General features: G+C 70.3%; 51 protein-coding genes, 1 pseudogene and 1 riboswitch (2 of these 53 running past the window's edge). Of the genes and pseudogenes, 18 read left to right on the top strand and 34 right to left on the bottom strand.

Features of this window, described 5'->3' with window-relative positions; genetic code table 11:
• The 5 genes from ACFY1L_RS33795 to ACFY1L_RS33775 all read right to left on the bottom strand — a co-directional run.
• Window positions 1–1873, bottom strand: the 5' portion of a protein-coding gene (locus ACFY1L_RS33795; RefSeq protein WP_388832603.1) for a beta-galactosidase. 110 nt of this gene lie to the left of the window's left edge; the window shows 1873 of its 1983 coding nt (coding positions 1–1873); it begins with the start codon at window positions 1871–1873; its stop codon lies beyond the left edge, outside the window.
• Window positions 1870–2031 carry a hypothetical protein gene (locus ACFY1L_RS33790; RefSeq protein ID WP_388832771.1) on the bottom strand — a complete coding sequence of 54 codons (162 nt, stop codon included), beginning with the start codon at window positions 2029–2031 and terminating at the stop codon, window positions 1870–1872. Before ACFY1L_RS33790 ends, ACFY1L_RS33795 begins: the two co-directional genes overlap by 4 nt.
• Before the next feature lie 81 nt (window positions 2032–2112).
• Window positions 2113–3060, bottom strand: a complete 948-nt coding sequence (locus ACFY1L_RS33785) for a carbohydrate ABC transporter permease (protein WP_388832600.1) — start codon at window positions 3058–3060, stop codon at window positions 2113–2115.
• Complete coding sequence (locus ACFY1L_RS33780; RefSeq protein WP_388832597.1) at window positions 3057–4091, bottom strand: ABC transporter permease; 1035 nt, start codon at window positions 4089–4091, stop codon at window positions 3057–3059. Before ACFY1L_RS33780 ends, ACFY1L_RS33785 begins: the two co-directional genes overlap by 4 nt.
• 27 nt (window positions 4092–4118) lie before the next feature.
• Window positions 4119–5813: an extracellular solute-binding protein gene (locus ACFY1L_RS33775; RefSeq protein WP_388832594.1), complete on the bottom strand. Its 1695-nt coding sequence runs from the start codon at window positions 5811–5813 to the stop codon at window positions 4119–4121.
• A 326-nt stretch (window positions 5814–6139) separates the two neighbouring features.
• Between ACFY1L_RS33775 and ACFY1L_RS33770 the strand changes: the two genes are divergently transcribed.
• Complete coding sequence (locus tag ACFY1L_RS33770; RefSeq protein ID WP_388832591.1) at window positions 6140–8980, top strand: glycoside hydrolase family 3 C-terminal domain-containing protein; 2841 nt, start codon at window positions 6140–6142, stop codon at window positions 8978–8980.
• Between the two features lie 114 nt (window positions 8981–9094).
• On the opposite strand, the gene ACFY1L_RS33765 is transcribed toward ACFY1L_RS33770, so the two are convergent.
• The 3 genes from ACFY1L_RS33765 to ACFY1L_RS33755 form a co-directional block, all read right to left on the bottom strand.
• Window positions 9095–10540, bottom strand: coding sequence for an aldehyde dehydrogenase family protein (locus ACFY1L_RS33765; RefSeq protein WP_388832588.1), 1446 nt, complete (start codon window positions 10538–10540; stop codon window positions 9095–9097).
• Window positions 10541–10672: 132 nt separating this feature from the next.
• On the bottom strand, window positions 10673–12355 hold the full coding sequence (locus tag ACFY1L_RS33760) for a PucR family transcriptional regulator (protein ID WP_388832585.1): 1683 nt from the start codon (window positions 12353–12355) through the stop codon (window positions 10673–10675).
• 125 nt (window positions 12356–12480) lie between these two features.
• Complete coding sequence (locus tag ACFY1L_RS33755) at window positions 12481–14598, bottom strand: ATP-binding protein (protein WP_388832581.1); 2118 nt, start codon at window positions 14596–14598, stop codon at window positions 12481–12483.
• Between the two features lie 319 nt (window positions 14599–14917).
• Here ACFY1L_RS33755 and gabT point away from each other — a divergent pair, with 319 nt between their 5' ends.
• Together gabT and ACFY1L_RS33745 are read left to right on the top strand one after the other, a co-directional pair.
• Complete coding sequence (gene gabT, locus ACFY1L_RS33750) at window positions 14918–16252, top strand: 4-aminobutyrate--2-oxoglutarate transaminase (protein WP_388832578.1); 1335 nt, start codon at window positions 14918–14920, stop codon at window positions 16250–16252.
• 221 nt (window positions 16253–16473) lie between these two features.
• On the top strand, window positions 16474–17301 hold the full coding sequence (locus tag ACFY1L_RS33745) for a phosphatase PAP2 family protein (RefSeq protein ID WP_388832575.1): 828 nt from the start codon (window positions 16474–16476) through the stop codon (window positions 17299–17301).
• 22 nt (window positions 17302–17323) lie between these two features.
• On the opposite strand, the gene ACFY1L_RS33740 is transcribed toward ACFY1L_RS33745, so the two are convergent.
• The 7 genes from ACFY1L_RS33740 to ACFY1L_RS33710 form a co-directional block, all read right to left on the bottom strand.
• Window positions 17324–17776: a hypothetical protein gene (locus ACFY1L_RS33740; RefSeq protein ID WP_388832572.1), complete on the bottom strand. Its 453-nt coding sequence runs from the start codon at window positions 17774–17776 to the stop codon at window positions 17324–17326.
• Between the two features lie 119 nt (window positions 17777–17895).
• Complete coding sequence (locus tag ACFY1L_RS33735; protein ID WP_388832570.1) at window positions 17896–19314, bottom strand: NAD(P)/FAD-dependent oxidoreductase; 1419 nt, start codon at window positions 19312–19314, stop codon at window positions 17896–17898.
• Between the two features lie 29 nt (window positions 19315–19343).
• Window positions 19344–20144 carry an ABC transporter permease gene (locus ACFY1L_RS33730; RefSeq protein ID WP_388832567.1) on the bottom strand — a complete coding sequence of 267 codons (801 nt, stop codon included), beginning with the start codon at window positions 20142–20144 and terminating at the stop codon, window positions 19344–19346.
• Complete coding sequence (locus ACFY1L_RS33725; RefSeq protein WP_388832563.1) at window positions 20145–21074, bottom strand: ABC transporter permease; 930 nt, start codon at window positions 21072–21074, stop codon at window positions 20145–20147.
• Window positions 21074–22234 carry an ABC transporter ATP-binding protein gene (locus ACFY1L_RS33720; RefSeq protein WP_388832560.1) on the bottom strand — a complete coding sequence of 387 codons (1161 nt, stop codon included), beginning with the start codon at window positions 22232–22234 and terminating at the stop codon, window positions 21074–21076. The genes ACFY1L_RS33725 and ACFY1L_RS33720 overlap by 1 nt, the downstream gene beginning before the upstream one ends.
• Window positions 22231–23478, bottom strand: coding sequence for a spermidine/putrescine ABC transporter substrate-binding protein (locus tag ACFY1L_RS33715; RefSeq protein WP_388832557.1), 1248 nt, complete (start codon window positions 23476–23478; stop codon window positions 22231–22233). Before ACFY1L_RS33715 ends, ACFY1L_RS33720 begins: the two co-directional genes overlap by 4 nt.
• A 53-nt stretch (window positions 23479–23531) precedes the next feature.
• Window positions 23532–25067 (bottom strand): gamma-aminobutyraldehyde dehydrogenase, encoded by a 1536-nt coding sequence (locus ACFY1L_RS33710; RefSeq protein WP_388832554.1) that lies wholly within the window; start codon window positions 25065–25067, stop codon window positions 23532–23534.
• A gap of 212 nt (window positions 25068–25279) precedes the next feature.
• Here ACFY1L_RS33710 and ACFY1L_RS33705 point away from each other — a divergent pair, with 212 nt between their 5' ends.
• The gene (locus ACFY1L_RS33705; RefSeq protein ID WP_388832551.1) at window positions 25280–25870 is read left to right on the top strand and encodes an NADAR family protein; all 591 of its coding nucleotides are present in this window, start codon (window positions 25280–25282) and stop codon (window positions 25868–25870) included.
• Between the two features lie 36 nt (window positions 25871–25906).
• On the opposite strand, the gene ACFY1L_RS33700 is transcribed toward ACFY1L_RS33705, so the two are convergent.
• Window positions 25907–26383 carry a DUF4190 domain-containing protein gene (locus ACFY1L_RS33700; protein ID WP_388832548.1) on the bottom strand — a complete coding sequence of 159 codons (477 nt, stop codon included), beginning with the start codon at window positions 26381–26383 and terminating at the stop codon, window positions 25907–25909.
• Window positions 26384–26886: 503 nt separating this feature from the next.
• Between ACFY1L_RS33700 and ACFY1L_RS33695 the strand changes: the two genes are divergently transcribed.
• Both ACFY1L_RS33695 and ACFY1L_RS33690 read left to right on the top strand, forming a co-directional pair.
• Window positions 26887–27951, top strand: coding sequence for an adenosine deaminase (locus ACFY1L_RS33695; RefSeq protein WP_388832545.1), 1065 nt, complete (start codon window positions 26887–26889; stop codon window positions 27949–27951).
• A 34-nt stretch (window positions 27952–27985) separates the two neighbouring features.
• Window positions 27986–28693, top strand: coding sequence for a glycerophosphodiester phosphodiesterase (locus ACFY1L_RS33690; RefSeq protein ID WP_388832542.1), 708 nt, complete (start codon window positions 27986–27988; stop codon window positions 28691–28693).
• On the opposite strand, the gene ACFY1L_RS33685 is transcribed toward ACFY1L_RS33690, so the two are convergent.
• The gene (locus tag ACFY1L_RS33685) at window positions 28675–30321 is read right to left on the bottom strand and encodes an RNA polymerase sigma factor (RefSeq protein ID WP_388832759.1); all 1647 of its coding nucleotides are present in this window, start codon (window positions 30319–30321) and stop codon (window positions 28675–28677) included. The two genes, ACFY1L_RS33690 and ACFY1L_RS33685, sit on opposite strands and share 19 nt — an antisense overlap.
• A gap of 381 nt (window positions 30322–30702) precedes the next feature.
• Between ACFY1L_RS33685 and ACFY1L_RS33680 the strand changes: the two are divergent.
• A pseudogene (locus ACFY1L_RS33680) lies at window positions 30703–31505 on the top strand (serine hydrolase domain-containing protein).
• On the opposite strand, the gene ACFY1L_RS33675 reads toward ACFY1L_RS33680, so the two are convergent.
• The 5 genes from ACFY1L_RS33675 to ACFY1L_RS33655 form a co-directional block, all read right to left on the bottom strand.
• Window positions 31498–32019 (bottom strand): hypothetical protein, encoded by a 522-nt coding sequence (locus tag ACFY1L_RS33675; protein WP_388832539.1) that lies wholly within the window; start codon window positions 32017–32019, stop codon window positions 31498–31500. The pseudogene ACFY1L_RS33680 and the gene ACFY1L_RS33675 sit on opposite strands and share 8 nt — an antisense overlap.
• A 56-nt stretch (window positions 32020–32075) precedes the next feature.
• On the bottom strand, window positions 32076–32558 hold the full coding sequence (locus tag ACFY1L_RS33670) for a hypothetical protein (protein WP_388832536.1): 483 nt from the start codon (window positions 32556–32558) through the stop codon (window positions 32076–32078).
• Window positions 32542–33033: an RNA polymerase sigma factor gene (locus tag ACFY1L_RS33665; protein ID WP_388832533.1), complete on the bottom strand. Its 492-nt coding sequence runs from the start codon at window positions 33031–33033 to the stop codon at window positions 32542–32544. The genes ACFY1L_RS33670 and ACFY1L_RS33665 overlap by 17 nt, the downstream gene beginning before the upstream one ends.
• Before the next feature lie 95 nt (window positions 33034–33128).
• On the bottom strand, window positions 33129–33749 hold the full coding sequence (locus ACFY1L_RS33660) for a class F sortase (protein ID WP_388832530.1): 621 nt from the start codon (window positions 33747–33749) through the stop codon (window positions 33129–33131).
• Window positions 33746–34114 (bottom strand): LPXTG cell wall anchor domain-containing protein, encoded by a 369-nt coding sequence (locus tag ACFY1L_RS33655; RefSeq protein ID WP_388832528.1) that lies wholly within the window; start codon window positions 34112–34114, stop codon window positions 33746–33748. The genes ACFY1L_RS33660 and ACFY1L_RS33655 overlap by 4 nt, the downstream gene beginning before the upstream one ends.
• Window positions 34115–34357: 243 nt before the next feature.
• On the opposite strand from ACFY1L_RS33655, the gene ACFY1L_RS33650 reads away from it, so the two are divergent.
• Together ACFY1L_RS33650 and ACFY1L_RS33645 are read left to right on the top strand one after the other, a co-directional pair.
• Window positions 34358–35017, top strand: coding sequence for a YceI family protein (locus ACFY1L_RS33650; protein WP_388832525.1), 660 nt, complete (start codon window positions 34358–34360; stop codon window positions 35015–35017).
• Between the two features lie 107 nt (window positions 35018–35124).
• Window positions 35125–35772 carry a dihydrofolate reductase family protein gene (locus ACFY1L_RS33645; RefSeq protein ID WP_388832522.1) on the top strand — a complete coding sequence of 216 codons (648 nt, stop codon included), beginning with the start codon at window positions 35125–35127 and terminating at the stop codon, window positions 35770–35772.
• A 14-nt stretch (window positions 35773–35786) separates the two neighbouring features.
• Here ACFY1L_RS33645 and ACFY1L_RS33640 read toward each other — a convergent pair whose 3' ends face one another.
• The 3 genes from ACFY1L_RS33640 to ACFY1L_RS33630 form a co-directional block, all read right to left on the bottom strand.
• Complete coding sequence (locus ACFY1L_RS33640) at window positions 35787–36977, bottom strand: spermidine/putrescine ABC transporter substrate-binding protein (RefSeq protein WP_388832519.1); 1191 nt, start codon at window positions 36975–36977, stop codon at window positions 35787–35789.
• A gap of 108 nt (window positions 36978–37085) precedes the next feature.
• Window positions 37086–38357, bottom strand: coding sequence for a sensor histidine kinase (locus ACFY1L_RS33635; protein WP_388832516.1), 1272 nt, complete (start codon window positions 38355–38357; stop codon window positions 37086–37088).
• The gene (locus tag ACFY1L_RS33630) at window positions 38354–39010 is read right to left on the bottom strand and encodes a response regulator transcription factor (protein ID WP_388832513.1); all 657 of its coding nucleotides are present in this window, start codon (window positions 39008–39010) and stop codon (window positions 38354–38356) included. The genes ACFY1L_RS33635 and ACFY1L_RS33630 overlap by 4 nt, the downstream gene beginning before the upstream one ends.
• A gap of 121 nt (window positions 39011–39131) precedes the next feature.
• Between ACFY1L_RS33630 and ACFY1L_RS33625 the strand changes: the two genes are divergently transcribed.
• Window positions 39132–39680 carry a hypothetical protein gene (locus tag ACFY1L_RS33625; RefSeq protein WP_388832510.1) on the top strand — a complete coding sequence of 183 codons (549 nt, stop codon included), beginning with the start codon at window positions 39132–39134 and terminating at the stop codon, window positions 39678–39680.
• A 73-nt stretch (window positions 39681–39753) separates the two neighbouring features.
• On the opposite strand, the gene ACFY1L_RS33620 is transcribed toward ACFY1L_RS33625, so the two are convergent.
• Complete coding sequence (locus ACFY1L_RS33620; RefSeq protein WP_388832507.1) at window positions 39754–41193, bottom strand: gamma-aminobutyraldehyde dehydrogenase; 1440 nt, start codon at window positions 41191–41193, stop codon at window positions 39754–39756.
• A gap of 176 nt (window positions 41194–41369) precedes the next feature.
• Here ACFY1L_RS33620 and ACFY1L_RS33615 point away from each other — a divergent pair, with 176 nt between their 5' ends.
• The 7 genes from ACFY1L_RS33615 (at window position 41370) to ACFY1L_RS33585 (ending at window position 48413) form a co-directional block, all read left to right on the top strand.
• Complete coding sequence (locus ACFY1L_RS33615) at window positions 41370–41885, top strand: Lrp/AsnC family transcriptional regulator (protein WP_388832504.1); 516 nt, start codon at window positions 41370–41372, stop codon at window positions 41883–41885.
• Window positions 41870–43252 (top strand): aspartate aminotransferase family protein, encoded by a 1383-nt coding sequence (locus ACFY1L_RS33610; RefSeq protein WP_388832501.1) that lies wholly within the window; start codon window positions 41870–41872, stop codon window positions 43250–43252. Before ACFY1L_RS33615 ends, ACFY1L_RS33610 begins: the two co-directional genes overlap by 16 nt.
• A gap of 217 nt (window positions 43253–43469) precedes the next feature.
• Entirely contained in the window at window positions 43470–44210 is a 741-nt protein-coding gene (locus ACFY1L_RS33605) for an ABC transporter ATP-binding protein (protein WP_388832498.1), read from the top strand.
• A complete protein-coding gene (locus ACFY1L_RS33600) occupies window positions 44192–45907 on the top strand; it encodes a hypothetical protein (protein ID WP_388832495.1) in 1716 nt (571 codons plus the stop codon). Before ACFY1L_RS33605 ends, ACFY1L_RS33600 begins: the two co-directional genes overlap by 19 nt.
• Window positions 45908–46004: 97 nt before the next feature.
• A complete protein-coding gene (locus ACFY1L_RS33595) occupies window positions 46005–46412 on the top strand; it encodes a VOC family protein (RefSeq protein WP_388832493.1) in 408 nt (135 codons plus the stop codon).
• 26 nt (window positions 46413–46438) lie between these two features.
• Window positions 46439–47560 carry an LOG family protein gene (locus ACFY1L_RS33590; protein ID WP_388832490.1) on the top strand — a complete coding sequence of 374 codons (1122 nt, stop codon included), beginning with the start codon at window positions 46439–46441 and terminating at the stop codon, window positions 47558–47560.
• 160 nt (window positions 47561–47720) lie between these two features.
• Window positions 47721–48413 (top strand): LAETG motif-containing sortase-dependent surface protein, encoded by a 693-nt coding sequence (locus ACFY1L_RS33585; RefSeq protein ID WP_388832487.1) that lies wholly within the window; start codon window positions 47721–47723, stop codon window positions 48411–48413.
• A 62-nt stretch (window positions 48414–48475) separates the two neighbouring features.
• Here the strand turns inward: ACFY1L_RS33585 and ACFY1L_RS33580 are convergent, their stop codons facing one another.
• The 6 genes from ACFY1L_RS33580 to ACFY1L_RS33555 form a co-directional block, all read right to left on the bottom strand.
• Entirely contained in the window at window positions 48476–49273 is a 798-nt protein-coding gene (locus tag ACFY1L_RS33580) for a maleylpyruvate isomerase family mycothiol-dependent enzyme (RefSeq protein WP_388832484.1), read from the bottom strand.
• A 24-nt stretch (window positions 49274–49297) separates the two neighbouring features.
• The gene (locus tag ACFY1L_RS33575) at window positions 49298–50317 is read right to left on the bottom strand and encodes an ABC transporter ATP-binding protein (protein WP_388832481.1); all 1020 of its coding nucleotides are present in this window, start codon (window positions 50315–50317) and stop codon (window positions 49298–49300) included.
• A complete protein-coding gene (locus tag ACFY1L_RS33570; RefSeq protein WP_388832478.1) occupies window positions 50318–51919 on the bottom strand; it encodes an ABC transporter permease in 1602 nt (533 codons plus the stop codon).
• Window positions 51920–51981: 62 nt separating this feature from the next.
• On the bottom strand, window positions 51982–53058 hold the full coding sequence (locus tag ACFY1L_RS33565; protein WP_388832475.1) for a thiamine ABC transporter substrate binding subunit: 1077 nt from the start codon (window positions 53056–53058) through the stop codon (window positions 51982–51984).
• Between the two features lie 87 nt (window positions 53059–53145).
• A riboswitch (TPP riboswitch) is annotated at window positions 53146–53251 on the bottom strand.
• A 23-nt stretch (window positions 53252–53274) separates the two neighbouring features.
• A complete protein-coding gene (gene rlmN, locus ACFY1L_RS33560; RefSeq protein WP_388832472.1) occupies window positions 53275–54381 on the bottom strand; it encodes a 23S rRNA (adenine(2503)-C(2))-methyltransferase RlmN in 1107 nt (368 codons plus the stop codon).
• 26 nt (window positions 54382–54407) lie between these two features.
• The gene (locus tag ACFY1L_RS33555; protein ID WP_351326011.1) at window positions 54408–54959 is read right to left on the bottom strand and encodes an NUDIX domain-containing protein; all 552 of its coding nucleotides are present in this window, start codon (window positions 54957–54959) and stop codon (window positions 54408–54410) included.
• A 138-nt stretch (window positions 54960–55097) separates the two neighbouring features.
• On the opposite strand from ACFY1L_RS33555, the gene ACFY1L_RS33550 reads away from it, so the two are divergent.
• A complete protein-coding gene (locus tag ACFY1L_RS33550) occupies window positions 55098–55502 on the top strand; it encodes a hypothetical protein (protein WP_351326009.1) in 405 nt (134 codons plus the stop codon).
• A 7-nt stretch (window positions 55503–55509) separates the two neighbouring features.
• Here the strand turns inward: ACFY1L_RS33550 and ACFY1L_RS33545 are convergent, their stop codons facing one another.
• Window positions 55510–55959, bottom strand: coding sequence for an SRPBCC family protein (locus ACFY1L_RS33545; RefSeq protein WP_351326007.1), 450 nt, complete (start codon window positions 55957–55959; stop codon window positions 55510–55512).
• A gap of 123 nt (window positions 55960–56082) precedes the next feature.
• On the bottom strand, window positions 56083–56406 hold the end of the coding sequence (locus tag ACFY1L_RS33540) for a phosphatidate cytidylyltransferase (RefSeq protein WP_388832467.1). The gene runs 837 nt beyond the window's last position; 324 of the gene's 1161 nt are visible here — the last part of the coding sequence; its start codon lies beyond the right edge, outside the window; its stop codon occupies window positions 56083–56085.

Genomic DNA, 56406 nt, shown 5'->3' with positions numbered 1-56406 from the left:
CGCGCCCGTGGTTGAGGACGAAGAGCAGGTCGCCGCGGCGCACCGCCTCGACCCGGTCGGGCAGTCCGGCGAGGACGGGGCGGACGCCGGCGTCGTCCGCGACCCGGGCCAGGAGCGTGCGCAGCGCATGCTGCTCGGGGAGCGTGGAGACGTACCAGGCACGGCCCTTGCGCAGGACGGCGGGCAGTTCGTCGAGTTCGCCGCCCTTGTACGCGGCCTCGACCGACGCGTCCCCGTCCGTCTCGATCTCCTCCGACCACAGCGTCCCGTGGAAGCCGTCGGTCTCGACCCGCTCGTCCGCATCCAGCGGCCACCACTCGTGCAGCGTGCGGATGCCGAGCAGTTCGCGCAGCCGGGGGTCCATGCCGCCGGGGCGCACCCGATCGGCCTCGTCGGCGATGCCGGTCAGGAAGCCGCAGACCAGAGTGCCGCCGCCGTGGACGTACGCGAGGAGGTTGTCGATCGCCGGGTCCGTGAGGGCGTACAGCTGGGGGACGACGACCAGCTTGTAGGCGGTCAGGTCGTGTTCGGGGTGGGCGAAGTCCGTGGTGAGGTTGGCCTGCCAGAGGGCGCGGTGCCAGGCGGTCAGGACCTGCGGGTAGTCGACCCGGGTGGAGAGCCGCCCCTCGTGGGCGCCGGCCCACCAGGAGTGCCAGTCGTGGAGGATCGCGATGTCGTTGTCGGTGTGACTGCCCGTCACCGCGCCGCCGATCCGGGCGAGTTCGGCGCCGAGCTGCTTGACCTCCTGGTACGTGCGCCCCTCCTCCCCCGCATGGCTGACCATCCCGGAGTGGAACTTCTCCGCGCCCTGCCGGGACTGCCGCCACTGGAAGTAGCAGACGGCGTCGGCGCCTCGCGCGACGGCCTGGAGGGACCAGAGGCGGTTGAGGCCGCGGGGCTTGGGGTGGTTGACCCCGCGCCAGTTGACGGGTCCCGCCGCCTGCTCCATCAGCATCCAGGGGCCGCGGGCCTGCGAACGGGTCATGTCCTGGACGAGGGCGCCGCCCTGGGCGCCGAGCGGATCCCGCGGATCGGGATACAGGTCGACGGAGACGACGTCCTCCTCCTCCACCCACCGCCAGGCGTCCTGGCCGGCCCACAGAGGCATGAAGTTGGTGGTCACCGGGAGATGCGGGGTGTGCCTGCGGACGATGTCACGCTCGGCGACGTAGCACTCCAGGAGCATGTCGGAGGTGAACCGCTTGAAGTCCAGCACCTGCCCCGGGTTCTTCAGATAGTGGGCGTGGCGCGGCGGCAGCACCTCCTCCCATTCGCCGTAACCCTGGCTCCAGAAGGCCGTTCCCCAGGCGGAGTTGAGGGCGTCGAGGGTGCCGTACTTCGACTGCAGCCAGCGGCGGAAGCGAGTGGCGGCCTCGTCGCCCCAGTCGTAGGTGCAGTACTCGTTGTTGATGTGCCACATGGTGAGGGCGGGGTGGCCGCCGTAACGGGCGGCGAGGTCCTCGGTGATGGCGGCCGCGTAGTGCCGGTAGACGGCGCTGGAGTGCGAGAAGTGCTGCCGGCCGCCCCACCACTCGATGCGGCCGTCCTCGTCGCGGGGCAGGGTCTCGGGGTGCAGCCGGCCCAGCCACGGCGGGGGCGAGGAGGTCGGGGTGGCGAGGACGACGCCGATGCCGTTGTCGTGCATCAGGTCCATCAGCGCGTCGAGCCAGCCGAACTCCCGCTCTCCCGGCCGGGGTTCGAGCTTGGCCCAGGAGAAGACGCCGAGGGTGACGGAGTTGACGCCGGCGTCCTTCATCAACCGGACGTCCTCGTGCCAGGTCTCCTCGGGCCACTGCTCCGGGTTGTAGTCGCCGCCGAAGAGGATGCGGCCGCGGGTGGCGCCGGCGAGCCCCGGCCGTTTGCCCATGCTCATCGGACGAGCTCCCCGTACTGGATGCCGCGCCCGTTGGTGGCGAGGACCCGGCCCGGGTCCCGGTCGTCCCGCCGGTAGGCGCCGCCGATGTCGGTACGGGCGTAGGCGAGCCCGCGCACGGAGGGGTGGAAGAGCACACCGGTTCGGGACGCGTGCATGACTCATACCTCGTTCTACGAAAGGGGGAGTTCTACGAGAGAGGGGACCGGCAAGGCTTTTTAGGGGCGCAGGCGAACCGGTCAGCCCTTGATCGCGCCGGTGAGCATGCCCTTCCTGAAATGCCGCTGCACGAATGGCGACAACACAGCCACCGGCAGCAAAGCCATCACCATCACAGCCATCTGCACCGCAAGTCCCGACAACTGACCGGTCCGGATCGCCTGCCCCAACCCCACCGGCGCCTGCTGCTTCTGCACCAGTTGGATCATGACGTTCTGCAACGGCATCATGTCCTGGTCGTTCAAATACAGCGAGGCGTTGAACCAGGCGCTCCAGTACCCGACGGCGTAGAACAGCGTGATGACCGCCAGCACCGCCCGCGACAACGGCATCACGATCTGCCACAGAATCCGGAAGTCCCCGGCCCCGTCGATCCGCGCGCTGTCGATGAGTTCCTGCGAGATCCCCATGAAGAAGCCGCGCAGCACAAGGATGTTGAACACGCTGATCGCACTCGGCAGGATCAGCGCCAGATAGGTGTCCGTCAGCCCAAGGGACTGCACGAGCAGATACGTCGGAATCAGACCGGCGCTGAAGAACATGGTGGCCAGCAGGATCATCAGGATCCACCGATGCCCCAGCGAGCCGGTCCGCGAGAGCCCGTACGCGCACAGGACGGACACCGTCATCGAGAACAACGTGCCGACCAGCGTGATCAGCACGCTGATGACCGCGGCCCGGGTGACCTGGCCTCCGCTGAGCAGTTCCTTGTACGCGACGAGGGTGATCCCCTTGGGCACCATCACCAGCCCGCCGGCCTCGTCGATGGTCTTGCGGGAGGAGAGGCTGGTGACCACGACGATCCACAGCGGGAAGAGGACCCCCAGGCAGGCGAGGGTGAGGACGAGCCCCTTGCTCGCCAGGCCGACCTTGCTGGGCTCCTCCTCCCACACCGGGCGGGGCGGGGAGGCCCACCGGCCCCGCTCGGCCGCGGGCTCACGCACGGGCTTGTCGATGACGGCGGTCACTTCTTGTACACCCCCTGCTCGCCCATGAGATGGGCCACCTTGTTCGCGGCGAGCACCAGTCCGATGCTGACGACGCCCTTGACGAGGCCTGCGGCGGCCGCGTAGCCGAAGTCCTGGTTGCGGACGCCGTTCCACCACACGAAGGTGTCGAGGATCTCCCCCGCTCCCGGCCCGACGGCGTCGCGCTGGAGCAGGATCTGCTCGAAGCCGACGGTCAGCGCATCGCCCACGCGCAGCACCAGCAGCAGCGCGATCACCGGTCGCAGGGCCGGCAGGGTGACGTGCCACATCCGCCGCCAGCGCCCCGCGCCGTCCATCGCGGCGGCCTCGTACAGGTCCGGCGGGACGGAGGCCAGCGCGGCGAGGAAGACGATGATCCCCCAGCCGGCGTCCTTCCACACGCTCTGCGCGGTGACGAGGAACTTGAAGGTCGACGGGTCGGTCATGATGTCCAGCCCGTCGAAGCCGTGTTGCCTCAGCAGCTGCGACAACAGCCCGGCGCCGCCGAAGAGTTGCTGGAAGACGGCGATGACCAGCACCCAGGAGAAGAAGTGCGGCAGGTAGAGGATCGCCTGGGAGAACGCCCGGACCCGGGGCCTGACCACGCTGTTGATGAGCAGCGCGAGCAGGATCGGGATCGGGAAGTACAGGACCAGCTGGAGGAAGAACAGCACCAGCGTGTTCTGGACGGCGTTCCAGAAGGCCGAGTCGGCGAAGATCTGCTGGAAGTTCTCCAGACCCACCCAGGGGCTGTGCAGGATCGAGACGACGCCGTTGTCACTGATGTAGGGGTCGTAGTCCTGGAAGGCGACGACGTTGCCGAGGATGGGCAGGTAGTTGAAGACCAGGACCAGCACGATGGCCGGCACCGTCATCAGGATCAGGACGCGGTCGCGTCTGAACCTGAGCCGGAAGCCCAGCTTGCCCGACGCCTTCTTCTCCCGGGAAGCGGTGGCGTCGCCGGACGCCACCGGGGTCTTCACCGGCGTACTGGCCTCGGCACTGCTCCGAGGCACCGTGCTGTGGGACACGGCGGATCTCCTTGCCTCGGTGCCGGGTCAGCTCGCCGCCGAGCCGTTGTCGTCGAGGAGCTTCTTGTACCAGTCGCGCAGCTTGTCGCCGCCCTTGCTCTTCCAGTCGGAGATGAACTGCTGCATGTCGCTGATCTTCTTGTGGCCGCGGACGATGTCGTCCTCCAACTGCTCCATGTCATTGGTGAGGTTGGTGTAGCGGTTGGGCTCGACGACCTGCAGGCCCCAGAAGGACGACTTCTTGGTGAAGGCGCCCATCCGCTGCTGCCACCCGACCATGCCCTTGGTGTAGTCGGGGAAGTCGGGGTGGGCGATGGTCGAGGCGGGGCTCGCGACCATGACGAAGGCGTTGGCGACCTCGAGGTTGCCCTTGTCGGTCTTGACGGGCACACCGTTCTTGACGGTGTAGTGGGTGCCCTCGACCCCGTAGTTGGTCATCATCCACTCCTTGGTGCCGTACGGCGCCGCGGTGACGTTGGCGACGGCCAGCACGTCGCGGATGACGGACTCGGAGGCCTTCTTGTTGACGAAGGCGAAGATGCCGGCCGGGTTCGCGGCCCACAGGACGGGGCTGCCGCCGTCGTGGCCCCACAGGTCCATGCCCCAGACCTTGAAGTCGGGGTTCTGGGCGGCCTGGATGGCCTGCTGTCCGTACCAGTTGGAGATGTCGTTGTTCCAGATCAGGAACTCGCCGGCGGCGAACTTGGAACTCGGGTCGGTGGCCTGGCTCTTGCCCAGCTTGAAGTCGGGGTGGACGTACCCGGCGGCGAACAGCTTGCGCGTCCACTCCAGTGCCTCGAGGTACTCCGGGGTCTCCATGCGGTGGGTCATCTTGCCGTCGACCACGGTCCAGCTGAGCGCCTTCTCCCCACCGCTGATCACGCCGAAGGTGTTGAACGCGGTCCACTTCATGTCGCCGCAGGCCCACCGCTTGGCCTTGGCGTTGGTGATCTCCTTGGCCAGGGCCATGAACTCGTCGGCGGACTTCGGGACTTCGTAGCCCTGCTTGTCGAAGACGTCCTGGCGGTAGAGGGGCACGATGTTCTGGACGTACGAGGCGGGCATCGGCAGGCCCATCAGCTTGCCGCCGAAGATGGAGCGCTGCCAGGCGTCACTGGGGATCGCCGCCAGGTTCGGGTACTCCTTGACCTTGTCGCCGGACAGATACGGGCCGAGGTCGGCGAACTTGCCGATGATGGCGCTGGGTATCTTGGCGGTCATGTTCCAGCCCGGGATGACCACCGCGTCCGGGATCTCGCTGGAGGCCAGGACTGCGCCCAGCTTCTGGTCGTAGGTGTTGCCGTCCTGGTTCTGCCACTTGACGTCGACGCCGATCATGGCGTTCGCCGCCGTGTAGTAGGCGCAGTTCCCCTTCGGCGGCGAGCCCCAGAACGGCGACATGATGGTGACCTCGCCGCCCTTGCCGAGCTTCTTGGGCACCGAGGTCTTGAGGCTGTCGACGTCGAGCTTGCTGGTGAAGCCCATGGACGAGCCGTTCTTGGACGGGATGTCCGGCGTTACCACGTTGCTGGCCACGTAGGCCGGGAGGATCTTCTTCGCGTTCTTGCCCGACGTGGTGCCCCCGCCCGACCCGCTGTCCGATCCCCCGCAGGCGGCGAGCAGTGGCATCCCCCCGGCCACCGCTGCGGTGGCGACCGCAGTCGAGGCGAGGAAGCTTCTCCGGCTCGGTCCGGAGGAGGCGGAAGCGGCGTTCGGCGTCATTGCGTCAACCCTTCATGGCGCACCAGGACACCCGGCGGTGGCCGTCGGCTGCGGTGTCTCGAGTGGAACTGGCTGAGCTGAAGCGGTTCTGCGACCACGGGAGGCGGATTCGCTAGTCGAAGCGCTTCGATGTTGCTGTGAGGTTAAGTGAACCCCTGGGGGTGCACAAGGGTCGATTCCAAGATTCCTGTGGGCTCTCACATACGACCTGTCCTTATGTGTCGCATGAAGTAACGGTGTCCGTCTCTTGACACCCACCCATCCGTCGAATGAGCATCGAAGCGCTTCGAAAGTGCTTCGCCGCTCCATCGCAAGGGGACCCCCACGTGACCGCACAGACGCCGCCCACGCCGCCGTTCCGCGATCCGCAACTGCCGTTCGCGAAGCGCATCGACGACCTGCTTCAGCGGCTGACGCTCGACGAGAAGATCTCCTTCCTGCACCAGTTCGCACCCGCCGTCGAGCGCCTCGGCATCGACGCCTTCCGCACCGGGCAGGAGGCGCTGCACGGTGTGGCATGGATGGGCCCGGCGACGGTGTTCCCGCAGGCGGTGGGCCTCGGCGCGACCTGGAACACCGATCTCGTACGACGGGTGGGCGAGGCGGTGTCCAAGGAGACCCGCGCGATGCGGTCCGGCGACGACCGCGTCGGCCTCAACGTCTGGTCCCCCACGGTGAACCTGCTGCGCCACCCCCTGTGGGGCCGTAACGAGGAGGGCTACTCGGAGGACCCGAAGCTGACCTCGGCCATCGCCACCGCTTACACCCGCGGCCTGCGCGGCGACCACCCGACGTACTGGCGCACGGCACCCGTCCTGAAGCACTGGCTCGCCCACAACAACGAGACGGACAGGGCGACTTCGTCGAGCTCGGTCCGTCCGCGGGTCCTGCACGAGTACGACCTGCGTGCCTTCCGCGAGACGGTCGAGGCGGGCGCGGTGGCGGGGGTGATGCCGGCGTACAACCTGGTCAACGGCCGCCCCAACCACGTCTCGCCGTATCTGCGCGACCATCTGCGTGCCTGGACCGTGGAGGACCTGCTGGTCTGCTCGGACGCGGGCGCGCCCTCCAACCTGGTCGACTTCGAGCACTACTTCGACACCCACGAGGAGGCGACGGCGGCCGCGCTCGTCGCCGGCGTCGACAGCTTCACCGATCATGGGTCGGACAGTTCGCAGATCGTCGGGCGCGTCAAGAAGGCGTACCAACAAGGGCTGTTGAGCGAGTCGGACGTCGACGCGGCGGTCCGCCGCCAGCTCTCCGTCCGCTTCCGGCTCGGCGAGTTCGACCCGGAGTACGACCCGCACGCCGGCACCAAGGACTTCGACACCCCGGCCCACCGCGCCCTCGCCCAGGAGGCGGCGGAGCAGGCGGTCGTGCTCCTGAAGAACGAAGGCCTGCTGCCACTGGCCCCCGACACCCGTGTCGCCGTGGTCGGTCTGCTCGCCGACGAGTCCAAACTCGACTGGTACAGCGGCACCCTCATCCACCGCTCGACCCCGCTGGAGGGCCTGTACGAGCGGTTCGGCGCCGAGCGCGTGGAGTTCGCGGAGGGGGTGGACCGGGTGCTCCTCAAGACCCGCGCAGGCACGTTCCTCCAGGTGCCGGCCGCCGAGGATGCCGACGACGAGGTGCGCGGCGCCGAGGGTGCCCTGGACCCCGCCCTGCTCGCGGGCCGCACGGACCTGCCCCCGCTCACCGCGGGCGACACCGGCACCGAGCTTGCGCTGATCGACTGGGGCGAGGGCGTGCTGACCCTGCGCGCCCCCGACGGCCGCTATCTGTCGGTGGCCGACGACGGCTACGTACGCGCCTCCGCCGACCAGCCGGGAGGCTGGGTCGTCCAGGAGACGTTCCGCCTGGAACCCCATGAAAACGGCCACCTCCTCAGGCACATCGGTACGGGTCGCCACGTCTCTGTCGCCGCCGACGGAGTAAAGGTTGCCGACGGAAATCCGGAAATCTTCGAGCTCATCGTGACCGAACGTGGCGAGGACGCAGTAACGCAGGTCACCGCGCGGGCGGAGGTGGTGCTGGTGGTCGCGGGCAACGACCCGCACATCAACGGCCGCGAGACCGAGGACCGCACGACCCTGCGGCTGCCCGCCCACCAGGAGCGCATCCTGCGCGCCGCCCGCGCCACGAACCCGAACACGGTGCTGGCGCTGGTCTCCGCCTACCCCTACGCCGTCCGGACGGGCGCCCTCCCGACGGTCCTGTGGACCGCGCACGGCGGCCAGGCCGCGGGCACCGCCCTCGCCCGCGTCCTCGCCGGCGACGTCTCCCCCGCGGGCCGCCTCCCGCAGACCTGGTACGAGGACGACTCCGACCTGCCCGATCTCTTCGACTACGACGTGATCGGCGGCCGCCAGACGTACCTGTACTTCGAGGGGACGCCGCTGTTCCCCTTCGGGCACGGCCTGTCGTACGCGTCGTTCACGTACGGCGACCTGTCGGTGCGGGTCGACGACACGGCGGCGCACGTGTCCTTCACGGTCACGAACACCGGCGACGTCACCGCCGACGAGGTCGCCCAGCTCTACACCCGCGCCGTGGAGCCGACGGTGACCCGCCCGCGCCGCGAGCTGCTCGCCCACCGCCGGATCACCCTGGCGCCGGGCGCGAAGGCGGACCTGTCCTTCGAAGTCCCGCTCTCCGCCTTCGAGTTCTGGGACGTGGCAGGAGGCGGTTGGCGCCTGGAGCCCGGTCCCTACGACATCATGGCCGGCGCCTCCAGCGAGGACATCCGTCTGCGTACGACGGTGATCCTGGACGGCGAGCACGGCGCCCCGCGCCCTGTCCTCCGACTCGGCCTGAACGCGGCCGACTTCGACGACCAGAGCGGCGTCGCGATCGTCGACCGTACGAAGGTGTCGGGCGACGCGGTGACGCCGTTGGCGGGCCGCACGGCCGAACTGATCTACCGCGACTGCGACTTCGCGGACGGCGTCACGGAGGTGACCGTCTCCGTGGCGGGCAAGGGGGTCGTGGAGCTGTCCCTGGACGGCGGCGCACTGCTCGCCGTACTGACGCCGGACACGGAGACCTCGGACGACCCGTACACCTACACCACGCTCGGCGCCGGCATCGTCGCCGAGGGCGTGCACGACGTCCACCTCAGACTGCGCGGCCCGCTGCGGCTCGCGCATGTCGGCTTCTCCGGTTGAGGGTCCGGACGAGGCCGACACAAGGAAGGGGCCCGGCACCGGAAGGCATCGGTGCCGGGCCCTTTCTCGGAGCCTATATGAAAATGGTTCCCATTAGCTAGAGGCGCGGGCCTTTTACAGCGCGAGGCCGGTGAGGACGAGCACGCGCTCGTACGTGTAGTCGTCCATCGCGAACTTCACGCCCTCGCGGCCCACACCGGACTGCTTGGCGCCGCCGTACGGCATCTGGTCGGCGCGGTAGGAGGGGACGTCGCCGATGACGACGCCGCCGACCTCGAGGGCGCGGTGGGCGCGGAAGGCGACCTGGAGGTCGTGCGTGAACACACCCGCCTGGAGGCCGTACTTGGAGGAGTTGACGGCGGCGAAGGCCTCCGCCTCCCCATCCACCTTCTGCACGGTGAGGACCGGCCCGAAGACCTCCTCGCAGGAGATGGTGGTGTCGGCCGGTACGTCGGTGAGGACGGTCGGCGCGTAGGAGGCACCGTCGCGGTCACCGCCGGTGAGCAGGTTGGCGCCGGCCTCGACGGCCTCCTTCACCCAGGACTCGACACGCCTCGCGGCGTCCTCGCTGACCAGCGGGCCGACGTCGGTCTTGTCGTCGTTCGGGTCGCCGGTGACCTGGGCCTCGACGGCGGCGACGATGCGCGGCAGCAGCCGGTCGTACACCGACGCGTCCGCGATGACCCGCTGCACGGAGATGCAGGACTGGCCGCCCTGGTAGTTGGAGAAGGTGGCGATGCGGGTGGCGGCCCAGTCGAGGTCGGCGTCGGAGGCGAAGTCGCCGAGGACGACCGCGGCGCCGTTGCCGCCCAGCTCCAGGGTGCAGTGCTTGCGCGGCACCGAGTCCATGATCGCGTAGCCGACCTTCTCGGAACCCGTGAAGGAGATGACCGGCAGACGCTCGTCCTGGACGAGGGCGGGCATCTTGTCGTTGGCGACCGGGAGGATGCTCCAGGAACCGGCCGGGAGGTCGGTCTCGGCGAGCAGGTCGCCGATGATCAGGCCGGAGAGCGGGGTGGCCGGGGCCGGCTTGAGGATGATCGGCGCACCGGCGGCGATCGCGGGCGCGATCTTGTGGGCGCACAGGTTGAGCGGGAAGTTGAAGGGCGCGATGCCGAGGACGACGCCCTTGGGGAAGCGCCGGGTGAGGGCGAGGCGACCCTGACCGCCGAGGTCGGTGTCGAGCCGCTGGGCCTCGCCGCCGTTGAACCGCCGGGCCTCTTCGGCGGCGAACCGGAAGACGGACACGGCACGGCCGACCTCGCCCCGGGCCCACTTGATGGGCTTGCCGTTCTCGGCGGAGATCAGCTGGGCGATCTCCTCGGTGCGCTCGACGAGCTTCTTGCTGACGTGGTCGAGGGCGGCGGCGCGGACGTGGGCGGGGGTGGCGGCGAACTCGTCACGTACGGCGTACGCGGCGGCCACGGCCTCCTCGACCTGGGCGTCCGTCGGCACGCTCACCCTGCCGACGAGCCGGCCGTCCCACGGGGAGGTGACGTCGAAGGTGTCCTCGCCGGTGACCTGGCGGCCGGCGAGCCAGAAGGCGTGAGTGGAAGTCATCGTGGAGTTCCGGCCCTTCCGCGTTGGGGGTGTACTTGGCTTTCGTGGTCCACGGTAGGGCGGGCGCGCACGATGGACGTTTGTCCGGCTCGTCGCAGTGGACGTCGGCGGTACGCCTCTTTGTCCTACGAGCTACTCCGCCGACGTCGCCTTCAAGGCGAGCCACAGCTCCATCCGTACATCCGGGTCGTCCAGCGACCGCCCCAGAATCTCCTCCACCCGCCGCATCCGGTACCGCAGCGTGTGCCGGTGAACCCCCAGATCCGCAGCCGCCGCATCCCACTGCCCGTGCCGCGACAGCCACGCCCGCAGCGAGGCCACCAGATCCCCCCGCCCGGTCGCGTCGTGCTCGTACAAGGGCCGCAACAACCCGTCGGCAAAAGCCTTCACCGCGTCGTCGGCCAGCAACGGCACCACGGACCCCGCCGCCAACTGCTCGTGCTCCACGCACACCCGCCCCCGCCGCCGAGCCACCGACAACGACTGCTCGGCCTGCTTGTACGCGGCGGCCGCGGCGACGGGCCCCACCGGCGCCGACACCCCGACCACCAGCTCGTCCTCGTCCCCGCCCTCGGCCCGCTCCCGCACCGCGGCCCCCGCCCGCGCCGCCTCCACCGCCGCCGCGTACTCCCCACACGAGCCGACCGCCGCACCCCCGTCCGCGGCCAGCACCACCAGCCGCTGCCCCTCGCCCTCTCCCTCGGGCACGACGAGCACGGCCTCCCCCGCCCGCGCCGCCGCCGACTCCACGATCTCGGCGAGCGCGGCCAGCGGTTCGCCCTGCACATCGGCCGCGGCCAGCGTCGCGGCAGTGGTCCTGGGCACCGTCACGGACGCCTGGGTGTCGACGGCGGCCCGCGCGGCGGAGGCGGAGGCCGACTCGGCGACGATCATCCGGAAGGGGGCGTCCAGCAGACCGCCGTACAGATCGCCGGCGACGGCACGCGCATGGTCCGGCTCCCCCGCGAGCAGCATGCGCAGCACCGCCGCGCCGATCCGCTGCTCGGCCGCCTGGAGGGACCGCGACCGCTCCGTGGTGAGCGTCAGCAGCGCGATGGCCGAATGGACGGCGTACCGCTCCGCCGTACCGAGCGCCGAGGCGGTCCCCACGGCCAGCGCCGCCCGCGGCCGCCGCCCGGTGCCCAACGAGTGCAGCTCGACCCGGTCCTCGTTCTCCGGACCGCCCACCACCGAGGACGCCGGCGCCGGCCGCTCCCGCAGCCGCTCCACGTCCGCCGTGAGCCGCGCGGCCCGCCGGCCCGCCCACTCCGGTGCCGTGGCGACGACGGCGCCCGAGGCGTCGTAGAGCGCCGCCCAGCCGTCGACCTGCGAGGCGAGCGCGGCGAGCAGCCCCTCCGGGCCCTCGGCCAGCGCCTGCTTGGTGAGCTCCCGCTGGGCCGCGAACCCCGCCGTCACCGCCCGGTACTGGTCGGCCGCGATGGCCGCGGACACGGCCTTGCTGATGGCGAGGAAGGGTGTGCGGCGCGGCACCTCCAGCAGCGGCAGGCCCTCGTCCCGCGCGGCGTCGACGAGCGCCTCGGGGATCTCCTCGTAGTTGACGCCGACGGCGAACCCGAGCCCGACCACCCCCGCCCCGACCAGCCGCTTCACATACCGCCGCATCGCATCCGGATCCTCCGCGTCCAGCTTCAGCGCGGTGATCAGCAGCAGCTCCCCGCCCTCCATGTAGGGCACGGGATCGGCGAGCTCGCTGACGTGCGCCCAGCGGACGGGCACGTCCAGGCGGTCCTCGCCCGCCCGCACGGTCAGCTTGAGCGCGGAGTGGTGGACGAGCGAGGCGAGCGTCGGGGGCATGAGGCCTTCAGGTCTTCAGGTCTGCGGGGATCAGGCGAACCTTGTGATCATTTGGCCGCCGCGTATGAACGACCTATGCCGATTCTGCCTCACCGTACGGTCGCCCCGCCCTGTGAAGTACGGACCTAACCCCTCAGATCCACCAGCAGCGGTGGCGCATGTTCACCCTTCACGTTGGTCAGCGACAGCACCGCGTGCCCCGGCGGCACCCCGTGTGCCAGCTCGGACGCCGACCAGCGCTCCCGTTCGACCTGACGGACGGTCACGGCGCGCTGGGTCGGTGCCTTGCCGGTGATCACGCGGCGCAGCACGTGCAGGGCCTTGCCGGCCGGGGTCTCGGCGATGATCTGCCGGTCGGTGACGTCTCGGGCCTCGGTCCACTCCTTGCCCCACACCTCGGCGAAGTCCTGCCCGTCCCAGGGGGTGAGCCCGGACAGTGCCATACGGCATCCGGTGGCACCGAGCAGCGGACCGCGCAAGGGTCGCGGTACGTCGTCGAGGGTCCGCAGGGTCACCACGACCCCGGCGTTCCCCGACCGCAGCCGCTGGATACCGCGCACCGCCTCCGGAGTCACGACGCCCGTCGCGTCGTCCAGCACCAGGCAGGCGAACAGCGACCGGTCCTCCCGTACCGCCACGCTCGCCGTGAACTGCGCGAGCACCAGCCGCGCCAGCATCCGCGACGCGTCCGCGTGTCCGCGCTCGGGCAGGTCGATCCGCACCCGGACCGGGTGGTCGAGGGCCTTGAGCGAGAAGGGTTTCGACTGCCCGGAGGTGTCGAAGAAGCCCGCAAAGGCCGGCCGGTCCAGCAGCGCCACCCGATCCGCGAGCACCGGGGCCACGTCCCCCGGGTGCCCCAACTGCCGCTCCCGCGCGTCCAGTTCACGCAGCAGCGACTCCTGCCCGGAGCCCTGCAACGCCGTACGCAGCGCGTCCAGCGGCCCGGGCGCCCCGTCGAGCAGCTGCCGCAGCTCCGGCACGGAGGGGAAGCGACCGTGAACTGCCCTGAAGGGACCGAGGAGTTGGGCGAGCACCGTCGTCGACCGGCGGCTGTCGCTCCCCGGGTGCGGATCGGCGAGATCCCCGACCAGCGCCTCGGCGAGCACCGCCGCGGCCTCGTCGGGATCGCCCGTCCCGCCGTACAGGTCCAGGTCGTACACCGATTCCGGATTCCCGATCCGTACGACGACGTCGTATGCGTCGACCGGTCCGAGCCCCGCGCCCGCCGCACCGACCACGACCACGGCCGCCCGCCCGGCGAGCGCCTGCAGGCACAGCGACTCGGCGAGCGGCTGCACCACGGTGCCGGTCTTGCCGGAGCCGGCCGGTCCGACGGCGAGCAGCGAGGTGCCGAGCAGATCGGTGCCGAGGCCGAGGCCGGCGCCGCGGTAGGCGTACGGGTTGCGGGGGTCGTCGGCGGTGGTGCCGAGCCGTACCTGACCGGTCAGCAGGTCGTGCCGGGCGATCCGGGCCGGCAGGTCGCGCTCCCCGGAGGGGTGCAGACAGGCGGCGGCACCGTCGCTGAGGACCGCGCCGGTGAACGCGGCGAGGCTGTGCCGGCCGCTGCGCACGCCCTGCCAGGCGCGGACGATCCGGGCGTGGTCCACGTCCCGCATCAGCCCCGCCCGGGCCTCGGTGGCAAGCCGCTCGGCGGCGTCCACGGCTCCGGCGGCCCGCAGTTGGGGCCACTCGGCGGGGTCCTGCTCGGGAACGGGCGGGCGCTCGGCCCGGGGTGCGGTCGCCCGGCGCCAGGCGGGCGGTCCGTAACGGCGCCAGATCTCGCTCCAGCGGCCGAGCCGGCCCACGCCGATCATGATGACCAGGGCGATCAGCACGTAGTAGGCGTAGACGACCACGACCGAGGCGAAGCTGTGCGGCTGGGCCCAGGAGTCGGGGATCATCGCGTAGAGCGGCAGCAGCCACCAGCCGCCGAGGTAGCCGTTCCACAGCAGCGACCAGATCAGCCAGCCGACCAGGAAGGCGATCACCGCGCCGCTGACCAGCTGGCGGGCGGGGATGAGTTCGGGTTCCTCCTCCGGCCGCGGCCGGTGCCCGAACCGCCACACACCGGGCAGCGCGTCCGGGCGTGGCGCCCGAAGCCACGTCAGGAACGCCGACCCGTCCGGCCGCTGCGGCACACCCGGCGCGGTCGTGGGCCTCGGCGGTACCTCCGGCGGACCTGCCGGACGCGGCACAGGGTTCGCATGTGTACCCCGCGCGTCCTGCGTCCCGTCGCTGTCCATCGCCCTCGCTCCCTGACCAGCCGTTCCGTCCACCGTCAGCGGCCAATCTAACGCCCTTGCCAAGGGAGTTCACCGATTGCGGGGCCGAGCGGATCGAACAGCTCCGGACAGGGTCGCGCGTTCGTGCCGAAGACGAAGCGGAAGAGGAACCTTCAGTTGACCGATCACCCTCGCTATGTCCACGACGGACAACCGAAACCCCTGACAACGCCCACATGGAGCATGCCCACCCCCCGCTCCCGGTCCTAGCCTGCGAGAAAAGAAGGCAAGAGTCCGAGAAACACCGTCCGTGAAGCCCGCAACACCCCAGGAGCCCCTCATGAGCGCACTTCCGCAGGAGCGCCGCGTCGTCACCGCCATCCCCGGCCCGAAGTCGCAGGAGCTGCAGGCCCGCCGTACCGCCGCGGTCGCGCAGGGCGTGGGCTCCGTGCTGCCCGTGTTCACCGCACGCGCGGGCGGCGGGATCATCGAGGACGTCGACGGGAACCGGCTCATCGACTTCGGTTCCGGCATCGCCGTGACCTCGGTCGGCGCGTCCGCCGAGGCCGTCGTACGCCGGGCCTCCGCGCAGCTCGCCGACTTCACCCACACCTGTTTCATGGTCACCCCGTACGAGGGCTACGTGGAGGTCGCCGAAGCCCTCGCCGAGCTCACCCCGGGTGACCACGCCAAGAAGTCCGCGCTGTTCAACTCCGGCGCCGAGGCCGTCGAGAACGCCGTCAAGATCGCCCGTGCGTACACCAAGCGCCAGGCCGTCGTCGTCTTCGACCACGGCTACCACGGCCGGACCAACCTCACGATGGCGCTGACGTCGAAGAACATGCCGTACAAGCACGGCTTCGGTCCCTTCGCGCCCGAGGTCTACCGTGTCCCGGTCGCCTACGGCTACCGCTGGCCGACCGGCCCGGAGAACGCCGGTCCCGAGGCCGCCGCGCAGGCCATCGACCAGATCAGCAAGCAGGTCGGCCCGGACAACGTCGCCGCGATCATCATCGAGCCGGTGCTCGGCGAGGGCGGCTTCATCGAGCCCGCCAAGGGCTTCCTGCCGGCGATCCGGAAGTTCGCCGCCGACAACGGCATCGTCTTCGTCGCCGACGAGATCCAGTCCGGCTTCTGCCGCACCGGCCAGTGGTTCGCCTGCGAGGACGAGGGCATCGTCCCCGACCTGATCACCACCGCGAAGGGCATCGCCGGCGGTCTGCCGCTCGCCGCCGTCACCGGGCGCGCCGAGATCATGGACGCCGCGCACGCGGGCGGCCTCGGCGGCACCTACGGCGGCAACCCGGTTGCCTGTGCCGGTGCGCTCGGCTCCATCGAGACCATGAAGGAGCTGGACCTCAACGCCAGGGCGAAGGCGATCGAGGCGGTCATGAAGGCCCGTCTGGGTGCGATGGCCGAGAAGTTCGACATCATCGGCGACGTCCGCGGCCGTGGCGCGATGATCGCCATCGAGCTGGTGAAGGACCGTACGACCAAGGAGCCGAACCCGGAGGCGACCGCCGCGCTGGCCAAGGCCTGCCACCAGGAGGGCCTGCTGGTCCTGACCTGTGGCACCTACGGCAACGTCCTGCGCTTCCTGCCCCCGCTGGTCATCGGCGAGGACCTCCTGAACGAGGGCCTGGACATCATCGAGCAGGCCTTCGCGCGCATCTGAGCCAAACGGAATCCGCAGCTCACCCACGGGATGCGCACCTCACACGTCACACTCGTCCCAGCCCTTGCAGGCACCGCGATTCCGGTGCCGGGGCGGCGGGCGTCAGGCCGTGTGAAGAACGTGTGCGAGGTGGATGGCGGGACGCGATTCCGTCTGTCTTCGGACCATCCCCTGCCGTAGGTTCTACCCAGATGAGAGATACACCCCGCCCACAGGGGACTGTGGGTGATTTCAGGCCGTGGCCTCCCCAGCTACGACCTGGTCGTGCCCTCGCGCACACACCCGGAGCTTCCGGCTCCGGATCTCCTCACCGATCGGACAGTCGCCCGCCCCAAACCCCCCGGGGTGGGCGTCCATCCGATCTGATCGGCCGCCTCGGAACCACCCCCCCTGTTCCGGGGCGGCCGGCCTCCTTCTTCCTTCTTCTCGGGCTCCCCGCCCTTCTCTTCGCGCTCATCACCTGGCAGGTCGTCTCCGGCGGCCTGCTTCTGCGCGTGGACGCACGGGTCAGCCGTGCCCTGGTCCACCCGGACCGCTTCTCCGAACTCCTCGCCGACCTGGGCAGTGTGACGGTCGCGGTGCCGGTGCTCGTCCTCGTCCTGGCATACGTCGCCCGTCGGCGCCGCGCGGCAGGGACGTACCGCTGGTGGCTGCCGCCGCTCGCGGCCGCCGGGCTGATGGCGATGGTTCCGGCCCTGATCGTTCCCCTCAAGGAACTCACCGCCCGCCCCGGCACCCCCGTCATGCCCCCGGGCACCGGCTACTACCCCTCGGGCCACACCGCGACGGCCGCCGTCGCCTACGGCTCGGCGGCCCTGCTCCTGTTCCCCTGGCTCCGCACGGCGTACGCCCGTCGCGCACTGCTCGCCGCCTGCGCTTCGGTGAACCTGGCCGTCGGCTTCGGCCTGGTTCGGCGCGGTTTTCACTGGCCTCTGGACGTCGTGGCCAGTTGGTGTCTGTGCACGCTGCTGATCATGTCTTTGTGGCTGCTCCTGCTCCGCGCCGACCTCACGGGTGGCCGACGCGGGCACGGCGGGGATTCTGCCTAGACCTTTGGCCATCACCGGCCCGTCATGTGTCCTCCTCCCTCGCCAGGCCCGCCGCCGCCTCGTGCATCGCCAGTTCGAGGAGTGCGGGGTCCGTGAGGGTGCCCGAGCCGTCCGGCGGGACCAGCCAGCGCACACCGCCGGTCGAGCGCCCCGGGTACGGCACCACGATCCAGGTGCCGGCTCCTGCCGTACGGATGCCCGTGCCGAGCCAGCGGGCCGCGGTGCCGGGCGGCACGAGGAAGCCCATGCGGGCGTCCCCGAAGTCGACCAGCACCGGGCCGGGGCGGTCGAGGATGCGGGTGAGGACGTCGAGGGTGGGGTAGCCGAGTTCGCCCGGCAGGATGAGTACGTCCCAGGCCTTGCCGGCGGGCAGCAGCGCCACCCCGAGGGGATTGCGCTCCCACTCCCGGCGACAGGCCTCGGGGTCCGGAGCAACGGACGCCAGCCACTCGACCGCCGTTTTCGCCCCAGTCATGAGGAGACCTCCCTGTTTCTCCTGGACGCTGGTCGCGTCACGGGTGAGAGGGAGGTCTCCCGGCAGGCATTACGCGGGTTTCGTTCACTCTTCCGGGTGAATCGGGTCACGCCATGGTGCTAGCTGTCGAAGCCGAGGCCCAGCTTGTCCATCGTCCGCAGCCAGAGGTTGCGGCGGCCGCCGTGCGCGTCCGCCCGGGCCAGCGACCACTTGGTGAGGGCGATGCCCGTCCATGCGAACGGCTCCGGCGGGAAGGGCAGCGGCTTCTTGCGGACCATTTCGAGCGACGTGCGCTCGGTCCGCTCTCCCGCCAGCAGGTCGAGCATCACCTCCGCGCCGAAGCGGGTGGCACCGACGCCCAGGCCCGTGTACCCGGCCGCGTACGACACCTTCCCCTGGTGCGCGGTGCCGAAGAACGCCGAGAAGCGTGAACAGGTGTCGATCGCGCCGCCCCAGGTGTGCGTGAAGCGGACGCCCTCCAGCTGCGGGAAGCAGGTGAAGAAGTGCCCGGCGAGCTTGGCGTACGTCTCCGGCCGGTCGTCGTACTCGGAGCGCACCCGGCCGCCGTACGGATAGATCGCGTCGTAGCCGCCCCACAGGATGCGGTTGTCGGCGGAGAGGCGGAAATAGTGGAACTGGTTGGCCGAGTCGCCCAGGCCCTGGCGGTTCTTCCAGCCGATCGACGCCAGTTGCCCGGCGCTGAGCGGCTCGGTCATCAGCGCGTAGTCGTAGACCGGGACGGTGTACGCACGGACGCGCTTGACCAGGTTCGGGAAGATGTTGGTGCCGAGCGCGACCTTGCGGGCGCGAACGGATCCGTAGGGAGTGCGTACGGCCATGCCGGCGCCGTACGGCTTCAGGGTCAGGGCCGGGGTGTGCTCGTAGACGCGGACGCCGAGCCCGAGGCAGGCGCGCTTGAGGCCCCAGGCGAGCTTGGCGGGGTGGAGCATGGCGACGCCGCGGCGGTCGTGGAGGCCGGCCTGGAATGTCGGTGAGTCGACTTGTTCCCGCACGGCTTCGGCGTCCAGGAACTCGACGCCGTCGGCGAGGCCCTCGCGCTCCATCTGCTCGTACCAGTCGCGCAGTTCCCGGGCCTGGTACGTCTCGGTCGCCACGTCGATCTCGCCGGTGCGCTCGAAGTCGCAGTCGAGGGAGTGGCGGGCGACCGCCTTCTCGATCTCGTCGAGGTTGCGGGCGCCCAGCTCCTCGAGCTTGTGGATCTCGTCCGGCCAGCGGGCCAGGCCGTTGGGCAGGCCGTGGGTGAGCGAGGCGGCGCAGAAGCCGCCGTTGCGGCCCGAGGCGGCCCAGCCCACCTCGCGGCCTTCCAGCAGGACGACATCCCGTCCCGGGTCGCGCTCCTTGGCGATCAGCGCGGTCCACAGTCCGCTGTAGCCGCCGCCGACGACCAGCAGGTCGCAGGTCTCGGCGCCGGTGAGCGCGGGCTCCGGGTGGGGCTTGCCGGGGTCTTCCAGCCAGTACGGGACCGGCTGTGCGTCGGAAAGTGACTTTGTCCAACGGTTCATGGCGCTTGGGGCCATGATTTCAACTCCCTACGGCGGGTTTGTGCTTATGCCTTTTGCTTGTTCCGGCGATTGCCGATGAGCATCGAAGAAAGGACCAACAGTACGGCGACCAGGAACATGGCCGTACCGATGACATTGATCTGAACGGGCGTTCCGCGCTGTGCCGAACCCCAGACGAACATGGGGAAGGTGACGGTCGAGCCCGCGTTGAAGTTGGTGATGATGAAATCGTCGAAGGAGAGCGCGAAGGACAGCAGCGCACCCGCGGCGATTCCGGGCGCCGCGATGGGCAGGGTGACACGCAGGAAGGTCTGCGCCGGGCCGGCGTAGAGGTCCTGGGCCGCCTGTTCCAGACGCGGGTCCATCGACATCACGCGCGCCTTGACGGCGACGACGACGAAGCTGAGGCAGAACATGATGTGGGCGATCAGGATCGTCCAGAAGCCCAGCTGGGCGCCCATGTTGAGGAACAGGGTCAGCAGCGAGGCCGCCATGACGACCTCGGGCATCGCCATCGGCAGGAAGATCAGCGAGTTGACGGTGCCCCGCGCGCGGAACCGGTAGCGGACCAGGGCGAAGGCGATCATCGTGCCGAGGACGGTGGCGCCGACGGTCGCCCAGAAGGCGATCTGGAGGCTGATCGACAGCGAGCCGCACATGTCGGCGACACCGCACGGCTCTTTCCAGGCATCCAGCGAGAACTGCTGCCACGCGTAGTTGAAACGGCCCTTCGGTTTGTTGAAGGAGAACACCGTGACGACGATGTTCGGCAGCAGGAGATAGCCGAGGGTCAGCAGTCCCGCGATGACGACGAGATGGCGCTTGAGCCAGTTGACGAAGGGCATTTAGACCAGATCCTCCGTCCCGGACTTGCGAATGTAGATGGTGACCATGAGCAGAATCGCTGCCATGAGGATGAAGGAGAGGGCCGCGGCCGTCGGATAGTCCAGAATCCGCAGGAACTGGGTCTGGATGACGTTTCCGATCATGCGGGTGTCGGTCGAACCGAGGAGTTCCGCGTTGACGTAGTCGCCGGCCGCCGGGATGAAGGTCAGCAGCGTGCCGGAGACGACACCCGGCATCGACAGCGGGAAGGTGACCTTGCGGAAGGTGGTCCAGGGCTTGGCGTACAGATCACCGGCCGCCTCGTGCAGCCGACCGTCGATGCGCTCCAGCGAGGTGTACAGCGGCAGGATCATGAACGGCAGGAAGTTGTACGTCAGTCCGCAGACCACGGCGAGCGGTGTGGCCAGGACGCGGTCGCCGGAGGTCCAGCCGAGCCAGTTGGTGACGTCCAGGACGTGCAGCGTGTTCAGGGCGCCGACGACCGGGCCGCCGTCCGCGAGGATCGTCTTCCAGGCGAGCGTACGGATCAGGAAGCTGGTGAAGAACGGCGCGATCACCAGGATCATGATCAGGTTCCGCCAGCGGCCCGCACGGAAGGCGATCAGGTACGCGAGCGGGTAGCCGAGGACCAGGCACAGGATCGTCGCGGCACCGGCGTACAGGATCGAGCGCAGGAACTGCGGCCAGTACTCGGACAGCGCGTCCCAGTAGGTGCCCAGGTGCCAGGTGACCTTGTAGCCCTCCTCCAGGGAGCCCGTCTGCACGGACGTGGAGGCCTGGTAGATCATCGGCAGCGCGAAGAAGATCAGCAGCCAGAGGATGCCGGGCAGCAGCAGCCAGTACGGGACGAGACGGCCGCGCTTGCGCGGGGGCTTCTTCTCCGGAGCCGTCGGGGAGAGAGGCGGGGGCGCCTCGGTCAGCGTCGACATCAGGCCGCCGCCTCTTCCTCGATGCCGGCGTCGATGTCCTGGGCCGCATCAAGGCCGAAGGTGTGCGCCGGGTTCCAGTGCAGGACGACGTCGGCGCCGGGCACCAGCCGGGCGTCGCGGTCGATGTTCTGGGCGTAGACCTCGAACTCCGGGCAGACCGGGCTGTCGATGACGTACTGAGTGGAGACGCCGATGAAGCTGGAGTCGGCGATCTTGCCGGTGATGCGGTTGCGGCCCTCGGGGATCTCGCCCGCGTCGTCGGCGTGGGTGAGGGAGATCTTCTCGGGGCGCACACCGACCAGCACCTTGCCGCCGGTCTTCGTCGGCGCCGAACAGCGCGCCTCGGGCAGGACCAGCTTGCCGCCGCCCGCCCCGAGGACGATGTCGTCGCCGCTCTTGGAGTCGACCTCGGCCTCGATGAGGTTGGAGGTGCCGAGGAAGTTGGCGACGAAGGTGGTGTTGGGGTTCTCGTACAGGTCGGTGGGCGAGCCGAGCTGCTCGACGCGGCCCGCGTTCATCACGGCGACCGTGTCGGCCATGGTCATGGCCTCCTCCTGGTCGTGCGTGACGTGGATGAAGGTGATGCCGACCTCGGTCTGGATGCGCTTGAGCTCCAGCTGCATCTGGCGGCGCAGCTTCAGGTCCAGGGCGCCGAGGGGCTCGTCGAGGAGAAGCACCTTGGGGGTGTTGATCAGCGCGCGGGCCACCGCGACGCGCTGCTGCTGGCCGCCGGAGAGCTGGTGCGGTTTCTTGCGGGCCTGCTCGCCGAGCTGTACGAGCTCCAGCATGTCCTCGACCTGCTTCTTCACCGACTTGATGCCGCGCCGGCGCAGGCCGAAGGCGACGTTCTCGAAGATGTCGAGGTGCGGGAAGAGGGCGTAGGACTGGAAGACCGTGTTCACCGGCCGCTTGTACGGCGGCAGATGGGTGACCTCCTGGTCGCCGAGGTGGACGGTGCCGCTGCTGGGCTCCTCCAGACCGGCGATCATGCGCAGGGTGGTGGTCTTGCCGCAGCCGGAGGCGCCGAGCAGGGCGAAGAAGGAGCCCTGCGGGACGGTCAGGTCGAGCGGGTGCACGGCGGTGAAGGAGCCGTAGGTCTTGCTGATGCCGGAGAGGCGGACGGCGCCGGTGGTGTCTGTCTTGTTCGTCACGGTGATCACGCCCCAGTCAGCTTCGCGAACTTCTGTTCAAACTCGGTCTCTTCCTTCGAGCTCAGCGAGCGGAAGGGGTGGGACTTCGCGGCCATCGCCTTGTCGGGGATGATCAGCGGGTTGTTCGCCGCATCCTTGTCGATCTTCTCCAGCTCCGGCTTCACACCGTCGACGGGACACACGTAGTTGATGTACGCGGCGAGCTCGGCGGCCGGCTTCGGCTCGTAGTAGTAGTCGATGAGCCGCTCGGCGTTCGTCTTGTGACGCGCCTTGTTGGGGATCAGCATGTTGTCGGTCGACGTCATGTACCCGCTGTCCGGGATCAGGAAGTCGATGTCCGGGCTGTCCGCCTTGAGCTGTACGACGTCACCGGCCCAGGCGATACAGGCGGCGAAGTCGCCGCTGGTCAGGTCCGAGGTGTAGTCGTTGCCGGTGAAGCGGCGGATCTGGCCCTTGTCGACCGCCTTCTGCATCCGGGCGATCGCCGCGTCGAAGTCGTCGGCGGTGAAGGTCGCCGGGTCCTTGCCCATGTCGAGCAGCGTCATGCCCACGCTGTCGCGCATCTCCGACAGGAAGCCGACGCGCCCCTTGAGCTTGGGGTTGTCGAGCAGGTCGGAGAGCGACTTCACCTCGATGCCGTCGAGCGCCTTCTTGTTGTAGGCGATGACGGTCGAGATGCCCTGCCAGACGTACGAGTAGGCGCGGCCCGGGTCCCAGTCGGGGTCGCGGAACTGCGACGACAGGTTCGCGTAGGCGTGCGGCAGGTTGGACGCGTCCAGTTTCTGCACCCAGCCAAGACGGATCAGCCGGGCCGCCAGCCAGTCGGTGAGCACGATGATGTCGCGCCCGGTGTCCTGGCCGGCCGCGAGCTGCGGCTTGATCTTGCCGAAGAACTCGACGTTGTCGTTGATGTCCTCGGTGTACTTGACCTTGATGCCGGTGCGTTTGGTGAACTGATCGAGCGTGGGGTGGTGCTTCTCGCTGTCGTCCACGTCCATGTACTCGGTCCAGTTGGAGAAGTTGACGGTCTTCTCCTTGGCCGAGTGGTCCTCTGCGGAGACTCCGCCCTTGGTGTTGCCGGCGGCGGGGATCCCGCAGCCGCTCAGCGCCGCGAGGCCGCCGGCCGCGAGCGCGCCGCCCGCGGAGGCGCGCAGCATCGAACGGCGGGTGAGAGCGGCCCTGCCGTTGCGGAAACTGCGCCGCATGGCGGCCACCTGGGCCGGTGACAGGCGGTCGGGCTCGTACTGCTCCATGCGCTTGATGCCCTTTCGGGAGTGTGCGGCCGCAGGTCGGGCGGCCTGTTCTGCTAGCGGTCCCCGAAGATCGTGCGGTGCCAGTCCTTCCTGGCCACCGCCGTGTTGTCGAACATGACGTGTTTGATCTGGGTGTACTCCTCGAAGGAGTACGCGGACATGTCCTTGCCGAAGCCGGACGCCTTGTAGCCGCCGTGGGGCATCTCGCTGATGATCGGGATGTGGTCGTTGACCCACACGCAACCCGCCTTGATCTCGCGGGTGGCCCGGTTCGCCCGGTAGACGTCGCGGCTCCAGGCGGAGGCGGCGAGGCCGTACGGGGTGTCGTTGGCGAGCCCGATCCCATCGTCGTCACTGTCGAACGGGAGTACCACCAGGACCGGCCCGAAGATCTCGGACTGCACGATCTCGCTGTCCTGGGCGGCGTCCGCGACCAGGGTGGGCCGGTAGTAGGCGCCGTTCGCGAGCTCTCCCTGGGGAGCCTCGCCGCCGGCCACCACGCGCGCGTAGGAGCGCGCCCGGTCGACGAAACCGGCGACGCGGTCGCGCTGTACGTGCGAGATGAGCGGGCCGAGGTCGGTGCCGGGGGCGAAGGGGTCGCCGAGCCGGACGGTCTCCATGAGGGCGGCGGTCTGCTCGACGAACGCATCGTAGAGAGGCCGTTGCACGTACGCGCGCGTGGCGGCCGTGCAGTCCTGGCCGGTGTTGATGAGCGCGCCGGCGACCGCGCCGTGCACGGCGGCCTCGAGATCGGCGTCGTCGAAGACGACGAAGGGGGCCTTGCCGCCGAGTTCCAGGTGGATCCGCTTGACGGTGGCGGTGGCGATCTCGGCGACGCGCTTGCCGACGGCGGTGGACCCGGTGAAGGAGGTCATGGCGACATCGGGATGGCCGACGAGATGCTCACCGGCTTCCCTCCCGGTCCCGGTGACGATGTTGATGACACCGTCCGGGATGCCGGCGTCGGTGGCGGCCTGCGCGAACAGCAGCGAGGTCAGGGGCGTGAGCTCGGCGGGCTTCAGCACGATGGTGTTGCCCGCGGCGATCGCCGGGAGGATCTTCCAGGCGGCCATCTGGAGCGGGTAGTTCCAGGGGGCGATGGACCCGACGACACCGATGGGTTCACGCCGTACGTAGGAGGTGTGGTCCCCGGAGTACTCACCGGCGGACTGTCCCTGCAGGTGCCGGGCGGCGCCCGCGAAGAAAGCGGTGTTGTCGATGGTCCCCGGCACGTCGAACTCACGCGTCAGCTTCAGCGGCTTGCCGCACTGCAGCGACTCGGCGCGGGCGAAGTCCTCGGCACGGTCGGCGAGCACGGCGGCGAAGCGGTGCAGCGCGTCGGAGCGCTCGCCCGGGGTGGCGCCGGCCCAGCCCGGGAAGGCCTCGCGGGCGGCGGCGACGGCGGCGTCCACGTCGTCGGGGCCGGCCAGTTCGTACGTGTACACCTCCTCGCCGGTCGACGGGTCGACGACCGCGTGCGTACGACCGGAGGTGCCCTTGGTCAGGCGGCCCGCGATGAACTGCGCACCGTCCGCGAAGCGGTCCTGCGCCGGGAATCGTTCCGGGGTGGCGTTGCCCGGGTTGTGCATGTCGCTCTCCTCCGCCGTCGCCCCGCGGCTCAAGGGGGCGGGTGGGCGTAGCTCCAGCTCGATTTGACTGCCGATCCTGACAGAGCCAAGGGACTCCTACAAGTGATTCCGTTGTTGCCTTTCGGTTACGCAACGGAATCTGTCGACCAGGTGTCGAGTGAGCATGGAAAACGGGGGACGGAGTGTCAGTGGTGCCTGCCAGACTCGCGTGCATGGAAAAGATCACGGGGAACGCCGAGGGGACCATCGACTCGCGGGAAGCGCTGGTCAAGGCGGTGCGGGCGGGGGCGAAGGTCAAGTACCTGCACTTCTGGGGGCACCGCGCGCGGCCTGACGGACAGGTGAGTGCGAGCTGTCTGAGCCAGTGGTGGCCGTCGCCGTTCACTGTGGACGGGGTGACCTATGCGACCGCCGAGCACTGGATGATGGCGGGCAAGGCGCGGCTGTTCGACGACGCGGAGGCGGAGCGGCGCGTGCTGGCCGCGGACCATCCGTCGCTCGCCAAGAAGGCGGGACGGCTCGTGCGCGGCTTCGACGAGGAGACGTGGGAGCGCGAGCGCTTCGGCATCGTGGTCGAGGGCAGCGTCCACAAGTTCACCGCGCACGCGGATCTACGGGACTTTCTGCTGGGCACGGGTGAGCGGGTGCTGGTGGAGGCAAGCCCCGTGGACCGGGTGTGGGGCATCGGTCTGGCGGCGGACGACGAGGCGGCGATGGATCCGGAGCGGTGGCGGGGTCCGAATCTGCTGGGGTTCGCGTTGATGGAGGCTCGGGGGCGGCTGGCCGCTGAGCAGGGGGCCTGAGCGGGGCCGGAGGCCCCCTGTCGGGGCGGCGGTCGGTCAGGGGTTGGCGATCAGGAACGCGACGAAGCCCAGGCCGAGGACGATGCCGACTGCGCCGCAGATGATGCCGGCGAGGGCCTGGCCCGCGTTCGTCGCCTCGCCCCGGGTGACCTTGGCCCGGCTGACGAAGCCGAAGATCAGGGCCAGTACGCCCAGCAGGATGGAGATCGGCCACAGGCAGAAGAAGACGTCCGAGATGATGCCGAGCACTAGCGCCGCCGTACCCATGCCGTTGCTGGACGCGGGCGCCATCCCGGGCCAGCCGTAGTAGCCGGGGGCGCCGTGCGACACCGGTCCGGCTCCGGGGTAACCGGGGGCGGCCGGGTAGCCAGGGCCGGCCGGGTAGCCATAACCGCCGGGATAGCCATACGGCACCTGACCAGGTCCCTCGGGGCCGATGGGCGGCGGGGGGACGGGCTCGCCGTGGGCGTGCGGCGTGGCCGGGGGCGCGAAGGGGTTGCCCGCGTTGCCCATCGGCGCCGCGGCACCCGGCGGAGCGTAGGGATTGGCGGGAGCACCGGTCGGGCCCGCGGCTCCGGGCGGGGCGAAGGGGTTCCCCCACGGCTGGGAAGCAGGCGGAGTCGTTGCACCACCAGGTACGGAAATGACCGTCTGCTGGTCATGCACGGACTGACCCGCCGGGTCAGCAGGACCGTTCCCCACCACCGTGTACCCGGGCCCCGCGGCACCGTCATTCGTCGGAGGTGCCCATGGATTCCGCTCCCCCGGCTTCGTCAAGGGAACCCTGGAAGACTCCTCCTGCGAGGACGCCCCCGCCGTACCGTTCTCCGGCGCTGTCGGCGTATGCGCGTCGTCGGACATGCGCTGGCCCCCCCCTTTTCCGAACGTTCCGTCATGCTACGGCCCGGCCCACCCACCCGCGGTCCGGCCTACGATGATCCCCGAGTCACCGATCAGCCGATCACCCGCGTCCCGTCCGGCCCACCCGCCGGGGACGCCGCCCTGGGGAGGAACCCTTGACCGACCACGTCGACGCGTCCGCCGCCGCCCTGCGCGACCTGCACGCCTTCATCACCGGACTGCCCAAGGCCGAACTGCACGTCCACCACGTCGGTTCCGCCTCCCCCCGTATCGTGTCCGAGCTCGCCGCGCGCCACCCCGACTCCAAGGTGCCCACCGACCCCGAGGCCCTGGTCGACTACTTCACCTTCACGGACTTCGCCCACTTCATCGACGTGTACCTGTCCGTCGTGGACCTCATCCGCACACCGGAGGACGTACGGCTGCTGACGTACGAGGTCGCCCGCGACCTGGCCCGGCAGCAGGTCCGCTACGCCGAGCTGACCATCACGCCGTTCTCCTCGACCCGCCGCGGCATCGACGAGCGCGCTTTCATGGACGCGATCGAGGACGCGCGCAAGGCGGCCGAGGCCGAGTTCGGGACCGTGCTGCGCTGGTGCTTCGACATTCCCGGCGAGGCCGGACTGGTGTCGGCCGAGGAGACCGTCCGGCTCGCGACCGACGACCGGCTGCGCCCCGAGGGGCTGGTCTCGTTCGGGCTCGGCGGGCCCGAGATCGGCGTACCGCGGCCGCAGTTCAAGCCGTACTTCGACCGGGCGATCGCCGCCGGTCTGCACTCCGTGCCGCACGCCGGCGAGACCACCGGCCCGGAGACGGTGTGGGACGCGCTCACCGACCTGCGCGCCGAACGTATCGGGCACGGCACCAGCTCCTTCCAGGACCCGAAGCTCCTCGCGCACCTCGCCGAGCACCGCATCCCGCTGGAGGTCTGCCCGACCTCGAACATCGCCACGCGCGCGGTCCGCACCCTCGACGAGCACCCGATCAAGGAGTTCGTGAAGGCCGGGATCATCGTCACCGTCAACTCCGACGACCCGCCCATGTTCGGCACCGATCTGAACAACGAGTTCGCGGTTGCCGCACGGCTGCTCGAGCTCGATGAACGCGGGCTCGCCGACCTCGCCAAGAACGCCGTCGACGTCTCCTTCCTCGACGAGGCGGGCAAGGCCCGGATCCGGGACGAGATCGACGCGTACACGGCGGCGTGGCTCGCCCCCTGACGCCCTCCACCGCCAACGCCCCACAATGGGGGCCATGCAGAACGTGACTGCCGTCGCCCACCGCGGCGACCCCTACCGCGTCCGCGAGAACACGATCGACTCGCTGCGTTCCGCGCTCGACCGGGGCGCGGACGCCGTCGAGATCGACGTACGGCTCACCAAGGACGGCGTCCCCGTGCTGCTGCACGACGCGACGCTGAAGCGGCTGTGGGAGCGGGACCGGCCGCTGCTGTCGCTGTCCGCCGCCGAGGTGCGCGGACTGACGGAGGGCGGCGTCCCGACCCTCGCGGAGGCGCTGGCGGCGGCCGACGGCAGCCGCCTGATGCTCGACCTGCCGGGCACACGGGACGTACGGACGGCCCGGCGCATCGTGGACGTCGTGCGGGAGTCCGGGGCGGCCGACCGCGTGTACTACTGCGCCGGCGCCACCGCCATGCTGGCCGTACGCGCCGCGGACCCCTCCGCCGAGATCGCCCTGACCTGCACGAGTCTGGCGCCGCCGCGGCCCGCGCTGCTCGCCGCGGTGAAGCCGCGCTGGCTCAACTACCGCTTCTCGCTCGTCGACCGCGACCTCGCGGGCCGCGTCCACCACGACGGATATCTCCTCTCCGTCTGGACTCCCGACACCCGCCGCTCCATGCGCCGCCTGCTCGACCTCGGCGTCGACTCGATCACGACGAACCGCGTGGACCTGCTGTGCGCGCTGCGCGGACCGGGTCGGGACTACACCTCGGAGCGCTGAGGCACCGTCGCCGGGTCGGAGGGGGTCCTGCGGGTGACGTACTGCGGGACCGGGGTGTCGTCCTTGCCGGTGTCGCGGACCAGGCCATAGCGCTTGGCTCCGTCGGGAGGGCCGCTGGTCACGTCCTCCTCCACCTTGTCCCAGGTGGTCGGGAAGACGCTCAGGCCGTAGTCGGCGCCCCGCTCGTTCACGGTGAGGGTGACGCTCCCGTCCAGGTAGAAGTACTCGTTCTGCCACATCTGCTGGGTGCCGGACGGCAGGACGTCGTAGCCGGTGGCTTTGCTGCCCATGCCGGTCGCCGTGGTGTCGGTGCTGCTGACCCGGTCGTCCATACGGCGGCCGCCGCCCGAGGCCACGTGGAACAGCTTGCCCTTCAGGCCGGTCCAGCTCGGCATGACGAGGCTGCCGAACCGGTACTGCGGCGAGATCTGCCAGCGGACCAGGACATAGCCCTGGCCGCTGAGGCTCACGCTGTCCCCGCGGTGGTTCATCGTGGCGTGCGCTCCGCCGCTGCTGGTGATGCCGGAGGCGGGGCGCCGCGGCAGGGCCTTGGGAGGCGTGTCCGGGTCCGGGGCCCGGTCCACGGCGTCGACGACGCTGCCGTAGAGCTCGGTCTTCTCCTTCGTCACCGACGGGGACGGAGAGGGTGTGGGCGAGGCGGGCCGTGCGGGCGGCGGGCGGTGGGTGCTCGCCGCGGTGGGGGTGACCGCGGCGCGCGGGGGCGGGGTGTCGGGGGGCTGCGTGACGACGTACGCGCCGCCCGCGACGATCGTCGCGCTCGCCGTCACTGCGACGGCGGGCTTGGTCAGGAGGCCGAGGACCTTGGCGGACCAGCCGACGGAGGTGGCGGCCGCGGCCGTCTTGCCGCCGAAGGCCAGGGAGAGCGTGAAGCCGACGGGGAGCGGGACGAGGGCGATGCCCACGAGCAGGCGCTCCGCCGGTACGACGGGCTCGCGCGCGTCACCGCAGTAGGCGCAGCTCCTGATGTGCCGGGCCAGTCGCTTGCGCCAGACCGAGTCGGGCCGCCCGTCCCAGCGGCCGGTCAGCTCCCGCAGCTCGGGGCAGGCGCCGTCCAGCGCGCGCACGATCCCGCGGGAGGTCTCCAGGCGCTCCTTCATCCGCTGAACGCGTACGGCCGCGTGCTGCCTGCTGATGCCGACGGCCGCGGCCAGTTCGCGCCGGGTCAGCTCGCCCGCGACCTCCAGCCACCACAGTGACAGCAACTGCCGGTCCTCGTCGTCCAGCCAGCGCACCGCCTCCGCGACCTCGCGCCGCTGACCCTCCAACTGCAGCCGCAGCACGGTGAGTTCGGCGAAGTCGGTGGCCTCCCGGGCGGCGCTCTCGTCCAGTTGCTGCGGGGACTTCCGGCGCGCCCGGTCCCGTATCTGCCGCATGGCGATCGCCATCAGCCAGGACCGGAAGCTGTCCGGGTCGCGCAGCGAACCGAGGTTGTCGACGGCGCGCAGCATGGTCTCCTGCACGACGTCGTCCACGTCGGCGTGTCCGTTGAGGGCGCGGCCGACAACGTTGTAGACCAGCGGCAGCCAGCCCGCGACCAGATCGTCCAGCGCCTGCCGGTCACCGGCCTGCGCGGCCGCGATGGTGGAACGCCACTGCCGCCCGTCCATGCCGATCTCGCCCGTCCTCTGTGCGCTCACTCGCTGTCCGATCGCACCTTCTCAGCCTCGGCCCGACCTGTGCCGTCGGCTATGTCGGAGATCACAGTTCGTTCCCGGTGCGGGCGGTCCATGGGGGGGCTCCCGGGTGTGAGGGGAATGGGGGACGCGAGGGGAGACGGGGTGGAGGCGGCTGCGATAACAGTTTTTCCGGCGGTCGTACGGCTACAGGAGCGCCCGTAGGGGTAATCCCCCCACAACCCCCTTGTTCTGCACGGGAGTTGCTCGGGGGTCAGTCAGGGGCCGCCCCTCCTCGCCGACGATCCGGGCCGCCTCGCCCGGCACGAGGATGATCAACGACATCCAGCCGCCGGAGCCTCCAGAAGCCCCTTCATGCGTGCCCGCACCCCGATCCTCGCCGCCGGCCCACTGGCCGCACCCGCCTTCGCCGCACCTCCGACAGGCTCCGTCCGAACCACTTCCGCCCCGGACACCAAGGCACTGAGCGCCGCGATCGCCGGGCTCCCGGACGCGGACGCGACCGCCGCGCTCGTGCGGGTCGGCGGCAGCGACGGCAGCTGGCGCGGCAGTTCGGGCGTGCACGATCTGGCGAGGGGCAGTTCGGGCGTGCACGATCTGGCGAGCGGCAGGGCGGCCGACCCCGACGCCCGCTTCCGGGCCGGTTCGACGACGAAGGTGGTGACGGCGGCGGTCGTACTGAAGCTGGCGGCGCAGGGGAAGGTGGACCTGAGCACGCCGGTCCAGCGCTATCTCCCCGGTCTGCTCACCCCCGCCTTCGAGCCGATCACCTTACGGCAGCTGCTGAACCACACCAGCGGCATCCGGGCGGGCGACGGCTTCGACGACCCGTACGCCCACCGGTTCGAGACCCTGCCCCCGGCACGGGTCGTCGATGTCACCGAGTGGAACCAGGTCCGGGGACGCGTCGTGCCGGGACCGCAGCTCGGGGAGATGTTCACGGTCCCGGCGGGCATCGAGGGTGCGACATACAGCGCTGGGAGTACGAGGGGAAGGTCTACTGGTTCAAGTCCGGGGCGCGTTACGGCTACAGCACCGCGATCGCCGCGACCCGCGACCTGAGGCGCACCCTCGTCTACTCGGTCAACTCCACGGACGCCAAGGACGAGGTGCCGAACCCGGTCACCACGGGGATCCTGACGGCCGCCCTCAAGTAGCCGGAACCGGAAGGGGATTCGGGGTGAGCGCCTCCAGCCGCTTGATCTTCCTGCGGACGACGTACAGCGGGATCACCCCGAAGACCCCGAACGACATGTCGATCACCGACCACCAGAAGGGGATCCCACGGATCGGCCCGCAGACGAGCGCGAGCGGGATGATCCCCGCGCAGGCGATCATCGCGAACTCGACTACCCAGATGTTGCGCACGGGGTCGCGGTAGGGGCCGTAGAAGGCGACCGCGATGACGAGGTGGGCGAAGGCCAGCCAGTCCGTGCCGTAGAGGAGGAAGGGGTAGTCGGCGTCGGCGGTGTCGAGTCCGTGGCGGACGCGCTCGATCCAGTCGTAGAGCGCGGGCAGGTGCTCCGGCACGGACAGGGACCTCAGCAGGTCCTCGGTCCAGCGCAGTTCGTGGACCAGGGGGAAGGCCGTGGTGCCGCTGAGCACCAGGCAGACGACGAAGAGGACCAACCAGGCGCGGATGCCCTTCAGAAGGGCGACTCTGTCGCTCATGGCGGCAGCGTACGCCCCTAATTGAACGTGTTCAAAACTCCCTCCTCCGAAGCCGCCTACCTGCTCGAGGGAGTTGCCTCGGTCGCGGCGTCGGCCGCCGACGGTGCGGTCGAGGGCACGGACGTCTCCGCCCTCGAGTCGGTCGGCGACTGGGACAGCGCGGCCGACGGTGCGCGGGTCGAGCTGGAGCTCTGCGTCGGCACGGCCGTGGGGGTGGGCCGGGGCTCCGACGGTTCGGGTGTCGCCGGCCGGTGCGGCGAGGCGGTGGGGCTGCTCGCCGGCGGCGGGGCCATGGGGACCGCCGGGGTGCCGGGGGCGTCGGAGGCCGTCAGGCGCAGGGGCAGCACCACGAGGGCGGCGACACCACAGGTCACGGCCGCTCCGACGGCTGCGCGCAGGAGACGGCGGCGGGCCGCGCCGCGACGGATCGCCTCGTAGTGGCCGGGGGGTGCGCCGAGGTACTCGGCGGGCGGTCGCAGGATGACGGTGAGCGGGTCGTCGGGGTCGAAGTCCGGGCCCTCGTCAGAGTGTGTGATCAAGGCTTCTCCTCAGGTGGGCGCGGAGCAGTTCGCGGGCCGCGTGGAGGTCGGCCTTGACGGTTCCCTCCTTGCGTCCGGTGAGCACGGAGACCTCCCGGATCGACATGTCAGCGTAGTAGTGGAGGAGGATCGGCACGCGCAGTCGTTCCGGCAGGGACTGCACCAGCAACCGCACCGAGGGGTCCGCCTGTTCGGGCGGCGGGCTCACCGCGGCTTCGACGGTCGCCCGGCGCACGGCTCTGCGTTCGCGCTCCAGCTTGCGCCAGTGGTCCCGCACGAGGTTGGCCGCGGTGACGTAGAGGAAGCCGCGGGGCTCCGCCACGGACGTCCAGCGGGCCCAGAGCCGGGTGAACGCCTCCGAGGCGATCTCATGGGCCGTCTCGTCGTCGTCGACGAGCCGGCGGCACCAGCCGGCGAGGCGCGGATAGAGGGCGGCGAACAGTTCGGACGCGGCCTTCTCGCGGGACCGTTTCAACGTTCTCCAGGGTCGTGGGGGGGTGCGTAGGGAAGAGCCCGGACCGATGGCTTTCGGTTCCGTCGGCCCGGGATCCGGGTGGCCCGGGCCATCGCTCAAGGGCTCGCCGAGGCCAGTGCCGCGAAGACGATCACGTTGTCCCGGTAGCCCTCGCCCGTACGGGCTCCCCCGCACGTGATGAGCCGCAGCTCGGGCCGGTCCACGTTGCCGTAGACCTCCTCCGTCGGGAAGCGGGACTTGGCGACCACCCGCACCTCAGTGACGGCGAAGACCGCAGCCGTGCCGTTCTCCAGGCGCACCTCGACCGTCTCGCCCCGGTGCAGGTCCTTCAGGTGCCGGAAGACTCCGTCCCCGTAGGCGCCGACCGTGACATGACCGAGGATCACCGACGGGCCCCTCTGGCCCGGAGTCGGTGAGTGCCGGTACCAGCCCGCCCGGTCGTGCGCCGTGATCGGCGGCACCTGCACGCTGCCGTCCCCGGCCAGCCCCAGCTTCATGACCGGGGTGTCGACCCCGATGGCCGGTATCCGGAGCCGGACCGGGGTCGATCGCCCCACCGCCGACACCGACCTGGACTTGGCCGGGGGCGGCGCGGCGGACGACGGCGAGTTCGCCGGCGTGCTCGCGGGGCCGCCGGTCGTGGTGCCGGGGCCGCCGCAGGCGACGAGCAGCGAGGCCAGCGCCGCGGTGGCGAAGGCGCGCCTGGAGACGCTCATGCCCCGTTCGCCTGCCGGCGGCGTACGAGGAAGACGGCGCCGCCGCCCAGGACGACGGCCGCGGCAGCGCCCCCGCCGATCAGCGCGCCGGCGTTCGAGGAGTCCGAACCCGTCGGCGCCACACCCGTGTTGGGCGCACCGCTCGGCACGACGGAGACCTGGTCCGAGGGCGCCCGGGTCGGCTCGGCGCTCGGCACGGCGCTCGCCTCGTCGGTCGGGGTGGCGCTCTCGGCGGGGCTGGGGACGGTGGTGGCGGACTGGGCCGGGCTCGGGGACGCGCTCGTCCCGTCGGCGAACGCGGGCATCGCGCCCGCCAGCACGGCGGTGCAGGCAAGTGCCATGGCGCTGAGGCCTGTTCGGCGCATGAATCGCTCTCTTTCGTCGGTCCGCCCGCCCGGTGGGCCCGGGCGGCTGCGTCACGGATCGAGCGGAGAGACGAGACAGGGAGAGGGCGGGTTGTAAAGAGATGGCAAAGTCCTGCGGTCCGGGAGACCGGGAGACGGCAGGAGCGCGCGGTCCGCCGGGCTGAGGGCAAATCGTGCCGACCCTGTGCGCGGGTGTTGAAGGAGCCTTGCGGCGGTTCTGGTCATGACGTAAGTACGTGAATCATGAACCTGTTCACCCGTGCTGCGTCCCTGCGCCGCCCGGCTCCCCCCACGGCACCCCAACTCCCCGACCACCCACCGGCGTTCGCCCGGCCCGACGGACCGGATCCCACGCTGGCGGCGCTGACCGGGGAGTGGCTGATCGACCCGGCGCACAGCCGCATCGGCTTCTCCGTCCGCCATGCCATGGTGACGACCGTGCGCGGCTCCTTCACGGAGTACGAGAGCCGCCTCTACTTCGACGGCCGCGACCCCGCCCGCTCACGGGCCGAGATCGTCCTGTCCACCGCGTCCGTCGACACCGGCGTGGAACAGCGCGACGCCCACCTGGTCCACCGCGACTTCCTGGACGTCGCGACATATCCGCGGATGCGCTTCGTCAGTACGGCGGTGCGTCCGGCCGGCAGCGACGTCTACGTCATGAACGGCGACCTCACCATCAAGGGCACCACCCGTCCCGTCGACCTGGAGCTGACCTACATCGGCCATGTCACCGACGCGTTCGGGGACGAGCGGGTGGGTTTCGACGGTACGACCACCATCAACCGTTCCGAGTGGGGCCTGACCTACAACTCGCGGCTGGCGGAGGGCGGGGCCATGGTGAGCGAGAAGGTACGTCTGCAGTTCGACATCGCCGCCATCCGCGCGATGCCCGGCCGCTGACGCCCGCCGTGTGTCGGGTCCGGACCGACCGCGCAGTCGACGCAGCCGTTGCATGACCGAGCGGATCCGACGAAGCTCGACGAGCAGAGGGAAAGGAGACGCCACCCATGTCACTCGCCCGCGTCCACAACTTCTCCATCTCGCTCGACGGCTTCGGCACCGGTGCGGATCTGAGCCGTGACGCGCCGTTCGGCCACGCCGGCGAACGGCTGCACGAGTGGATGTTCACCACCCGGTTCTGGCACGAGATGACCGGCAAGTCCGGCGGGACCGGCGGCCTCGACGACGCCTTCGCGCGGCGGTTCACGCCCGGGATCGGCGCCGAGATCATGGGCGCCGGGAAGTTCGGTCCGCCCGGATGGCACGAGGACCCGGAGTGGAAGGGATGGTGGGGGCCCAACCCGCCCTTCCACACACCGACCTTCGTCCTCACCCATCACCCGCGCCCGTCGATCGAGATGGAGGGCGGCACGACCTTCCACTTCCTCGACGCTTCGCCCGCCAAGGCGCTCGAGACGGCCCGCGAGGCTGCGGACGGCCAGGACGTACGCCTCGGCGGCGGGCCCGCCCTGATCCGTGACTTCCTTGCCGCCGGACTCATCGACCACATGCACGTCGTGGTGGTCCCGATCCTGCTCGGCCGGGGCGTACGCCTCTGGGACGGGCTGGAGGGCCTCGAGAAGGACTACGAGGTCGAGGCCACCTCCTCGCCCAGCGGTGTCACGCATGTGACGTTCACCCGCGTGGGTCTCTGAACCGCGCCGCCGGATCACAACCCCACGATCTTGTTCCACCTCTTGGCGAACTCCACCCGCTCCTTGGAGGTGATGTCCCGCGCGATGGCGAGCCGGCTGCGCATCTTCGTGTCGGGGAAGATCAGCGGGTTGTCCGCGAGGGCCGCGGTGTCCTTGTCCTTCGAGGAGGCGAGGACGTCCTGGGCGGCCGGGACCGGGCAGACGTAGTTGACCCAGGCGGCGAGTTCGGCGGCGACCTCGGGCTCGTAGTAGTAGTCGACGAGCCGCTCGGCGTTGCGCTTGTGCAGGGCGCGGTCCGGGATCATCAGGGAGTCCGACCACAGCTCCGCGCCCTCCTCGGGGACGACGAAGCGGATGTCGGGGTTGTCGGCCTGGAGCTGGATGACATCGCCGGAGTACGCCTGACAGGCCAGGACGTCACCGCTGACCAGGTCCTTGGTGTAGTCGTTGCCGGTGAAGCGGCGGATCTGCCCGTTGCTGACGTACTTCTCGACCTGGTCGCAGACCCTGTCGAAGTCGGCGGCCGTCCACCGGGTGATGTCGACGCCGTTGCCCTGCATCAGCAGCGCGAACGCCTCGTCCAGACCGGACAGCAGGGTCACCCGGCCCTTGAGATCGCTCGCCCACAGGTCGGACACGTGCCGGATCTCGCGGCCGAGCTTCTTGCGGTTGTACGCGATACCGGTGATGCCCGACTGCCACGGCACCGAGTACTTGCGGCCCGGGTCGAAGGCGGGCGAACGCAGCTGCGGATCAAGGTACTTGGCCACGTTCGGCTGCTTCGCCCGGTCCATCTCCTGGACCCAGCCCAGCCGTACGAACCGCGCGCACATCCAGTCGCTCATGACGATCAGGTCCCGGCCGGTCTGCTGATGGTTCATCAGGGCGGGGCTGATCTTGCCGAAGAACTCGTCGTTGTCGTTGATCTCCTCGGTGTACTTGACGGAGATCCCCGTGCGCTTCTCGAAGGCCTCGAGGGTGGGCCGCCGGTTCGGGTTGTCGTCATCGGTGTCGATGTACAACGGCCAGTTCGCCCAGGTCAGCCGCTTGTCGCTGGCGGACAGATCGGCGACGGCACGCTGTCCGGGCTGCACATACGCGGCGTGCACCCCGCAGCCGGCCAGGCCGCCGACCGCCGCGCCCCCGCCCAGCGCGCGCAGCAGGGACCGGCGGGAGAGCGAGGGGGTCTTCGGTGTGAGGGGCATTGACGCAGCATGCCGCGCTTGCCTGTGACCCCACAATCGACGCAGCGTCGAGTGCGTCCGTGCAGTCCGGACACCTTGTCGAGCAGGCCGATCGGGCCGTGGGCGGGGTCAGTCGGGCCGTACGGCTGCGACCGCCGCCCGCGGCAGTGGCGTACCGGGCAGCGGGCCGGCCGGAGGCAGGCCGACCTCCACCACCAGCCCACCCGTCGGCCGGGTCCGCGCCCGCACCCGGCCGCCGTGCGCGGCGACGACGGCGGCGACGATGGACATGCCGAGACCGAGCCCGTCGCGCTCGGGGCCCCTCCCGCTCGGGCGAATTCGAGAGTGGGGGAGGACGCGATCGGGTCCGAGACGCCGGAAGGGCTGGAAGAGTCCGGCCGCCTGGTCCGCCGGGATCACCGGCCCGCTGTTCTCGATCCGCAGCCCGGGGCACCCCGCCGCGTCCACCCCCGTCCAGACCGTCACCCAACCCCCCTCCCCCGCCGGGAGGTTGTGGCGTACGGCGTTCTCGGTGAGGTTGACGACCAGCCGCTCGATCAGCTGCGGATCACCGAGCACCGGCGCCGGCTCCAGCCGGGCCTCGACCCGGAACCCGACGTCCCGGCACCCGACGTCCTGACACCCGGCCTCCGGCAGCCACTCCCGCACGATCGCCGTCAGATCGACGAACTCCCGCTGCTCCAGCCCGCGTTGACTGCGCGCCAGGGTCAACAGGGCGTCGATCAGCCGCTCCTGTTCCTGCCCGGCCGCCCGTACCCTGCCGAGCGCGGCCCGCAGGGACTCCGCGGACGCGTCGGGGTCGGCGAGGGTGACGTCCACGATGGTCTGCTGGAGCGTCAGCGGGGTGCGCAGCTCGTGGGAGGCGTTGGCGACGAACTGCTTCTGCGCCTCGAACGCGCCCTCCAGCCGGGCCAGTACGTCGTCGAAGGTGTCCGCCATCGCCTTCAGCTCGTCGTCGGGGCCGGGCACGGCGAGCCGTTCGTGCAGGTTGTCGGCGGAGATCCGGCGCGCGGTACGGGTCATCGTGCGCAGCGGCAGCAGCACCCGGCCGGCCATCAGCCAACCGAGGGCGAGGGAGGCCAGCGCCATCACCGCGAGGGCCACCACGGCATAGACGAACAGGTTGTGGAGCTGGTCCCGGCGGATGATCTCGGCGACGGCGCTGACGGTCGCCGGAGCGGCCGGGGTGGCGCTCTCGTCCGGCAGACCGGGCCCCTCGACCGAGGTGATGCTCCGCCCTCCCGCGACGGAGCTCGCGGCGAGGAAGTAGACGATGCCCAGCAGCACCGCGCCGGCCACCACGAACAGGGCGCTGTACAGGAGCGTGAGCCGCCACCGGATGCTGCGCGGGAACAACCCTACGAGCCCGTGCCCTGTCATCGGATCCGGTACCCGGCCCGGTCCACCGTCTCGATCAACGGCGGCTCCCCCAGCTTGCGCCGCAACCGGCTGACGGTGACCTTCACGGTCTGGCTGAACGGATCCGCGGCCTCGTCCCATGCCCGCTCCAGCAGCTCCTCGGTGGACACGACCGCCCCCTGCGCGCCGAGCAGCAGCTCCAGCACCGCGAACTCCTTGGGGCTGAGCGGCAGCCTGGATCCGTCCCGCATCGCCTCCCGCCGCGCCGGGTCCAGCCGCAGCTCCCCCCGCACCAGAACCGGCGGCAACGCGGGCTGCGCACGGCGCGCCAACGCCCGTATCCGAGCGACGAGTTCGGCGAAGGCGAAGGGCTTGGCCAGATAGTCGTCGGCCCCCAGCCCCAGCCCCGCGACCCGGTCGGCCACGGTCCCCGAAGCGGTCAACATCAACACCCGCGCCCGACTGCCACCGGTGGCCAGCCGCCGGCAGACCTGATCGCCGTGCACACCGGGCAGATCCCGATCGAGCACGACGACGTCGTACCCGTTGACCTCGGCGCGCTCCAGGGCAGTCGGCCCGTCCAGCGCGAGGTCGACCGCCATCCCCTCCCGCCGCAGCCCCGCGGCCACGGTCTCGGCGAGCTCTTCGTGGTCCTCGACCACCAGCACACGCATGGCCTCGAGTGTGGCGGCCGACCGGTTACACGCACATAAGCCCGACCGTTCCGCTGCTGTAACCGCCTACGGAGTTGCCTGGGCACCGTCAGCGAAAAGCGCCTCACCACAGGAGGTATCCATGCGTGCTCTGGCGACCCGGCCGAAGCAGCTCGCCGTCGGCATCGCCGTCCTCACGGCCGCCGTCCTCGGCACGGTCAGCGCGTCGGCCGCACAGGCGTCCGGACCGTCGACCGCGAAGCCCCGGCACACCACCGAGTCCAAGCCCCTGAAGGTGAAGCCCGGGGGCTTCGCCGTGGCCTACCAGCCGACCTCGAACGCCCCTGCCGACCTCAACTCCGCGAACGACGACTTCGCGGCCTGCATGCGCGACGAGGGGCAGACGGTCTTCCCGCGCTTCCACGCCTCGAAGGACGAGGAGGGCCACGTCCGCCTGGAGGTGAAGATCACCGGGGCCTTCGACCCGACGACCGCGGCCTACAAGAAGGCCATGAAGGAATGCGGCCCGATCCTCGAAAAGGTCGGCATCACGCTCCCGAAGCCCGGCCACCCGCTCCCGGCCCCCGACCCGGCGAAGGGCCCCGGCGAGGGCGGCTCCACCCGCATCGAACCGGGCAAGCCCGGCAGCCCGGACCTGCCGTCACTGACCAGCAGCATCAAGACCGCCTGACCACGGCGGAGGGGGAACACCGTGGCCCCGGACGGGTCAACTCCCGTCCGGGGCCACGGTTGCGTCGTGGTGCTCAGGCGTCCAGCGACGTCATCACGTGCTTGATCCGCGTGTAGTCGTCGAACCCGTACGCCGACAGATCCTTGCCGTACCCGGACTTCTTGAACCCGCCGTGCGGCATCTCCGCGACCAGCGGAATGTGCGTGTTGATCCACACGCACCCGAAGTCCAGCTTCTTGGACATCCGCATCGCTCGCCCGTGGTCCTTGGTCCACACCGAGGAGGCGAGCGCGTACTCGACGCCGTTGGCCCACTCCACCGCCTGCTCCTCGTCCGAGAAGGACTGGACGGTGATGACCGGTCCGAAGACCTCCTTCTGGATGATCTCGTCGTCCTGCTTCAGGCCGGACACGACGGTCGGTGCGTAGAAGTACCCCTTCTCACCGACCTGGTGACCACCGGCCTCGACCTTGGCGTGGGCGGGCAGCCGCTCGATGAAGCCGGACACCTGCTTCAGCTGGTTGGGGTTGTTCAGCGGCCCGTACAGCACGTCCTCGTCGTCCGGCTGCCCGGTCTTGGTGTCGGCGGCGGCCTTGGCGAGAGCCCGTACGAACTCGTCGTGGATGCCCTCCTGCACCAGTACGCGCGTGGCCGCCGTACAGTCCTGCCCGGCGTTGAAGAAGCCCGCCACGGAGATGTCCTCCACGGCCTTGGCGATGTCCGTGTCGTCGAAGACGACGACCGGCGCCTTGCCGCCCAGCTCCAGGTGAACCCGCTTGAGGTCCTTGGACGCCGACTCGGCGACCGACATACCGGCCCGCACCGAACCGGTGATGGAGGCCATCGCCGGAGTCGGGTGCTCGACCATCAGCCGGCCGGTGTCACGGTCACCGGTGATGACGTTGAAGACACCCTTGGGCAGGATCGCGCCCATGATCTCGGCGATCAGGACGGTCGAGGCCGGGGTGGTGTCCGACGGCTTCAGCACGACCGTGTTGCCCGCCGCGATCGCCGGCGCGAACTTCCATACGGCCATCATCATCGGGTAGTTCCACGGCGCGACCTGCGCGCAGACGCCGACCGGCTCGCGGCGGATGATCGAGGTCATGCCGTCCATGTACTCGCCGGCGCTGCGCCCCTCCAGCATCCGGGCCGCGCCCGCGAAGAAGCGGATCTGGTCGACCATGGGCGGGATCTCCTCGGACCGCGTGAGCCCGATCGGCTTGCCCGTGTTCTCGACCTCGGCCGCGACGAGTTCCTCGGCCCGCTCCTCGAACGCGTCCGCGATCTTCAGCAGGGCCTTCTGACGCTCGGCCGGGGTCGAGTCGCGCCAGGCCGGGAAGGCCGCGGCGGCCGCGGCCATGGCGGCATCCACGTCCGCCTGACCCGACAGCGGCGCGGTCGCGTACGCCTCGCCCGTAGCGGGGTTGACCACCTCGGTGGTCCGCCCGTCGGCGGCGTCCCGGAACTCACCGTCGATGTAGTTGCGCAGACGACGCAGCTCGGTGCTCACTGCCGGCCCTCCAAGTTCGAGTGGATCCAACGTGTCCATTGGCTGAGACACCCACAGTAATGCGATCGCCCACGTTTTCAACACCCCTGGTCGCGTCAAGGCTGCGAAATCCGCAAGTCTCAGTCGCGTAAACAACGAATTTCATTGGTCCGCCCTTGCGGAACCGCCGAGACCTCGTGCACAGTGAGCTCGTGGCCAGTCGAAGCGCAGAGCACAGGGACTCCCGCGAGTCCAGGAACGGCACTCCTCATCTGGATGCCGTCTCCCTCGCCATCATCGAGCAGCTCCAGGAGGACGGCCGCCGGCCGTACGCCGCGATCGGCAAGGCCGTCGGCCTGTCCGAGGCGGCCGTGCGCCAGCGCGTCCAGAAGCTGCTCGACCAGGGCGTGATGCAGATCGTCGCCGTCACGGACCCGCTCACCGTGGGCTTCCGCCGGCAGGCGATGGTGGGCATCAACGTCGAGGGCGACGTGGAGAAGATCGCCGAGGCGCTGACGGACATGTCGGAAGTCGAGTACGTGGTGATGACCGCGGGCTCGTTCGACATCCTCGCCGAGATCGTCTGCGAGGACGACGACCACCTGCTGGACGTCATCAACAAACGCATCCGGGCGCTGCCCGGAGTGCGCTCCACCGAAAGCTTCGTCTATCTGAAGCTGAAGAAGCAGACCTACATGTGGGGAACCCGATAACCGTGAGCCAGAAGGACCTCAGCAAGACCGCGTACGACCACCTGTGGATGCACTTCACCCGCATGTCCTCGTACGAGAACTCCCCCGTCCCGACCATCGTCCGGGGCGAGGGCACCTACATCTACGACGACAAGGGCAAGCGCTACCTCGACGGTCTCGCGGGCCTGTTCGTGGTCCAGGCGGGCCACGGGCGCGTGGAGCTCGCCGAGGCGGCCTTCAAGCAGGCGCAGGAGCTGGCGTTCTTCCCGGTGTGGTCCTACGCCCACCCGAAGGCCGTGGAGCTGGCGGAGCGCCTCGCGGACCACGCGCCCGGCGACCTGAACAAGGTCTTCTTCACCACCGGCGGCGGCGAGGCCGTCGAGACCGCCTGGAAGCTGGCCAAGCAGTACTTCAAGCTGACGGGCAAGCCCACCAAGTACAAGGTCATCTCCCGCGCGGTCGCCTACCACGGCACCCCGCAGGGCGCCCTGTCGATCACCGGCCTGCCGGGCCTGAAGGCCCCGTTCGAGCCACTGGTCCCGGGCGCGCACAAGGTCCCGAACACCAACATCTACCGCGCCCCGCTCTTCGGCGACGACCCGGAGGCCTTCGGCCGCTGGGCCGCCGACCAGATCGAGCAGCAGATCCTCTTCGAGGGCCCGGACACGGTCGCCGCGGTCTTCCTGGAGCCGGTCCAGAACGCGGGCGGCTGCTTCCCGCCCCCGCCCGGCTACTTCCAGCGGGTGCGCGAGATCTGCGACAAGTACGACGTGCTGCTGGTCTCGGACGAGGTCATCTGCGCCTTCGGCCGCCTCGGCACGATGTTCGCCTGCGACAAGTTCGACTACGTCCCGGACATGATCACCTGCGCCAAGGGCATGACCTCGGGCTACTCCCCGATCGGCGCGTGCATCATCTCCGACCGGCTCGCCGAGCCGTTCTACAAGGGCGACAACACCTTCCTGCACGGCTACACCTTCGGCGGCCACCCGGTCTCCGCGGCGGTGGGCCTCGCCAACCTCGACCTCTTCGAGCGCGAGAACCTCAACCAGCACGTGCTCGACAACGAGGGCGCGTTCCGCGCGACCCTGGAGAAGCTGCACGACCTCCCGATCGTCGGCGACGTCCGCGGCAACGGCTTCTTCTACGGCATCGAGCTCGTGAAGGACAAGGCGACGAAGGAGTCCTTCAACGAGGAGGAGACCGAGCGCGTCCTCTACGGCTTCCTCTCCAAGGCCCTGTACGACAACGGCCTGTACTGCCGTGCCGACGACCGCGGCGACCCGGTCGTCCAGCTCGCCCCGCCGCTGATCTCCAACCAGGACACGTTCGACGAGATCGAGCAGATCCTGCGCGCGACGCTGACGGAGGCATGGACGAAGCTCTGATCCGCCAAGGGGATCCATCTGTGGATCTTCCTCTCGGATGATCAACACCGGCCCTGGTGCCGCCCGTTCGAGTGAGAAACGGGCGCCCGGGGCCGTGTGCTGTCCGGCCCGACCACCTGAACTGCCTAGCGTGCCGAGTGACCGATCAGCCCTGCCTTCGTTCCCCCGCACGGGGGATGGCACGGCAACAAACGGATCTGAACCGAGGTGTACGCGGATGGTGGCCCCGCCGGACAACGACGTGCTCTGGGCACGCACCCTGCACTTCCAGCACAGCGACGGCTCCCCCGCGCTCAGCGGCGTCTCGCTGGGCGTCCAGGAGGGCGAGATCCTCGCCGTCAGCGGCCCGCGCGGCAGCGGCAAGACGACCCTGCTGCGCTGTCTGTCCGGGCTGGTGGCGGCCCAGCGCGGCGAGGTCTGGTTCAACAGCGTGCCGATCCACACCATGGGCTCCCTGACCCGGGAGCGCCTGCGCCGCGACCGCTTCGGCTGGATCGACCCGGCCCCCGTGCTCGTGCCCGAGCTGAACTCCTGGGAGAACGCCGCCCTTCCGCTGATGCTGCGCGGCACCAGCCGCCGCCGCGCGAAGACGGCCGCCCTGGAGTGGCTGGAGCGCCTCGACGTCGGTGACAAGGCCCGCAAGCGGCCGCACGAGCTGGTGCAGGCCGAGCGGCAGCGCGTGTCCATCGCCCGCGCCCTCGCCCCGTCCCCGACCGTCCTGTTCGCCGACGAGCCGACGGCCCCGCTGCACCGCGCCGACCGCGCCCACGTCCTGCGCACGCTCACCACGGCGGCCCGCTCGCACGGCATCACGGTCGTCCTGGCCACCCACGACGCGGAGACCGCGGCCCTCGCCGACCGCACGGTGTCACTGCTGGACGGACGCCGGGTGCGCACCGTCCACCTGCCCCCGGTCACCGAGACGGAAGGCCGGGCCGCGTGCTCGCTCTCCGTCTGACCCGCGGCGCCCACCCGGCCGTCCACCTTCGCCGCCTGCTGGTGGCGACGGCCTCGGCGGGCACGGGCTTCCTCCTGCTCAGCGCCCTCGGCTACGCGATGGGCCACGCCGACAACCCCGGCGGCTCGGTCCTGCGCCTCGCCTGGTGCCTCACGCCCCTGGCCGCCACCGTCCACCTCGCGGTGGCGGTGGCCCGCACCGACCCGGCCACGAAACCCCGCTCCGGCCTCGCGGCCATCGGCCTGGGCCCGACCCGTCTCATGACGATCTCGGCCGCCACCACGGCCCTGTCCTGCGCGCTGGGTTCGCTGCTGGCCCTGCTCCTCTTCCTCCAGCTCCGCGGCGACCTCACGGGCCTGCCGTTCGACGGAGCGGCGGCCGAGTTCCTCGCCGCGGACCAGCCCTTGCCACTGCCGGCGGCCCTGACCCTGCTGTCCGTCCTCCCGGCGCTCGCGTCGGTGACGGTGGCAGTGGTCCTACGACCGCGGGACGCGCGGACGGTCGCCGCCCACGTGGCGCACTCCTACGGCCGCTTCGGCGCGTACCGCAGGTCGGTGACGCGCGAGACCTTCGGCGCGTACGGCCGCTTCGGGGCGCGTTGGCCGGGACGCAGCCGCACGGCCAGTACCACGGACAGTCCGGCCCCTGGGGCCCGACCCGTCGTGGCTGCGGACGACCGCGCCCCCGAGGCCGCAGCCACCCCGAAGGCGGACGCCACCCCACCGGCGACGGCGACGGCGAACGCAACCCACCCCATGACACCGGCCGCGGACATCGCCCCGACCGACCGCGCCGCAGCTGAGGTCCCGGACACCGACCCGACCCACCACGCCACAGCCCCGGCCCCGCACACCGACCCGACCGACCACGGAACGGCACTGGTCCCGGACACCGCCCCGACGGACCGCGCCACAACTCCGCTCCCGGACACCGCCCCGACCGAGCACGCCACAACTCCGGCCCCGCACACCACCCCGACCGACCACGCCACAGCCCCAGCCCCGCACACCGCCCCGACCGACCGCGGAACGGCACTGGTCCCGGACCCCGCCCCGGTCGATCCCGACCCCACCCGCCCGCCAGCCCCCCGCGAGGCCCCCGCCGGGCTCCCCTGGGGCACGGCCCTCCTCGCCGCGGGACTTGCCGTGGAGACCTACGCCGGCCGTACGACGAGCGACCCCGGCGCCGCTCTGCCCGGCGGTCTGCCGACCGGCGCCCCCATGGTCCTGGCCGGCTGGGCGCTGATCGTCCTGGGTCTGGCTCTGGCCGGTCCCGGACTGACCCACCTGTGCGGCCGTCTCCTGCAGTCCGCCCGGCCCGGCGCCCTGCGTCTGCTCGCGGGCCGCGTCCTGATGGAGGAGGCCACCCGCATCGGCCGCCCGCTGGGTGTCGTCTGCGCGGTGGGCTCCGGCGCGTACGCCATGACCGCGCTGCACGACACACCCTCGCCCTCCTTCGGCCCGCTCAGCACCCTCGGCACGCTCCTCGTCACCGGCTGCACCCTGGCGACGCTGCTCACCGCCGCCGTGGAGGCCAGGCAGGCCCGGGCCGACACCACGGCCGCCCTGCTGCGCCTGGGCGCCCCCAGCACGATGCTGCGCAGCGCCGCCGCCCTGCGTGCCGGTGCGCTGCTGGCCCTGTTCGGTCCGCTGACCCTGGTCGTGGCCGAGCTCGCGGCGCTGCCGCTGGCCCGCTGAAAACCCGCACGAACAATTTTCCCGGCGGCCGATGAGTTCCGCACCGGCTCCGGGTCTACCCCGTCGAACGAACCGGATCCGATGGGAGAGACCCCGCATGTACCAGCAGATGATCTTCGTGAACCTGGCCACCAACGACGTCGACGCGTCGAAGAAGTTCTTCACGGAGCTCGGCTACACGATCAACCCGCAGTTCAGCACGGACGACTGCGCCTGTGTCGTGATCAGCGACACCATCATCGCGATGCTGCTCAGCAAGCAGCGGTACGCCGACTTCACGAAGAAGGAGATCGCGGACTCGACGAAGACCAGCGAGACCCTGCTCTGTCTGAGCGCCGAGAGCCGCGAGAAGGTCGACGAGCTGGTCGACAAGGCGATCGCGGCGGGCGGCACGGGCAACGAGGACGCCGTCGACCACGGCTACATGTACGGCCGTTCCTTCGACGACCTCGACGGCCACAGCTGGGAGGTCATGTGGATGGACCCGGCGGCGGTCCAGGGCTGAGCGAAGAGGGTGCCTAGCATGGGCCCGTGCAGACGAGCCCGGCCCATGCGGCCCATCACGACGAGCGCGAGATCGAGACGCTCGAGGACTTCGACGCGACCGTGTCGGCCCGCGGCACTCTCGCCGGCTATCGAGTGCAGGCCGTCGATCTGACGGACCGTACAAGGGAGTTGCTCACCACCGACACCGCGCGGGCCGTCTTCCTCGGCTGCCCGATGCGCGAGGACGCGGCCGCGAAGGTCCGCGCCGACGGCGCCCTGGTCTTCCCGCCCGTCCCGGATCTCCCGTTCGACCCGTACCGCGGGCACCTCTACCAGCCCGACGAGCTGTTCGCCTCGCTGGAGAAGGGGTACGAGCAGACGCCGGACGCGCTCGCCTACGCCTGGTTCCAGCAGACCAAGGCCGACGGCGACATATACGCCTCGATGCTGCGCGCCGTGCACGACGACTCCGTCTCCGACGCACTCGACGAACTCCTGCGCGGGGCACGGGTGGTGGGCGTCATGGGCGGCCACGCGATGAAGCGCGGCACGGAGGCGTACGCCGGTGCGGCACGTCTCGGCCGCGAGCTCAGCCGCGCGGGCTTCACGGTGGCCACCGGCGGCGGCCCGGGTGCGATGGAGGCGGCGAACCTGGGCGCGTACACAGCGCCGTACGACGACGCCATGCTGGAAGAAGCCTGCGAACTGCTGGCCGAGGCACCGTCGTTCACCCCCTCGATCACCGAGTGGGCGCAAGCCGCCTTCGAGGTGCGCAGCCGCTGGCCGAAGGGCAACCACTCGATCGGCATCCCCACCTGGTTCTACGGCCACGAGCCGCCGAACCCCTTCGCCTCGCACATCGCCAAGTACTTCGCCAACGCCACCCGCGAGGACGGCCTGCTGGCCCGCTCCAACGCGGGCGTGGTGTTCCTGCCGGGCGCCGCCGGCACCGTACAGGAGATCTTCGACAACGCGACGCCGAACTATTACGAGTCACGGGGCGAGCCGACGCCCATGGTTCTCGTCGACCGGGAGCACTGGACGCGGAAGCTGCCCACGTGGCCCCTCTTGCAGTCTCTCGCCCGGGAACGGTCCATGGAGTCCCGTATCGCCCTCGTTGACCGGATCGAGGAGGCTCCTGAGGCGCTGAAACGTCTCGGGAGTTAATAAGAGCGTAAAGCCAACGCTCCTGCTGGGCTGACGGATTGACACTCCTTATCGAACGCTTATAAACCTGTGAGACTCCTGGGGACGGTGATGCCTCACCTCGCCGTCGCCACAGTTGACCGCCAACCCCCCGCAGTTGTGCATCCCGTGAAGGGCAAACGTGTCCATAACTCGCCGCACCGCACGTCGTTCCGTGCAGATCCTCGGCGTCGCCGCCGCCTCCTCCGCGCTCGCCCTGAGCGCCGCGGGCAGCGCGCTCGCCTGCAACATCAGTGAGTTCTCCGCCGAAGCCAAGTGCGACGGCAGCAAGGGCGTCATCACCGTCACCGACCAGGACGCCTCCGGTACGCCGGCGACGATCACCGTGTTCCTCGAGAGCAACGGCGCCGACGCCAAGCAGATCGGTGAGCAGGACGTCACCGGTTCCCGCGAGGGCGTCACCGTCACCTTCGACGAGGACTGGTCGCCGAACGCCGAGTACCGCGTCCACGTCACGGCCGGGAAGGACAAGGACCACCCGATCGTCGACAAGGACATCACGCCGAACCTGACGACCCCGTCCGAGGGCTGCTCGAAGGACGAGTCGACCCCGCCGGCCACCCCGTCGCCGTCGGAGTCCGCCTCGACCCCGGCCGAGGAGTCCCCGACCCCGTCGGCCTCGGAGAGCAGCTCCGCCCCGGCGAGCACCTCGAGCAACGCGCCGTCCCCGGCGGCCGGTGACTCGAACCTCGCCGAGACCGGTGCGAACTCCAACACCGGTCTGATCGCCGGTATCGCGGGCGCGCTGGTCGTCGTGGGCGGCGGCGCCGTCTTCTTCGGCATGCGCCGTCGCGGGGCGAACAGCGGCCGCTGACGCCTCACTTCGCAACACGCTGTGGCCCGTCCCCGTATCCCCTGGGGACGGGCCACGGTCGTTCATCCGAAGGTCGCCCGCTCCAGCCAGAACTCCAGCAGCTCGCGCTCGCCGAGGACCTCCAGCTCCGGGCTGTCCAGCGGCAGTCGGCGGTAGAAGGCGAGGAGTACGGGGGTGAGGGGCCCGCGCAGGGCGACGGTCGCCCTGTCGTGACCGCGGCGCCAGACCACCCCGTCCTCGGTGAGCTCGACCAGCCACTCGGCGTTCAGTTCGGGGCCGGTGTCGGTGGCATGCAGATGGATGCTGCGGCCGGGGCCGCGCAGCTCCCCCTCCGCCTCGTGCGGGTGGTTGCGCTGGGCCCATTGCACGAGCTGCAGCCATTCGTCGACGGCATCGGCGGCCACCTCGGGTGCGACGTCGTACGGCATCCCGGCCGCGAGCACGGCGTCCGCACGGTGGACGGTGATCTCGTGGGTCATACGGCGGGCCCAGAAGCCGGCGCTCAGGTTCCCGGCCCAGGCCCACACCTCGGCGTCCGGCCCCGCCTCCCGCAGCGCGCCGACGACCTGCCGGCCGGTCTCCGCGAGCCACGCGTCCAGCGCCGCGGCGTCGCCCTGCGCCTCCGGGCCGCCGACGAGAGGGATCTCCTCGTCCGGGATGTTCTTCTGCGCCCGGGTCCTGACCAGCGCCTCCACCCAGCGCAGTGCGCCGCCCATGTGCCGCACGAGCTCTTCCAGCGACCAGTCCGGGCAGGTCGGCACGGTCGCGGACAGATCGGTGCCGGAGGTCACCACGGCCCTCAACTGCTCGACCTGACGGGCGATTTCATCGCAGTAGCGGTCATACGTCAGCAGGGTCATGCCGTCACCCTAGGGTGCGGTCAATCACCCCAGCACGACAATTTCGGCCCCGTCGAACTCCACCCCGACCTCGTCCCCGATCCGTGGAGCGTCCCGCAGCGCACACGCCGCCTCCAGCCGCGGCGCGTCCTCGGGCTGCAGATGTACGGCGACATGGGTGCCCTTGAAGGTACGTGCGGCGACCGTGCAGCGCAGGCCCTCGTCGGCGGGGACGAGCCGGACCCCGGCGGGCCGTACGAGGAGCGTGCGGGTGCCCTGAGGGGCCTCCTCGGGGACCGGAACCTTGCCCCAGGGGGTGTCCGCGGCCTCCCCGCTCACCGTCCCCTCGACCACGTTGTCGAAGCCGAGGAAGCGGGCCACGAACTCGTCCGCGGGCCGCTGCCACACCTCGAGCGGCGTACCGGACTGGGCGATCCGCCCGTCCCGCATCACCACGACCCGGTCGGCGAGCGCGAAGGCCTCGCCCTGGTCGTGCGTCACGGCGAGCACAGTGGTGCCCAACTGCCCGAACAGCTCCCGGAGTTCGACGACGAGCCGCTCCCGAAGCGAGCGGTCGAGCTGGCCGAGCGGCTCGTCGAGCATCAGCAGCCGGGGGCGGGGCGCGAGCGCGCGGGCCAGCGCCACGCGCTGCTGCTCACCGCCGGAGAGCGCGGCGACGGCCCGGCGGGCGGCACCCGGCAGCCCGACCAGGTCCAGCAACTCGCGTACGCGCTCCGCTTGCTGAGGGCGCGACGCCCCGTGCATCCGCAGCCCGAACGCGACGTTCCCGCCCACGTCCCGCTGCGGGAACAGCTGATGATCCTGGAACATCAGGCCCACGCCGCGCTTGTGCGCGGGCACGCCGGCCTGGTCCCGTCCGTCGAGCAACACCCGCCCGCCGTCCAGGGGTTGGAGCCCCGCGACCGCCCGCAGCAGTGTCGACTTGCCGCTGCCGCTCGGCCCGAGCACGCACACCACCTCGTGCTCGGCGACATCGAGGCCGACGGCGTCGAGCACGGCCCGCCCGCCGAACCGCACGGTCGCGCCCTCAAGGCTCAGCAGCATCTAGAACTCCCCGGTCCGGTCGGTACGGAGCCGCTCGAGCACCAGCAGCGCCACCGCGCACACCACCATCAGAATCGTCGAAAGGGCCATCGCCTGGCCGTAGTTGAGATCACCGGGCCGACCCAGCAGCCGCGCCACCGCGACCGGCAGCGTCGGGTTGTCGGGCCGCGCGATGAACACGGTCGCCCCGAACTCCCCCAGCGACACCGCGAACGCGAACCCGGCGGCGACCAGCAGCGCCCGCCGCACCATCGGCAGGTCGACCTCCCGCCACACCCGCCACGGCGACGCCCCGAGCACGGTCGCCGCCTCCCTGAGCCGCGCGTCCACCGCTCGCAGCACGGGCAGCATGGTCCGTACGACGAAGGGGACGCCCACCAGCGCCTGCGCGAGCGGCACCAGGATCCATGAACTCCTCAGGTCCAGCGGCGGCTTGTCCAGCGCGATGAGGAACCCGAAGCCGACCGTCACCGCGGAGACGCCGAGCGGCAGCATCAGCAGCGCGTCGAAGCCGCGGACCAGCCGGCCCGCGTCCCGGCGGGTCAGGGCCGCGGCGGCGAGACCGCCGATCACCACGGCGACGGCGGTCGCGGCGAGGGCGTACTGGAGCGAGTTGCCGATGGCCTCGATCGGCGGCACGAGGAAGGTACCGCCGTCGTCGCGCGTCAACGCCCGGTAGTAGCCGAAGCCGGGGGCGTCGAGGGACCTCTGCACCAGCACGGCCAGCGGCAGCACGAGCAGCACGAGGACGGTGGCGAGGACACCGGCGAGCAGCCCCCACTCCCTCGCCCCGCGCGGCCGCCGCGCCGTGACGTTCGCGTCCACCAGCCGCAGGGCGGTCTCCCGCCGCCGTACGGTCGAGGCGTGTACGGCGAGGATCGCGCCGACCGCCACGAACTGGACGATGGTGAGGACCGCGGCCGTGGAGAGGTCGAAGATCTCCGACGTCTGCCGGTAGATCTCGACCTCCAGCGTCGAGAACGTCGGCCCGCCGAGGATCTGCACCACGCCGAAGGACGTGAAGGTGAAGAGGAAGACCATCAGCGCGGCGGCCGCCACGGCGGGCGCGAGGGCGGGCAGGGTCACCTTCCGCCAGGCCCTGAGCGGCGAGGCACCCAGCATCCGCGCCGCCTCCTCCTGCCGCGGGTCCAGCTGGCCCCAGAGCCCGCCGACGGTCCGTACGACGACGGCGTAGTTGAAGAAGACGTGCGCGAGCAGGATGGCCCAGACGGTCGTGTCGAGCCGTACGCCCCACAACTCGTCGAGCAGTCCCCCGCGTCCGACGAGCGCCAGGAAAGCCGTACCGACGACGACGGTCGGCAGCACGAACGGGACGGTGACGACGGCCCGCAGCACCTGCTTGCCGGGGAACTCGAAGCGCGCGAAGACGTACGCGCCGGGGAGCGCGATCAGCAGCGTGAGCGCGGTGGAGGCGAGCGCCTGCCAGGTGGTGAACCACAGCACGTGCCGGATGTCGGACTGCGTGACGACGTCCGCGATCCGCCCGAACTGCCATACCCCGTCGACCTTGAGCCCGCGCGCCACGATCGCGGCGACGGGCCAGGCGAAGAAGACGCCGAAGAACACGACGGGCACGGCCATGAGCCCGAGCCGCGTCGCGTTCCCCGAACGCCGTTTCCGGACGGCCGCTTCGGCCGCTTCGGCTACTTCAGTACGAGTGACGTCCACGACTTGACCCACTGGTCACGGTTGGCGGCGATCTTGTCGGGCGCCATGGTCTCGGGGTCCTTGGCCTGCGGCCCGTACTTCACGAACTCGGCCGGCACCTGAGCGGCCTCGCGCACCGGGTAGACGAACATGTTCAGCGGCATGTCGTCCTGGAACTCCTTGGTGAGCAGGAAGTCGATGAACGCCTTGCCCCCCTTGCTGTTCTTGGCGTTGCTGAGCAGCCCCGCGTACTCGATCTGCCGGAAGCAGGTCCCGTACGACACCCCGGTCGGCGCGGTCTTCGGCTTCGGGTCGCCGTAGATGACCTCGGCGGGCGGCGAGGAGGCGTAGGAGACGACGAGCGGCCGGTCGGCCTTGGCCTTCTTGCCGCCCGCGGACCCGGAGAACTCCTCGTTGTAGGCCTGCTCCCAGCCGTCGACGACCTTCACGCCGTTCGCCTTGAGCTTCTTCCAGTAGCCCTCCCAGCCGTCGTCGCCGTACTTCGCGGCGCTGCCGAGCAGGAAGCCGAGGCCGGGCGAGGAGGTGGAGGCGTTCTCGGTGACGAGGAGGTTCTTGTACGCCGGCTTGATCAGATCGTCGAACGACTGCGGCGGGGTCAGCTTGTGCTTGCTGAAGTACGCCTTGTCGTAGTTGACGCAGATGTCTCCGGAGTCGATCGGCGTGACCCGGTGCTTGGCCTGATCGACGCGGTACTGCGGCAGGACCAGATCGGAGCCCTTCGCCTCGTACGACTGGAAGAGCCCGTTGTCGAGCGCCCGCGACAGCAGGGTGTTGTCGACGCCGAAGAAGACGTCGCCCTGCGGGTTGTCCTTGGTGAGGATGGCCTTGTTGACGGCCTGCCCCGCGTCGCCGTCCTTGAGGACGTGGACCTTGTAGCCGGACTGCTTCTCGAAGTCCGCGAGGACGCTCTTCGAGACGGCCCACGAGTCGTGGCTGACGAGGGTGACGGTCTTGGAGTCGCCGGAGCCCTCACTGCCGGACGACGACCCGCACGCGGACAGCGTGATCAGGCCAAGGCCGACGGCCGCGGCCACGAACGTCTTGGTGTGCACTGAATTCCTCCTGGGTGACCAGGAAGAGACGCGGCCCCGCCCGGGACCGCCGGAGGATTCCGCCGGCTCCCGGGCAGGGCGCAACAGCTTGAGTGATGACCGAACTTCCTACCCAGAATGACCTGGGCAAGGTTCAGAGGGTCTGCGGACTCTCCCGCACTCTCAGCGCTGTGGCGCTCCCCTGTCGGAATATGAAGATGTACGTACGGGCTCAGATTACCGCTCGGTGGCCGCGAGCTGACCGCAGGCCCCGTCGATCTCCTGACCACGGGTGTCCCGGACGGTCACCGGCACCCCGTGCGCCGCGATGGCCTCGACGAACGCCTTCTCGTCCTCGGGCCGCGAGGCGGTCCACTTGGACCCGGGCGTCGGGTTGAGCGGGATGAGATTGACGTGCACGGGCTTGCCGCGCAGCAGCCGCCCGAGCCGGTCACCGCGCCAGGCCTGGTCGTTGATGTCCCGGATCAGCGCGTACTCGATCGACAACCGCCGCCCGCTCTTCTCCACGTACTCGAACCCGGCGTCGAGCACCTCGCGCACCTTCCACCGCGTGTTGACGGGGACGAGGGTGTCGCGCAGCTCGTCGTCGGGTGCGTGCAGCGAGATCGCGAGCCGGCACTTGAAGCCCTCGTCGGCGAACCGGTGGATGGCGGGCACAAGCCCGACGGTCGACACGGTGATGCCACGCTGCGAGAGCCCGAGCCCGTCCGGCGCGGGGTCGGTGAGCGAGCGGATGGCCGTGACGACCCGCTTGTAGTTCGCGAGGGGCTCGCCCATGCCCATGAACACGATGTTGGACAGCCGGGCCGGCCCGCCCGGGACCTCCCCGTCCCGCAGCGCCCGCATCCCGTCGACGATCTGGTGCACGATCTCGGCGGAGGACAGGTTCCGGTCCAGCCCCGCCTGCCCGGTGGCGCAGAACGGGCAGTTCATCCCGCACCCCGCCTGCGAGCTGATGCACATGGTCACCCGGTCCGGATAACGCATGAGCACCGACTCGACGAGCGTCCCGTCGAACAACCGCCACAGCGTCTTGCGGGTGGTGCCCTCGTCGGTCGACAGATGCCGTACGACGCTCATCAGCTCGGGCAGCAGCGCCTCGCGCAGCTTCTCCCGCGAACCGGCCGGGATGTCGGTCCACTCCGCCGGGTCGTGCGCGTACCGCGCGAAGTAGTGCTGCGAGAGCTGCTTGGCACGAAACGGCTTCTCCCCGATCTCGGACATGACGTCCTTACGCTCGGCAGGCGTGAGATCGGCAAGGTGCCGCGGCGGCTTCTTGGCTCCGCGGGGGGCGACGAAAGTGAGTTCTCCGGGCTTAGGCATGGCTGTACCAGTGTCGCAGATCGCCGCTAATGCCATTCCCAGTGGTGAGTGCGCACCGCCGCATCGCTGCCGGACGCCTCATCCGTGGCGAATGCCGAGGTGGGAAGGCCGGGGACGTCCGCGGCGACCGTGTGCAGGAGGTATCGCGTCGGCAGACCCGGAAAGGACGGCGAGTCGACCTGCTCGACGGTCGTGGAGACCGGCTCGGTGGCGACCCTCACGTACCGCGCCTCCACCCGGAGCTCTTCGGCCACGCACCGAAGCGCCCCGGCGACAGCCGTCTCCCCCGGCTTCAGCTTCTCCGTGGGCGGGGAGTTCCTCTCGCGTACGGCCCCGGTGGCCATGAGCTGCCTGACCTCGGTCAGCTGCTTGCCGTCCGCTTCGATCCGCACACTGACCACGGCGACCTGCCGCAGGGGCGGATCCTCCGAGAGCCATGACTCACCGGACGCGATCTCCCGCCACAGGCTCGTGACCGGCTTGCTGCCGTCACGGCCCCACGCGTCGAACGGGATTCCGTGCCGGGTCAGCCATGCCTGGAGTTCGCTCAGGCTGTCCACGCGGACAGGCTCGTGCATCCGGGCCCCCCTCAGTGACGGTGTAGCGGGCTACACCACGGATCGGGGTGATGGTTCCCTCGTGGCCGCACCCGCACGCCGGGATCGTGGTCGGCACAGGGCACAGCACCACCAGAGCCTTCCAGAAGGGGACCGTCCATGGCCGCCAACCGCCGACGCCGCCGTACCACCACCCTCGCCACCGCCGTGGCAGCCGCCGCGCTGACCGCCGGACTCGTCACCGGCTGCGACCCCGACGACGTGGACAACTCGCTGGACTGCGTGCAGAACTACGACACGATCGCCGACAGCCTGAAGGCGATCCACGAGGCCGGGCAGGCCGCGGCGAGCGACCCCTCGCGGACCGACGAGTCCATCGACACGATCGAGAAGAACCTCGACAAGATCGATGCCAAGTCCGACGACAGCAAGGTCGACAAGGCGGTGAAGAACCTGAACCAAGCCGTCGCCGACTACAACAAGGCCGTCCTGAACGGCGAGAACCCGGACTCCACCCAGATCGACAGGGCGGCCGACGAGCTGAAGGACGTCTGCACCTCGTAGCCGCCGGCTAGGCGGTGGTGTGCTCCAGCTTGTCCTTGAGCAGCTGCTCGTTGCGCGGCATCTCCTTGCGGACCTGGGGGCGGACGACGAGGGGCAGCAGGACCTTGCCGAGACCGTGTCCCTCGAAGTCGAGCTCCATGGTCACGCGGGCACGGCGGCCGTCGTCGATGGGCTCCACCTCGCCGTGGAAGTTGCCCCTGATGGGACCGTCGATGCCACGCAGCCCCCAGCTGTGCGGCGGGTCGTACTCGGTGAACTCCATGGTCATCGGCATCTCGCGGCGCCCGACCCGCCGGGTGACCCGGACTCGGGAACCTGTGTGGAGCGGACCCTCGTCGAGCAGCTCCGCGGAGACCGCGCTCAGCTGCCACTCCGGCAGGTGGGCGGGGTCGATCACATACGCGTAGACGTCTTCCGCGGTGCGGTCGACGTCGATCGATTCTCGGATGACTGACATGGTGTGACCCCCTTGGGAGGCTTACACCGGAATCGTCCCACTCGCCCGACCGGGGCGCCATCGCCCAAGAACGCGAGGAGCCCCCGCCCTGGAGAAGGACAGGGGCTCACAGGCGTATGTACGTCAGCCCGACCCGACGAACAGCACCAGCAGCAGCCACACGACCGGAGCCGTCGGCAGCAGCGAGTCCAAGCGGTCCATGATCCCGCCGTGCCCCGGGAGCAGCGTGCCCATGTCCTTGATGCCCAGGTCCCGCTTGATCATCGACTCGCCGAGGTCGCCCAGCGTGGCGCTGGCCGCGACCGCGAGGCCGAGGATCAGGCCCTGCCACCAGGAACCGTCGTCGATCAGGAACTGCATGCACAGCGCACCCGCCACCATCGCGAACGTCACCGCACCGAGCAGGCCCTCACGGGTCTTGCCGGGGCTGATGCGCGGGGCGAGCTT

Origin of the sequence: Streptomyces sp. NPDC001663, from assembly GCF_042893105.1 — a bacterium.
Classification (GTDB): domain Bacteria; phylum Actinomycetota; class Actinomycetes; order Streptomycetales; family Streptomycetaceae; genus Streptomyces.
The sequence above is the reverse complement of the archived record's forward strand: the minus strand, read 5'-3'. Positions and strand labels throughout refer to the sequence as shown.

Excerpts from the sequence above, each read along its gene's own strand:
- ACFY1L_RS33755 (WP_388832581.1), bottom strand. The coding sequence starts at position 14,598 with ATGGACAGCGACGGGACGCAGGACGCGCGGGGTACACATGCGAACCCT.
- ACFY1L_RS33740 (WP_388832572.1), bottom strand. The coding sequence starts at position 17,776 with ATGACTGGGGCGAAAACGGCGGTCGAGTGGCTGGCGTCCGTTGCTCCG.
- ACFY1L_RS33730 (WP_388832567.1), bottom strand. The coding sequence starts at position 20,144 with ATGCCCTTCGTCAACTGGCTCAAGCGCCATCTCGTCGTCATCGCGGGA.
- ACFY1L_RS33705 (WP_388832551.1), top strand. The coding sequence starts at position 25,280 with ATGGAAAAGATCACGGGGAACGCCGAGGGGACCATCGACTCGCGGGAA.
- rlmN (WP_388832472.1), bottom strand. The coding sequence starts at position 54,381 with ATGCCTAAGCCCGGAGAACTCACTTTCGTCGCCCCCCGCGGAGCCAAG.
- ACFY1L_RS33735 (WP_388832570.1), bottom strand. The coding sequence starts at position 19,314 with ATGGCCCCAAGCGCCATGAACCGTTGGACAAAGTCACTTTCCGACGCA.
- ACFY1L_RS33675 (WP_388832539.1), bottom strand. The coding sequence starts at position 32,019 with ATGAGCGACAGAGTCGCCCTTCTGAAGGGCATCCGCGCCTGGTTGGTC.
- ACFY1L_RS33650 (WP_388832525.1), top strand. The coding sequence starts at position 34,358 with ATGAACCTGTTCACCCGTGCTGCGTCCCTGCGCCGCCCGGCTCCCCCC.
- ACFY1L_RS33630 (WP_388832513.1), bottom strand. The coding sequence starts at position 39,010 with ATGCGTGTGCTGGTGGTCGAGGACCACGAAGAGCTCGCCGAGACCGTG.
- ACFY1L_RS33790 (WP_388832771.1), bottom strand. The coding sequence starts at position 2,031 with ATGCACGCGTCCCGAACCGGTGTGCTCTTCCACCCCTCCGTGCGCGGG.
- ACFY1L_RS33640 (WP_388832519.1), bottom strand. The coding sequence starts at position 36,977 with ATGCCCCTCACACCGAAGACCCCCTCGCTCTCCCGCCGGTCCCTGCTG.
- ACFY1L_RS33595 (WP_388832493.1), top strand. The coding sequence starts at position 46,005 with ATGTACCAGCAGATGATCTTCGTGAACCTGGCCACCAACGACGTCGAC.
- ACFY1L_RS33765 (WP_388832588.1), bottom strand. The coding sequence starts at position 10,540 with ATGACTTCCACTCACGCCTTCTGGCTCGCCGGCCGCCAGGTCACCGGC.
- ACFY1L_RS33660 (WP_388832530.1), bottom strand. The coding sequence starts at position 33,749 with ATGAGCGTCTCCAGGCGCGCCTTCGCCACCGCGGCGCTGGCCTCGCTG.
- ACFY1L_RS33550 (WP_351326009.1), top strand. The coding sequence starts at position 55,098 with ATGGCCGCCAACCGCCGACGCCGCCGTACCACCACCCTCGCCACCGCC.
- ACFY1L_RS33685 (WP_388832759.1), bottom strand. The coding sequence starts at position 30,321 with ATGGACGGGCGGCAGTGGCGTTCCACCATCGCGGCCGCGCAGGCCGGT.
- ACFY1L_RS33710 (WP_388832554.1), bottom strand. The coding sequence starts at position 25,067 with ATGCACAACCCGGGCAACGCCACCCCGGAACGATTCCCGGCGCAGGAC.
- ACFY1L_RS33655 (WP_388832528.1), bottom strand. The coding sequence starts at position 34,114 with ATGCGCCGAACAGGCCTCAGCGCCATGGCACTTGCCTGCACCGCCGTG.
- ACFY1L_RS33725 (WP_388832563.1), bottom strand. The coding sequence starts at position 21,074 with ATGTCGACGCTGACCGAGGCGCCCCCGCCTCTCTCCCCGACGGCTCCG.
- ACFY1L_RS33715 (WP_388832557.1), bottom strand. The coding sequence starts at position 23,478 with ATGGAGCAGTACGAGCCCGACCGCCTGTCACCGGCCCAGGTGGCCGCC.
- ACFY1L_RS33690 (WP_388832542.1), top strand. The coding sequence starts at position 27,986 with ATGCAGAACGTGACTGCCGTCGCCCACCGCGGCGACCCCTACCGCGTC.
- ACFY1L_RS33605 (WP_388832498.1), top strand. The coding sequence starts at position 43,470 with ATGGTGGCCCCGCCGGACAACGACGTGCTCTGGGCACGCACCCTGCAC.
- ACFY1L_RS33635 (WP_388832516.1), bottom strand. The coding sequence starts at position 38,357 with ATGACAGGGCACGGGCTCGTAGGGTTGTTCCCGCGCAGCATCCGGTGG.
- ACFY1L_RS33775 (WP_388832594.1), bottom strand. The coding sequence starts at position 5,813 with ATGACGCCGAACGCCGCTTCCGCCTCCTCCGGACCGAGCCGGAGAAGC.
- ACFY1L_RS33580 (WP_388832484.1), bottom strand. The coding sequence starts at position 49,273 with ATGACCCTGCTGACGTATGACCGCTACTGCGATGAAATCGCCCGTCAG.
- gabT (WP_388832578.1), top strand. The coding sequence starts at position 14,918 with ATGAGCGCACTTCCGCAGGAGCGCCGCGTCGTCACCGCCATCCCCGGC.
- ACFY1L_RS33545 (WP_351326007.1), bottom strand. The coding sequence starts at position 55,959 with ATGTCAGTCATCCGAGAATCGATCGACGTCGACCGCACCGCGGAAGAC.
- ACFY1L_RS33700 (WP_388832548.1), bottom strand. The coding sequence starts at position 26,383 with ATGGGCAACGCGGGCAACCCCTTCGCGCCCCCGGCCACGCCGCACGCC.
- ACFY1L_RS33625 (WP_388832510.1), top strand. The coding sequence starts at position 39,132 with ATGCGTGCTCTGGCGACCCGGCCGAAGCAGCTCGCCGTCGGCATCGCC.
- ACFY1L_RS33645 (WP_388832522.1), top strand. The coding sequence starts at position 35,125 with ATGTCACTCGCCCGCGTCCACAACTTCTCCATCTCGCTCGACGGCTTC.
- ACFY1L_RS33760 (WP_388832585.1), bottom strand. The coding sequence starts at position 12,355 with ATGCCCCCGACGCTCGCCTCGCTCGTCCACCACTCCGCGCTCAAGCTG.
- ACFY1L_RS33570 (WP_388832478.1), bottom strand. The coding sequence starts at position 51,919 with ATGGCCGTGCCCGTCGTGTTCTTCGGCGTCTTCTTCGCCTGGCCCGTC.
- ACFY1L_RS33555 (WP_351326011.1), bottom strand. The coding sequence starts at position 54,959 with ATGCACGAGCCTGTCCGCGTGGACAGCCTGAGCGAACTCCAGGCATGG.
- ACFY1L_RS33575 (WP_388832481.1), bottom strand. The coding sequence starts at position 50,317 with ATGCTGCTGAGCCTTGAGGGCGCGACCGTGCGGTTCGGCGGGCGGGCC.